General features: G+C 57.8%; 53 protein-coding genes and 2 pseudogenes. 25 read left to right on the top strand and 30 right to left on the bottom strand.

Translation table 11 applies throughout. The features are described 5' to 3' along the window. Nucleotides 1-124: 124 nt before the first annotated feature. On the top strand, nucleotides 125-667 hold the full coding sequence (locus K0F88_RS18150) for a hypothetical protein (protein WP_219095977.1): 543 nt from the start codon (nucleotides 125-127) through the stop codon (nucleotides 665-667). A 639-nt stretch (nucleotides 668-1,306) separates the two neighbouring features. On the opposite strand, the gene wrbA is transcribed toward K0F88_RS18150, so the two are convergent. The 8 genes from wrbA to K0F88_RS18190 all read right to left on the bottom strand — a co-directional run bounded on the left by wrbA (nucleotide 1,307) and on the right by K0F88_RS18190 (nucleotide 8,452). Continuing rightward, nucleotides 1,307-1,906, bottom strand: coding sequence for an NAD(P)H:quinone oxidoreductase (wrbA, locus tag K0F88_RS18155; protein WP_219095978.1), 600 nt, complete (start codon nucleotides 1,904-1,906; stop codon nucleotides 1,307-1,309). Between the two features lie 44 nt (nucleotides 1,907-1,950). Beyond that, nucleotides 1,951-2,427: a nuclear transport factor 2 family protein gene (locus tag K0F88_RS18160; protein ID WP_219095979.1), complete on the bottom strand. Its 477-nt coding sequence runs from the start codon at nucleotides 2,425-2,427 to the stop codon at nucleotides 1,951-1,953. 68 nt (nucleotides 2,428-2,495) lie between these two features. Then, the gene (locus K0F88_RS18165) at nucleotides 2,496-3,128 is read right to left on the bottom strand and encodes a carbonic anhydrase (protein ID WP_219095980.1); all 633 of its coding nucleotides are present in this window, start codon (nucleotides 3,126-3,128) and stop codon (nucleotides 2,496-2,498) included. 232 nt (nucleotides 3,129-3,360) lie between these two features. Beyond that, nucleotides 3,361-4,308, bottom strand: coding sequence for a LysR family transcriptional regulator (locus tag K0F88_RS18170; RefSeq protein ID WP_219095981.1), 948 nt, complete (start codon nucleotides 4,306-4,308; stop codon nucleotides 3,361-3,363). 355 nt (nucleotides 4,309-4,663) lie between these two features. Further along, nucleotides 4,664-5,056, bottom strand: coding sequence for a response regulator transcription factor (locus K0F88_RS18175; RefSeq protein ID WP_219095982.1), 393 nt, complete (start codon nucleotides 5,054-5,056; stop codon nucleotides 4,664-4,666). 113 nt (nucleotides 5,057-5,169) lie between these two features. After that, a complete protein-coding gene (locus K0F88_RS18180; RefSeq protein WP_219096016.1) occupies nucleotides 5,170-5,805 on the bottom strand; it encodes a response regulator transcription factor in 636 nt (211 codons plus the stop codon). A gap of 17 nt (nucleotides 5,806-5,822) precedes the next feature. Then, nucleotides 5,823-7,661 carry a PAS domain-containing sensor histidine kinase gene (locus K0F88_RS18185; protein WP_257605278.1) on the bottom strand — a complete coding sequence of 613 codons (1,839 nt, stop codon included), beginning with the start codon at nucleotides 7,659-7,661 and terminating at the stop codon, nucleotides 5,823-5,825. Between the two features lie 191 nt (nucleotides 7,662-7,852). After that, nucleotides 7,853-8,452: a lecithin retinol acyltransferase family protein gene (locus K0F88_RS18190; protein ID WP_219095983.1), complete on the bottom strand. Its 600-nt coding sequence runs from the start codon at nucleotides 8,450-8,452 to the stop codon at nucleotides 7,853-7,855. Between the two features lie 170 nt (nucleotides 8,453-8,622). On the opposite strand from K0F88_RS18190, the pseudogene K0F88_RS18195 reads away from it, so the two are divergent. After that, a pseudogene (locus tag K0F88_RS18195) lies at nucleotides 8,623-8,685 on the top strand (carboxymuconolactone decarboxylase family protein); the annotation flags it as partial. A gap of 41 nt (nucleotides 8,686-8,726) precedes the next feature. On the opposite strand, the gene K0F88_RS18200 reads toward K0F88_RS18195, so the two are convergent. Both K0F88_RS18200 and K0F88_RS18205 read right to left on the bottom strand, forming a co-directional pair. After that, entirely contained in the window at nucleotides 8,727-9,356 is a 630-nt protein-coding gene (locus K0F88_RS18200) for a LysE family translocator (RefSeq protein WP_219095984.1), read from the bottom strand. A 644-nt stretch (nucleotides 9,357-10,000) separates the two neighbouring features. Further along, nucleotides 10,001-12,007: an acyltransferase family protein gene (locus K0F88_RS18205; RefSeq protein WP_219095985.1), complete on the bottom strand. Its 2,007-nt coding sequence runs from the start codon at nucleotides 12,005-12,007 to the stop codon at nucleotides 10,001-10,003. Nucleotides 12,008-12,750: 743 nt separating this feature from the next. Here K0F88_RS18205 and K0F88_RS18210 point away from each other — a divergent pair. The 3 genes from K0F88_RS18210 (at nucleotide 12,751) to K0F88_RS18220 (ending at nucleotide 13,982) form a co-directional block, all read left to right on the top strand. After that, a complete protein-coding gene (locus K0F88_RS18210) occupies nucleotides 12,751-13,173 on the top strand; it encodes an RDD family protein (RefSeq protein WP_219095986.1) in 423 nt (140 codons plus the stop codon). 189 nt (nucleotides 13,174-13,362) lie between these two features. Next, nucleotides 13,363-13,686 (top strand): hypothetical protein, encoded by a 324-nt coding sequence (locus tag K0F88_RS18215; RefSeq protein ID WP_219095987.1) that lies wholly within the window; start codon nucleotides 13,363-13,365, stop codon nucleotides 13,684-13,686. Nucleotides 13,687-13,775: 89 nt separating this feature from the next. Further along, nucleotides 13,776-13,982, top strand: a complete 207-nt coding sequence (locus K0F88_RS18220; RefSeq protein WP_219095988.1) for a hypothetical protein — start codon at nucleotides 13,776-13,778, stop codon at nucleotides 13,980-13,982. 36 nt (nucleotides 13,983-14,018) lie between these two features. On the opposite strand, the gene K0F88_RS18225 is transcribed toward K0F88_RS18220, so the two are convergent. The 3 genes from K0F88_RS18225 to K0F88_RS18235 all read right to left on the bottom strand — a co-directional run bounded on the left by K0F88_RS18225 (nucleotide 14,019) and on the right by K0F88_RS18235 (nucleotide 15,459). Then, nucleotides 14,019-14,291 carry a hypothetical protein gene (locus tag K0F88_RS18225; RefSeq protein WP_094471667.1) on the bottom strand — a complete coding sequence of 91 codons (273 nt, stop codon included), beginning with the start codon at nucleotides 14,289-14,291 and terminating at the stop codon, nucleotides 14,019-14,021. A gap of 113 nt (nucleotides 14,292-14,404) precedes the next feature. Then, nucleotides 14,405-15,112, bottom strand: coding sequence for a metallophosphoesterase (locus K0F88_RS18230; RefSeq protein ID WP_094471668.1), 708 nt, complete (start codon nucleotides 15,110-15,112; stop codon nucleotides 14,405-14,407). 143 nt (nucleotides 15,113-15,255) lie between these two features. Next, entirely contained in the window at nucleotides 15,256-15,459 is a 204-nt protein-coding gene (locus K0F88_RS18235; protein ID WP_094471669.1) for a hypothetical protein, read from the bottom strand. A gap of 281 nt (nucleotides 15,460-15,740) precedes the next feature. Here K0F88_RS18235 and K0F88_RS18240 point away from each other — a divergent pair, with 281 nt between their 5' ends. From K0F88_RS18240 to K0F88_RS18250, 3 genes are all read left to right on the top strand, one after another. Then, entirely contained in the window at nucleotides 15,741-17,696 is a 1,956-nt protein-coding gene (locus K0F88_RS18240) for a hypothetical protein (protein ID WP_219095989.1), read from the top strand. 4 nt (nucleotides 17,697-17,700) lie between these two features. Continuing rightward, a complete protein-coding gene (locus K0F88_RS18245) occupies nucleotides 17,701-19,146 on the top strand; it encodes an MBL fold metallo-hydrolase (protein WP_219095990.1) in 1,446 nt (481 codons plus the stop codon). A gap of 278 nt (nucleotides 19,147-19,424) precedes the next feature. After that, nucleotides 19,425-19,934, top strand: coding sequence for a hypothetical protein (locus K0F88_RS18250; protein WP_219095991.1), 510 nt, complete (start codon nucleotides 19,425-19,427; stop codon nucleotides 19,932-19,934). Between the two features lie 90 nt (nucleotides 19,935-20,024). Here K0F88_RS18250 and K0F88_RS18255 read toward each other — a convergent pair whose 3' ends face one another. Then, complete coding sequence (locus K0F88_RS18255) at nucleotides 20,025-20,672, bottom strand: helix-turn-helix domain-containing protein (RefSeq protein WP_257605284.1); 648 nt, start codon at nucleotides 20,670-20,672, stop codon at nucleotides 20,025-20,027. Then, a complete protein-coding gene (locus K0F88_RS18260; RefSeq protein ID WP_219095992.1) occupies nucleotides 20,669-20,830 on the bottom strand; it encodes a hypothetical protein in 162 nt (53 codons plus the stop codon). Before K0F88_RS18260 ends, K0F88_RS18255 begins: the two co-directional genes overlap by 4 nt. A 276-nt stretch (nucleotides 20,831-21,106) precedes the next feature. On the opposite strand from K0F88_RS18260, the gene K0F88_RS18265 reads away from it, so the two are divergent. Both K0F88_RS18265 and K0F88_RS18270 read left to right on the top strand, forming a co-directional pair. Continuing rightward, a complete protein-coding gene (locus tag K0F88_RS18265) occupies nucleotides 21,107-21,322 on the top strand; it encodes a molybdopterin-binding protein (RefSeq protein WP_027921432.1) in 216 nt (71 codons plus the stop codon). A gap of 95 nt (nucleotides 21,323-21,417) precedes the next feature. Then, entirely contained in the window at nucleotides 21,418-22,437 is a 1,020-nt protein-coding gene (locus K0F88_RS18270; RefSeq protein ID WP_219095993.1) for an ABC transporter substrate-binding protein, read from the top strand. 162 nt (nucleotides 22,438-22,599) lie between these two features. Here the strand turns inward: K0F88_RS18270 and K0F88_RS18275 are convergent, their stop codons facing one another. After that, entirely contained in the window at nucleotides 22,600-23,268 is a 669-nt protein-coding gene (locus K0F88_RS18275; protein WP_219095994.1) for a hypothetical protein, read from the bottom strand. Nucleotides 23,269-23,897: 629 nt separating this feature from the next. On the opposite strand from K0F88_RS18275, the gene K0F88_RS18280 reads away from it, so the two are divergent. After that, entirely contained in the window at nucleotides 23,898-25,124 is a 1,227-nt protein-coding gene (locus tag K0F88_RS18280; RefSeq protein WP_219095995.1) for an RtcB family protein, read from the top strand. Nucleotides 25,125-25,253: 129 nt separating this feature from the next. Here the strand turns inward: K0F88_RS18280 and K0F88_RS18285 are convergent, their stop codons facing one another. The 5 genes from K0F88_RS18285 to K0F88_RS18305 all read right to left on the bottom strand — a co-directional run bounded on the left by K0F88_RS18285 (nucleotide 25,254) and on the right by K0F88_RS18305 (nucleotide 28,598). Continuing rightward, the gene (locus K0F88_RS18285; RefSeq protein ID WP_257605285.1) at nucleotides 25,254-26,006 is read right to left on the bottom strand and encodes a DUF4239 domain-containing protein; all 753 of its coding nucleotides are present in this window, start codon (nucleotides 26,004-26,006) and stop codon (nucleotides 25,254-25,256) included. Nucleotides 26,007-26,048: 42 nt separating this feature from the next. Further along, entirely contained in the window at nucleotides 26,049-26,477 is a 429-nt protein-coding gene (locus K0F88_RS18290; RefSeq protein WP_219095997.1) for a hypothetical protein, read from the bottom strand. Between the two features lie 119 nt (nucleotides 26,478-26,596). Continuing rightward, nucleotides 26,597-27,010, bottom strand: coding sequence for a VOC family protein (locus K0F88_RS18295; protein WP_094471670.1), 414 nt, complete (start codon nucleotides 27,008-27,010; stop codon nucleotides 26,597-26,599). 144 nt (nucleotides 27,011-27,154) lie between these two features. Then, entirely contained in the window at nucleotides 27,155-27,760 is a 606-nt protein-coding gene (locus tag K0F88_RS18300; RefSeq protein WP_094471671.1) for a TetR/AcrR family transcriptional regulator, read from the bottom strand. Continuing rightward, nucleotides 27,747-28,598: a 3-hydroxybutyryl-CoA dehydrogenase gene (locus K0F88_RS18305; RefSeq protein WP_094471672.1), complete on the bottom strand. Its 852-nt coding sequence runs from the start codon at nucleotides 28,596-28,598 to the stop codon at nucleotides 27,747-27,749. Before K0F88_RS18305 ends, K0F88_RS18300 begins: the two co-directional genes overlap by 14 nt. 165 nt (nucleotides 28,599-28,763) lie before the next feature. On the opposite strand from K0F88_RS18305, the gene K0F88_RS18310 reads away from it, so the two are divergent. Continuing rightward, the gene (locus K0F88_RS18310; RefSeq protein ID WP_094471676.1) at nucleotides 28,764-29,795 is read left to right on the top strand and encodes an AraC family transcriptional regulator; all 1,032 of its coding nucleotides are present in this window, start codon (nucleotides 28,764-28,766) and stop codon (nucleotides 29,793-29,795) included. Between the two features lie 78 nt (nucleotides 29,796-29,873). Here the strand turns inward: K0F88_RS18310 and K0F88_RS18315 are convergent, their stop codons facing one another. Both K0F88_RS18315 and K0F88_RS18320 read right to left on the bottom strand, forming a co-directional pair. Then, nucleotides 29,874-30,236, bottom strand: coding sequence for a DUF6124 family protein (locus K0F88_RS18315; RefSeq protein ID WP_219095998.1), 363 nt, complete (start codon nucleotides 30,234-30,236; stop codon nucleotides 29,874-29,876). A 497-nt stretch (nucleotides 30,237-30,733) separates the two neighbouring features. Beyond that, nucleotides 30,734-31,369 carry a Pycsar system effector family protein gene (locus tag K0F88_RS18320; RefSeq protein WP_219095999.1) on the bottom strand — a complete coding sequence of 212 codons (636 nt, stop codon included), beginning with the start codon at nucleotides 31,367-31,369 and terminating at the stop codon, nucleotides 30,734-30,736. Between the two features lie 210 nt (nucleotides 31,370-31,579). Between K0F88_RS18320 and K0F88_RS18325 the strand changes: the two genes are divergently transcribed. Next, on the top strand, nucleotides 31,580-33,394 hold the full coding sequence (locus K0F88_RS18325) for an ABC transporter ATP-binding protein (RefSeq protein ID WP_094471677.1): 1,815 nt from the start codon (nucleotides 31,580-31,582) through the stop codon (nucleotides 33,392-33,394). On the opposite strand, the gene K0F88_RS18330 is transcribed toward K0F88_RS18325, so the two are convergent. Continuing rightward, the gene (locus tag K0F88_RS18330) at nucleotides 33,366-34,319 is read right to left on the bottom strand and encodes an alpha/beta hydrolase (RefSeq protein ID WP_094471678.1); all 954 of its coding nucleotides are present in this window, start codon (nucleotides 34,317-34,319) and stop codon (nucleotides 33,366-33,368) included. The genes K0F88_RS18325 and K0F88_RS18330 overlap by 29 nt on opposite strands. A gap of 347 nt (nucleotides 34,320-34,666) precedes the next feature. Here K0F88_RS18330 and rbsK point away from each other — a divergent pair, with 347 nt between their 5' ends. From rbsK to K0F88_RS18345, 3 genes are read left to right on the top strand one after another with little or no spacing between them, the layout of a single operon-like run. Next, nucleotides 34,667-35,593, top strand: coding sequence for a ribokinase (gene rbsK / locus K0F88_RS18335; protein ID WP_219096000.1), 927 nt, complete (start codon nucleotides 34,667-34,669; stop codon nucleotides 35,591-35,593). A 44-nt stretch (nucleotides 35,594-35,637) separates the two neighbouring features. Further along, nucleotides 35,638-36,969 (top strand): L-fucose:H+ symporter permease, encoded by a 1,332-nt coding sequence (gene fucP, locus K0F88_RS18340; protein ID WP_219096001.1) that lies wholly within the window; start codon nucleotides 35,638-35,640, stop codon nucleotides 36,967-36,969. Beyond that, nucleotides 36,966-38,024, top strand: a complete 1,059-nt coding sequence (locus K0F88_RS18345) for an aldose 1-epimerase family protein (RefSeq protein ID WP_219096002.1) — start codon at nucleotides 36,966-36,968, stop codon at nucleotides 38,022-38,024. Before fucP ends, K0F88_RS18345 begins: the two co-directional genes overlap by 4 nt. Here the strand turns inward: K0F88_RS18345 and deoR are convergent. Further along, complete coding sequence (deoR, locus tag K0F88_RS18350) at nucleotides 38,017-38,781, bottom strand: DNA-binding transcriptional repressor DeoR (RefSeq protein ID WP_219096003.1); 765 nt, start codon at nucleotides 38,779-38,781, stop codon at nucleotides 38,017-38,019. The two genes, K0F88_RS18345 and deoR, sit on opposite strands and share 8 nt — an antisense overlap. A gap of 127 nt (nucleotides 38,782-38,908) precedes the next feature. Between deoR and deoC the strand changes: the two genes are divergently transcribed. Continuing rightward, nucleotides 38,909-39,592, top strand: coding sequence for a deoxyribose-phosphate aldolase (deoC, locus tag K0F88_RS18355; protein ID WP_094471683.1), 684 nt, complete (start codon nucleotides 38,909-38,911; stop codon nucleotides 39,590-39,592). On the opposite strand, the gene K0F88_RS18360 is transcribed toward deoC, so the two are convergent. Both K0F88_RS18360 and K0F88_RS18365 read right to left on the bottom strand, forming a co-directional pair. Next, nucleotides 39,593-40,591 (bottom strand): NAD(P)H-quinone oxidoreductase, encoded by a 999-nt coding sequence (locus K0F88_RS18360; protein WP_219096004.1) that lies wholly within the window; start codon nucleotides 40,589-40,591, stop codon nucleotides 39,593-39,595. Between the two features lie 138 nt (nucleotides 40,592-40,729). Beyond that, complete coding sequence (locus K0F88_RS18365) at nucleotides 40,730-41,947, bottom strand: YbfB/YjiJ family MFS transporter (protein WP_094471685.1); 1,218 nt, start codon at nucleotides 41,945-41,947, stop codon at nucleotides 40,730-40,732. Nucleotides 41,948-42,062: 115 nt separating this feature from the next. Here K0F88_RS18365 and K0F88_RS18370 point away from each other — a divergent pair, with 115 nt between their 5' ends. After that, complete coding sequence (locus tag K0F88_RS18370; protein WP_094471686.1) at nucleotides 42,063-42,938, top strand: LysR family transcriptional regulator; 876 nt, start codon at nucleotides 42,063-42,065, stop codon at nucleotides 42,936-42,938. 118 nt (nucleotides 42,939-43,056) lie between these two features. Here K0F88_RS18370 and K0F88_RS18375 read toward each other — a convergent pair whose 3' ends face one another. Continuing rightward, a complete protein-coding gene (locus tag K0F88_RS18375) occupies nucleotides 43,057-43,779 on the bottom strand; it encodes a pirin family protein (protein ID WP_219096005.1) in 723 nt (240 codons plus the stop codon). A 254-nt stretch (nucleotides 43,780-44,033) separates the two neighbouring features. On the opposite strand from K0F88_RS18375, the pseudogene K0F88_RS18380 reads away from it, so the two are divergent. Continuing rightward, nucleotides 44,034-44,983, top strand: a pseudogene (locus tag K0F88_RS18380) (GlxA family transcriptional regulator). A gap of 184 nt (nucleotides 44,984-45,167) precedes the next feature. Beyond that, nucleotides 45,168-46,652: a winged helix-turn-helix domain-containing protein gene (locus K0F88_RS18385; protein ID WP_094471689.1), complete on the top strand. Its 1,485-nt coding sequence runs from the start codon at nucleotides 45,168-45,170 to the stop codon at nucleotides 46,650-46,652. Here the strand turns inward: K0F88_RS18385 and K0F88_RS18390 are convergent. After that, nucleotides 46,617-49,469, bottom strand: a complete 2,853-nt coding sequence (locus K0F88_RS18390) for a winged helix-turn-helix domain-containing protein (RefSeq protein WP_094471690.1) — start codon at nucleotides 49,467-49,469, stop codon at nucleotides 46,617-46,619. The two genes, K0F88_RS18385 and K0F88_RS18390, sit on opposite strands and share 36 nt — an antisense overlap. Before the next feature lie 430 nt (nucleotides 49,470-49,899). Here K0F88_RS18390 and K0F88_RS18395 point away from each other — a divergent pair, with 430 nt between their 5' ends. The 3 genes from K0F88_RS18395 (at nucleotide 49,900) to K0F88_RS18405 (ending at nucleotide 52,850) form a co-directional block, all read left to right on the top strand. After that, the gene (locus tag K0F88_RS18395; protein ID WP_094471691.1) at nucleotides 49,900-50,475 is read left to right on the top strand and encodes a flavodoxin family protein; all 576 of its coding nucleotides are present in this window, start codon (nucleotides 49,900-49,902) and stop codon (nucleotides 50,473-50,475) included. Between the two features lie 32 nt (nucleotides 50,476-50,507). Further along, nucleotides 50,508-51,332, top strand: a complete 825-nt coding sequence (locus K0F88_RS18400; RefSeq protein ID WP_094471692.1) for an alpha/beta fold hydrolase — start codon at nucleotides 50,508-50,510, stop codon at nucleotides 51,330-51,332. A 75-nt stretch (nucleotides 51,333-51,407) separates the two neighbouring features. Beyond that, nucleotides 51,408-52,850: a catalase gene (locus K0F88_RS18405; protein WP_219096006.1), complete on the top strand. Its 1,443-nt coding sequence runs from the start codon at nucleotides 51,408-51,410 to the stop codon at nucleotides 52,848-52,850. An 89-nt stretch (nucleotides 52,851-52,939) separates the two neighbouring features. On the opposite strand, the gene K0F88_RS18410 is transcribed toward K0F88_RS18405, so the two are convergent. Beyond that, nucleotides 52,940-53,380 (bottom strand): helix-turn-helix domain-containing protein, encoded by a 441-nt coding sequence (locus tag K0F88_RS18410; protein ID WP_094471693.1) that lies wholly within the window; start codon nucleotides 53,378-53,380, stop codon nucleotides 52,940-52,942. A gap of 208 nt (nucleotides 53,381-53,588) precedes the next feature. On the opposite strand from K0F88_RS18410, the gene K0F88_RS18415 reads away from it, so the two are divergent. Next, entirely contained in the window at nucleotides 53,589-54,575 is a 987-nt protein-coding gene (locus K0F88_RS18415) for an MBL fold metallo-hydrolase (protein WP_219096007.1), read from the top strand. A 34-nt stretch (nucleotides 54,576-54,609) separates the two neighbouring features. Next, a complete protein-coding gene (locus K0F88_RS18420; RefSeq protein WP_094471694.1) occupies nucleotides 54,610-55,530 on the top strand; it encodes a LysR family transcriptional regulator in 921 nt (306 codons plus the stop codon). Nucleotides 55,531-55,975 lie beyond the last annotated feature (445 nt).

Genomic DNA, 55,975 nt, shown 5'->3' on the forward strand with positions numbered 1-55,975 from the left:
TGGCGGTTGCCAGGTTTGTGTTGCTTGGGTGTGAAGCAATCTTCTGCGGTTTGCTCGATAGCGTCCAAGACCGATATCCAATCCTGCGCATAAGTCGTTCCTATAGATGCAGGTCGGAGCATTCATGAACGTTGAAAACTCAGAGGCGCTGCTGTTGATCCCCAACGGCTTTCCGGTGTGGATTGACGTGGCTCAGGCAAGCATTGGAGGGGCGGGGACGGCGATGCGGTTTGTATTGCCCTTACATGCTCACAACCTGCCGTTGATGCATCGTCAGGAAACCAAACTGGTGGTGGCGCTTAAGGGCGAACTGGATATTCGTGCCGGTCGACAGCGAATCGCGTTACTGCAGGAAGGCGAGGCTATAAAACTCGACCCCGGGGTCGCTCACCGCCTCCATCAGTACGGAACTGTGGCAAGCACTGTCGGTGCGGTGTTATGGCCTGGTGCGGTCGAACAAGCCTTTCGAGAGCTTGCGGTGGCCGCCCTTCAAAAGACTTATCAGCGCAGCGACATGATTGAGATTCTCGCTCGTTACGATGTGGTCTGGACCACGCAATCTCATGAGCATGATCTTGAATCGATAACGGTCCGGCCTTTCAGGGATTGGCTAAGCGATCTGCCAGAGGCATTGGCGAGGCTATTGGTGCTGCGGTGGGGAAGGTGAAGCTTTCGCCTCGATCTGGCCGACGAGGCGAAGCTTTGTGTAAGTCGCAGAGGTATAAGTCAGGGGCTGTCGTAATCTACTTCCACAGCCGTAAATTTTAGGGCGTAACGGCATGCAGTCGTCTGCCTTTGACACTTACCTGTTGGCCGATGGCGAACTCTTCGCGTGGCGAGCGCACTACTTGCTCTTCGCCTGTACTACTCCGAACGGTGTACGCGCGCTCCTCCAAACCGCTTGCTGTCTGGACCTCACGTCCTCCCAACAATCCTAATCCTGCTCCGATCAACGCTCCTAAAGGTCCGCCGACTGCACCTCCAACTAATACTCCAGTTCCTGCACCAAAGGCGGCGCCCGCTGTGGTGTCGCCGGTTTGTGAGAGGACCTCGTCGGCTCGCGTTGTACCTGCGCTGAACAGTGAAAGTCCGACAATAACGGTTAAAACACTTAGGTTTTTCATGCTGCCTCCAAATGGCAAGCACCCGGTACCTACCATGTTGATCATCATGAGCGACTGACATACATCGCTCCCTAACCTTTCTTGAACGTCAAACAACACGGGTATTGCTGTGGCACTGGCTAGCAATCACCTCAGCCAACAGGCACCTCTATGTGGGAGCCTGGGAGCCATAGGGGAAAGAGCTATTCCTTGAGTTTCGCTGCAATTTTTGCGACGTATTGCCCTTGGTGGCGAGCAATACCTAATTCACGCGGGTCCGGTTGGCGGGAGCCGTCAGCGCCCGCAATGGTGGATGCCCCATAGGGGGTACCGCCGCCTGGTTGCGATACATCGAACAAGGCTGGATCGGAATATCCGATAGGCACAATGACCATGCCGTGATGAGCAAGTGTCGTCCACGTCGAGGTGATGGTCATCTCTTGGCCACCGCCAGTACCCGTTGATGTAAAGACACTGGCGACCTTGCCAACCAGTGCTCCGCTAGCCCACAGGCCGCCGGTCTGATCGAGGAAGTTGCGCATCTGTCCTGACATATTGCCAAAGCGCGTCGGCGTGCCAAAGATGATGGCGTCGTAACCAGATAACTCGGCAGGGTTGGCTACGGGAGCCGCCTGGTCAGTCTTGCCATGTGCCGCTTTGAATGCCTCAGGATCCATGGTTTCAGGAACACGCTTTACCGTGACTTCAACCCCCGGGACGCTGCTGGCACCTTGAGCTACATGCTGCGCCATCGTTTCGATATGGCCGTACATCGAATGATAGAGAACCAGAATCTTGACCATCTTCAGTTCCTCGTTTCGCTACATCGTCTGTCGAACGCTGGTTGTTACAGGCCTAAATCAGAAAGACCTGGATGATCGTCAGGGCGACGGCCTAACGGCCAGCGAAATTTTCGCTCCGACTCTTTGATTGGCATGTCATTGACGCAGGCAAACCGATGAGCCATCAGTCCGTTTTCAGCAAACTCCCAATTCTCGTTTCCGTAAGAGCGATACCAGTTACCTGAGTCGTCGTGCCATTCGTAGGCGTAACGCACAGCGATGCGGTTATCGGTAAAAGCCCACAGCTCTTTGATCAGTCGATAGTCCAGTTCTTTGTTCCATTTGCGTGTCAAGAATGCTGCGGCCTCGGCTCGGTTTACCGCGAAGTCGACGCGATTGCGCCACCGGGTATCGGGTGTGTAGGCGAGTGAGACTTTTTCTGCATCGCGGCTGTTCCAGCCGTCCTCGGCAAGCCTGACTTTGAGAATTGCCGATTCGCGATCGAAAGGGGGCAGTGGGGGACGGGTTTCAGCTTCAGCCATGATTTTCACTCCGAACGTGTGGGGACATCGTGGTCAAGCAGGCAATGTGCTTAGGGAGCAGGTGAGCCCTATGCCGTTGTTTCTGGAAATTCCGCCAATGGAACGAATGTGTTGGTTCTGCCATCGAGCGCGACGATGGACCCTGTTTCGATGTCATAGACCCAACCATGCAGATTCAGCTTTTTCTGTTCCAGAGCCAATCTGACGCTGGGGTGGGTTTTCAGGTTGGAGAGCTGAGCGATTACATTTTCCCGAACCATTGAGCTGACACGTTCTTTGTCGGATGCGTGGGCACGAGTCGCGTTTATTACCTTGGCCGACTCCGCATAGCTCATCCAGGCCGCCACTGCGGGTAAATGATTCAATGATTTGCCACTGGAAACCGCCGTCATTGCACCGCAATCCGAGTGACCACAAATGACGATGTCATGGACCTCGAGTACCGCAACGGCATACTCGACAGAAGCGGTAACACCACCCGGCTGCGGCCCATAGGATGGAACTATGTTTCCAGCGTTGCGTATAACGAATAGCTCTCCGGGCTCTTGCTGTGTGAGTAACTCCGGAATGACTCTACTGTCGGAGCAGGTGATGAATAACGTTTCTGGATTTTGGGTAGTGGCGAGATATTTGAAAAGGTCCGTTCGCTGCGGGAACACTTCTTTTTGAAACTTGATGAAACCTTCGATGAGTGCTTTCATGTCCAAGTTCCGGTGTTAAGTGTCTGGGTGAAATTGCGGAGATCAATTCTAGAGGTCGTGCTCACTATCGTCTAAGAATCAGAGGGAGTAATGACCTGTTTGTTATGTGGGATAAATCTAATACTGTTTAACTTTCATGTTCTCAGTTTTTTGACTGAGGGACAGGTCGTGCCTTTGTTCATCAATAATTGAAATAATTAGACTGTGTTAGCCTGAATTATTGCCGGAATTTTTAAGCTGCTTCTTTTTTTGCACTTATTTCGAGCAATGTTGCACTTTTTTCGCTCAGGTAATGACTGAAGCGCGAACGAAGCCAGCGTTCGCCTGGGTCATTGTCCAGCGTGGCGCTCCACGACATGGATAGATCAAGGTCTGGAAGCGACATCGGAACGGGGTCGGCACGTAAACCACCTTGCCGTGTCATGGCCTTGGCGACGTAATCGGGTACTACGGCCAACATCTGCGTGTCCTCAAGCAGTGATTTAAGCGCGCTATATTGCGGAACAGCCAGGACGATCTGACGTTGCCGCCCCAGGGATCCCAATGCTCGGTCAATGTAATCGGATGCTTCGCCGTTGACCGAAACAGAGACGTGTGGGCGATTACAGTACTCGTTGAGATCCAGAGGACCCGCCATGGTGTTGGCGCTTAAAACCGTGTGGCGGATGCTGCGCAGGAATTTTCGTTTGGCATTGGCGGGGAGTTCGCGGCAATGGCATACGCCCAGTGACACCTCGCCTGTCGCCAGCTGATTGGCCAGCAATGAGTGGTCGGTACGACGCACGACAAAACTGACTTGAGGCGCTTCCATACGCAGGTGGCGCAGCAGGCCAGGCAGCAACGAGTATTCAATATCATCCGAAAGACCAATTCTGAACACGCTGCTACTGGTCAGGGGATCGAATTCATTCATGTTGCTCAGCGCAGCCGCCATGGTGTCCAGGGCAGGGGTCAAGGTGAGTTGTATTTCAAATGCTCTGCTCGTCGGCTCCATGCTTCTACCCATGCGTATGAACAGCGGGTCATCGAAAAACTGACGCAGTCGATTCAAGGAGGCACTGATCGCCGATTGGCAGAGAAACAATTTCTCACCGGCACGGGTAAGATTTCGTTCGTGCATCAGCGTTTCGAAAACGATCAAAAGACTGAAGTCGATTTTGCGCAGATCGTTTCTGTTCATCGTCATCACCAAAAGGGCTGCGGCCCGCCATTGTGCTTCAGTGCGCAAGAGCGATGTTCAATGGACATCTGACTCGTTGCCTATGAGCCTCTAAGCGGACGGTAGTAATCAACTAAATTACTCGGCTTTGAAGGCCGGTATTTAATTGAAGTGCCGCTTTCGTTGGCTTGGTTGTAGTGTGAATGATGAAGACTTAATTAGCACTTCTACGTAGGTTTCACCTGTCTAAGGTATAAGTGGTAGGGGCTAATACTTGAGTATAGGTGTGTTAGTTAAGCAGGGTGGGTGGCGGCAGAATAGAGATAATCAGTATTTTTAGTTGAGCCGTGGGGTTTGACAGGGCGCATCGCGGTTGTCAGTTTACGATAAAGCCTGCCTCTCTATTTCTCAGGATTTGCTCAATACAGTCAATCATCACTTGTCCGTCAAATGGTTTGCTGAGAAAGCAGATCGCTCCCGCAGATGTTGCACGTTTGCGAACCGACTCCTCCGGGTAGGCGGTGATGAAAATAATGGGGATGTCGTGCCCTTTACTAAGGAGTTCCGATTGCAGATCGAGGCCAGTCATGCCCGGCATTTGAATGTCCGAGATCAGGCAGTCCGTGCCGTAGCTTTTGGCGCAGGCGAGAAAATCTTCGGCACAGGAAAAAAGACTGGGTTCACAGCCCATCGAGCGCACCAGGCTGCTAAGTGCGATTCGGCCAGATTCGTCATCGTCGACAATGGAAATTACAGGGACTTTATTCATTGTGCAGATCCTGGCGCGGCATCAATGGATTCGAAACAGCTGAAAAGCTATCGCGCCCATTCCACTCTATTTGCCAATAGCCTTAAAAGAAATCATACACACGTATGTGTTGCTCAGCGTTTTGATCCGATCCCCAGGGCTTGTGCCATTCGAACCAGGTCTGCAAACGACTTTGCGTGCATTTTTTTCATCACATGCCCGCGATGGATTTTGACGGTGATTTCACTCAGATTCAGTTCTCCCGCAATCTGTTTATTCATCAGACCCTTGGCTGCGTGGGCCATGACTTCTCGCTCACGGGCTGTCAGCGTCTGGTAGCAGTTGCGCATTTCGGCGTCCTGCTGGTCGATTTCCCGGCGCTTGGCATCCCTGTGGTGCGCAGCGGCGACGGCATCCAGCAAATCCTGGTCGCGGAACGGTTTGACCAAAAAATCCACGGCCCCGGCTTTCATCGCCTTGACTGACATGGCGATGTCGCCATGACCCGAGATAAAGATGATGGGCAATGCGATCTTCGATTCCACTAACTGATGCTGGAACTCCAGGCCACTGGCGCCTTGGAGCCGAACATCGAGGACCAGACAGCTGGGCGCATCGGGATCGGGCAGTTGCAGAAACTCTGTCGGCGAGGCAAAGGTCTGCACTTGAAGCCCGACCGAACGAAAGAGACTACTGAGCGCTTCGCGCATGGGGGCCTCGTCATCTATCACAAAGACAACAGGGCCCTTGTCCATGGACCCCTTATCCATGGAAGAAATATCTTCGTTCACGCAGATTCCTCATTGCTGGAGGGGAAGGACAAGTGGAATGTCGCGCCTTCCCCTGCTTCACTCGTTGCCCATATACGGCCGCCATGGGCATCAATGATCGATCGACAAATGGATAATCCCATTCCCATTCCGTCGGGTTTGGTGGTGTAGAAAGCATTGAAGAGTTTGGGCATGCTTTGCGGCGAAATACCGGGGCCGCTGTCTTTGATATCAACACACACTTCGCCTGCATCAGAACGTCGAAGGCTTACATGGAGCGTGCGATGTTTACCTTTGGTATTGGCCATTGCCTGCACACCATTCATGATCAGATTGATGATGACCTGCTGGAGTTGGACGCGGTCACCAATAATCTTGGCTGCCTCGGTATCGTATTGATGGTCTAGCACAATTTTGTTCCGTCTGACCTCCCTATCGACCAGCGCCAATGACTCTTCTATGACCTCCTGGAGATCAACCGGGACGCTTTGAGGATCGGTCTTGCGTGACATGGCCCGGATACGCCGAATCACCTCGCTCGCTCGATGGGTCTCGCTCATCATCCGCTCCATCGCACTGCGCACTTCGTCGATGTTTGGCTCCTCGCGATTCAACCAGCGCAAACCGGCCGTGCCATTGGTGGTCACGGCGGCCAGGGGCTGGTTGACCTCATGGGCGATCGATGCGGCCAGTTCACCCAGCGTAGTAATCCGGGTCACGTGAGCCAGTTCGGTTTGCGAACGATGCAGTGCTTCCTCCGCCATTTTTGCGTCCGTGACATCCATCAGCGCCCCGATGTATTCAAAATTCCCCGTGGCATCCTGAACGGGATGAGCGAGCATTTGCACATGCTTGATTCGCCCGTCGGCCATCAACAGCCGATACTCCACTTTGATGTGAGGCTCTTTCTGGTAAGCATGCTTGATCGACGCTTTGACCAGATCCAGATCATCCGGATGGGTTTTTTTCAGGACGCTGGACAGCAGCGGTTCCTCGTCGTCGCCGAATTCGAATATCCGCCGGGCCTCGTCGGACCAATACATCTCGCCGCTTGGGATTTTCAGACCAATGCTTCCGGTCTGACTCAGCCATTGAGCACCGGCCAGAAATGCTTCGCTGCGCCGCAGGGCATTGATGGCCCTTTTTTGCTCGGTGATGTCGTTGTGGGTGGCCAAAACTGCTTTTGGCTGATTGCTCTCGTCCCGTGACAGAGAGCAACGACTGACAACTGTCACAGCCGTTCCGTCGCATCGGTGTTCCACAACCTCGCCTTCCCATCGGCCGGTTTCTATCAGCGAGTTCATCACCTTTTCCCAGGTGAGCGTCAGTTGAGGCCGCAGAAGTGTTCGAAAGTCCTGACCGATGGCTTGCGCCCTGGACCAGCCATACAAGGCTTCGGCACCTGGGCTCCACGTAGTGATGATGCCATTCATGTCTCGAACGATGATGGCGTCGTGGGTTTGCGCGAGCATCCGCACCTGCTCCTGCAACTCGTCATTGGCTGCTTTGTTTTTCAGTGCCAGTAAGGTGGTGATACCGATCGCGGACAGGCTGACCAGGCAACGGGCGAACGCGGAGCTATTGAAGTCGCTGCCATGGGAAAGAAAAAAAGCGGCCAACGTCAATCCAAAGCAAGAGAGCGAAACGCCAATCACACCTTTACGGGAAAACAGGTTCACCGACATCAGAATCACGGCGACGTAGAGCACCGCTATGGCGATATGGATGGACGTGAGTGTGTCGATGATGAAGATGGCGCCTGCAAGCGTAGCAGCGCCAAATCTCTGGAGGAGCGTATGAGGGGCAGGGTGCTCGGGATTTTCTACAGCTACCGTCGGTTCAATTGAGATTTTCATATCAATCAATAGGCCTGCTGGAAATGCAATTCATCACGGGTGATTGCAGTGAACACCCATGGTGAAAATGCAGCAAGCAAAACCCATATCGGATAGCGCAGCGTGTTGGTTCGTACCGACATACGACGTCGTACTCGTATTCCTATACGTGAATACAGTTAACGTAAAGTTGGGGAAGCGTACGACAGAGACTAAGCAATCAAACCCGTCCTCGACGAGAAGATCATGCGCACCAGGCTGAAAGGGCGATGGAGATACTCGGCAACTTGTGCGCTGTAGCTATTGCCGTTGATGCACCAATTGCAAAAGTGTTCGCAGTTGTTTGACAGGATTTTGTACTGTGATTCTCCGACTCTCGACAGGGCCCGTACAATGATCTCGTCGCTGGAAAAGGCGCATTGTTCCTCATGCACCCAAATGGCACTGCCGTTGCCGAAGCGATCCAGGTCAGTGATTTCAATCGGGCCGGCTTGCAGCGATGCGCTCAATCCAGAGTAATGAGCGACCTTGCCATCGCCAAGGTAGATGCCGTGATGAACATAAAACTTGCGCGGGCTTACAAGGTGCGATCCTGCGCTCAGGCGATCAGCGTCGCGGACTATGAAGGCTGCATGCTTTGAGTGTGCTTCCAATGGTGTTGGCGCACTATTGGCGTTGCAGGCAGGGGATCCATTTTCAAAAAACGGGTCATTCACGCTTGATCCACATTCCATATTGACGGCTGCCGAGTTCAAATAGATCGAACCCAGGGAGGAGACAATGCCAATTGTTTTCATCAGTAGCTTGTTCATGATGAAGTCCTCTGGAACCTTTGAAAATAGAGTAACTTTCCAGAGAGAAATAATCAGTCGTGCATAGGTGTGTAGCCGATAGTCACTTTATATGTGGGTCTCATACTTCAGTATTATTCGGGGCGCCGATCGAGTTCGAATCGATGATTCATCAGAGAATCACCCGTAATCATGGTGGTGATTTCTGTGTAGCAGGCCACACCGCGGTGGCGTTGAACAAAGCGAAGCTGCCGGTACCGCAGTAGTCATATGAAAGCGCTTTGATGATTAAGCCCTAGGCTTGTTGCACCAATGCCAGTCGCACGGAAAACCCGATGAGCAGCGTACCGAATAGCCATTGCTGAATGCGTTGCGCCAGCACGCTTCGATTCAGCCATCGGCCTACCCAGGCGCTGGCGGTTGCAAAAATGCTGTCGAATACAAGCCCTGTAATCACGAGAACGATGCCTAACACTGCAAATTGCTCCCATACCGAAGAACGGCTGGGCTCGATGAATTGCGGTAGCAATATCGAGCTGAACAGTAGCGCTTTCGGATTGAGCAGGTTGGTCAAAAGACCTCGCCGGAAAGCCACCTTCATAGAAGACGATGCAACGGGTTTCTCAAGAACTGCTGGTGAGCTTTGCGGGCGACTTTTGAACATGTGTAACCCTATCCAGAGCAAATAAGCAGCGCCTGCATATTTAACGATATCAAACGTCCAAGGTAGAGCTTTGAACATCGTCGCCAACCCCAATGCGGTCAATGTGACGTGGCAGGCTCGAGCGAGGGCAAGGCCGAGTGCCGTTGCCATTGCGGCAGTCCGGCCTTGTTTCGCTCCGGTTTGCAGTAGCAGGATCATGTCCGGACCGGGCATTAAAAAGATCATAGAGAGGGCTAATAGATACAGCGCTTTATCTTCCATTCTGGAGCAGCTCAGTGACAGATGAGGGAGATAAATTCTAGGTCCAAGGGGGAGGGCAGGTGGTTGCGTATTCAACCCAATACTGGCGTTGTTTTGGCAGTTTATGCCGATAGAGCTTTATAGAAGGCTTGTGCATGCCAAATTATTGAAATCCACGATAAAGCTCGATAGCTTTGATCGAGGAATGCTCGCGGCCTTGCAAGGAGATGGTCGATTGACCAGCGCACATGTGGCTGAAGAGATATCTTCCAGGCCAATTCGTTCATCCGGTGCATCATGGTTGGATTCCCATCCTCTTGAAGTCTGCCCCCTCCTGTTCCCGGCAACCGGTGTTGACCTTGAACATCGGCATGATCGCTGGGGCGATTCTCAGGTGATGAGCATCCGAAGCTTCTGATGAGCGCTATCTCAACTCATAAGCCCCGAAGTGACCTCGGTGTTAGTCAATCCAGTTGAAACGCCAAAGTCTTCCTCGCGGAAAATCTGGATGTCGCTCAAATCCTTAATTGATTTGATTCCGAGCGAATCGTCGTGAACAACTATCCCCCTCCCCATTGTTCTATTCGATTTTCTACTACCCAAGTCACCAGCACCCTGAGGTGCTGGATGATTGTTTATAGAAGAGAGATGTTGTTTAGTCTCGATTAGTCGCCGGTCACCAATTTCACTAGAAGTTTTTTTGCAAGGAAGTCAGATGCCACCGGAGTTAAGTGTCCATAGTCCCAACTCGTGATGCCTGTTTTGATATCATCACCCAAATAGGTCATGCAACCATTTTCATTGCAAAAAATGCTTATTATGTCCGCGAAAATTGCTCCCGAAGGAATTTGGTTGTTTTTTAATGAGTTATTCTTTTCAAGAACTGAATGATCTAATCCAATCAGTGTAAATCGAGGGGTTTTTACCCACAGGGATTTAACTATGGTTTTAGGGAGTTCAGTGGCCCAGTGAGGCGTTGGTCCGGTGAAAATGACTCGTTTTACTCCTGTTTTTTTGAGTAAATCGAAAATACGTCGTAGCGTCTCGGGGGCGTGATTTGCATTTTGGCCTACTATAACTACATCTGGAATAACTGATTTTATTTGCTCAACAGCAAACCAGTTTGATTGGGCACAATAATCGGTTTTTGAGGGTGCAGATTCATCAGGAGACGCAGGGCAACCCGAACTGGCGACTTGTAGTATTTCCCAGTTTTTAGGAAGTTCTTTCTTTAAGCCAGAGTAAAGTTGTTGGGCGTGCGAGTCACCCCAAATGAATAGTGATTTGCTATCGGGATTTTGTTTTTGGTAACAGCTTTTGTTTATTTCTTTAACAGGGGCATTAGTGGACTCGCCATTGAGGTACGCCGCCGCATCATAAAATTCGCAGTCGACACGAAAATTTTCTTTTATATTCAGCGTTGTGAAGTACTTTCGTTCCGGCAAGGAGTTTTCAAAATAATCAGAAAATTCTGCACGGTCGCTTAAGCGGAATTTGAAGCCATCGTTAGCGTATGTAATATATCCAGTGAGGCCGGTAATTAGCATGAGCCCGGTAAGGATGATGGTTTTTATGTTTCCCTTGCCTCCATGACGCAATGGCTGTTCGATGTATTTATACGTTAACCAGGCCAGCAGCACAGCAACCGAAACTGCTAGCATTCGAGTAGCAGGTTTTTCAACGCCACCTTCAATTATGTGAACAAATGACAGGAGCGGCCAATGCCAAAGATACAATGGAAAACTGATAAGCCCGAGCCAAACTAAAATTTTATTGGAGAGTACTATTCTATTGAACGATGTGAATGGGCCGGCGGCAATGATCAGTGCTGCACCTGTCGTAGGCAGTAGTGCCCACCATCCCGGAAAGTGGTCGCCCTTGGTGGTTAGTGTAAATGCTGAAACAAGACACGCGAGACCAATGAACGACTGAATATTTCTAATGCGAGGGCCACTGACTCCCCTCCATTTCGGGAATAGCTGGCTCTTGTACATGGTTACGTAGGCCAGAAATGAACCGATCAAAAGCTCCCAAAATCTGGTTTGTGGTGAATAAAATGTCGCTACTGGATCAACCGTTATGTTTATGATATTTAATGCTAGGGATGCGCAGCCTACTAATATGATCAAGATCAGTGTGTTTAATCTCGTCTTGAAGGCCGCCCATATCATCAAAGGCCATATTAGATAAAACTGTTCTTCAATTCCAAGTGACCATAGGTGTATGAGTGGCTTCGTGTCGGCACTGTTGTCAAAGTAGCCGGCCTCGCCACGCAGGACAAAGTTTGAAATAAATGCAGATCCACCAGCAATATGTTTTCCAAGTTGAGTGTACTCATCGGCAAGCAGTACGAACCAGCCGACTATCAAGGTTGATATTAATACGAGCAAAAGTGCCGGAAAAATTCGATTGATACGACGGCTATAAAAGTTAATGAAGCTGAATTTGTTGTTTTCCAGATTGCCAAGAATAATGGTGGAAATTAGAAATCCTGAAATGACGAAGAATTCATCTACGCCGACAAATCCGCCCTTTATAAGTGATGGGAACGCATGAAATGCGACTACAGACAAGACTGCGATTGCGCGCAGGCCGTCTATGTCCGGTCTGTATTTTGGGTGACTGAAATGCTGATCAATCGCCGGCTGTGGCGATTCTGATAGAGAGGTCATTGCTGTTCGCGGGTCCGTCTAATTAGTAATCCCCTGCTTGGGCGCCGAGCATAGTACCAGCCCCAAAGCCAATCCTGCCCCGAGTGAGAATTTTTTTGCCTGGAGAAGCAATTGCAAGACGAGGCCATGGTGGAGTGAGGTTTTTGCTGACGTATGCCAGAAGCCATATCAGTTCAACTGCTGGAAGAAGAACGACCCTAATTATTCGTACCTCTACGGGTGTATACGGGTCCAGCCATTCCCGGGCTAGCTCAGGCGAAGTGTCGCCGGCCGCCGGTCGTGGATGACCACCACAAGCCGCGCGTGGCGGCAGAAGGTGGGGAGGGCCAGATGGGCTCTTTGGCTTTTGCGATCGCTTCCGTCAGCCTTATCTGTGTTTCGTTTCCGAAGAGGGCGGCTGCATCCGGTTGATCACGGCCCATCTTCGACCGCCGCAGACGACAGCTCTGACGCTGCCGAGATGAGATGTTCATCTGTCGGGCTATGGCAGGCGAAATAACCATCGATGTTTTCGAGGAAAAGGTTTTCCTCGCTGTGCCTGCCGATGAGGGGTACTCAATACTTCATGCGGTGGTGAACAGCCTGCCAGTCTGCAATTGCTTGGCGACAAGCACAGACGGGGGGGGCGTACAGGCGGGTTTGATAATCAGGCCCAATATTTTTAAGCGCTTCGGTCGGGCGCGCTAAATATTGTTTGGGCTGCGCCGATATCTCTAATCCATATACCAACGGAGTGCCAGCGCATGGAAGTAAGCAATACCCAAGGCGAGTATCAGAAGCCCAAGAACCTGGCCGGTCTGGGGCGTCGGTGGGGAGGTCAAATGATTGACTCCGTAATCACTGTATTTTTCTTTTTCTTCGTAGGGCGATCAGCCGATTTTGTGGGCTTGCCGTCTACCGTGGTCGGCGCGCTCGCTCTCGGCTCAGGCGTGGCGTATTACCTGTTTTCCGATGCAATGCCGAACGGGCAAAGCCTTGGCAAAAAGTTGTTGGGCATGTCAGTGATTGATGAGCGCAGTTCCCTCAGCTGTAATCTCTATCAATCTTTCATGCGAAACATCACGACGCCTTTCCTGAGTATTTTTGACTGGGTATTCATTTTTTTCGGCTCACGGAAACGCTTGGGCGACATGCTCGCATCGACGATCGTGATTCGGTCCAAGTAAATATGAATGCAATGGTCACTCGTTTCAGGATGAGGAAGAATCATGCGGAGTTTGCAGATGCGACGCTGTCCGAGTCGTAGTTGCGATTTAATGGTCGTAAATTGCGCTTCGGCCGCGCTCCAGCTAAGCCAAGAAGGGCGCAATGTGTAAGCTAGACCGGCATCAAACGAGGACTAATTGGGGCATCAAATGGAATTGAAGGTAGGCACGCTTCAAATTGCGAGTCTCTTGCTGGCGGTGCTTCTCTTTGGTTGTAGCAGTGCCCCAAAGCAAAAGACTGAATTCGAGAAGCAGATCGACGCGGTGCCAAAGCCCACGACCGAAGCTGACCGACTGGTGCAATGCAAGAACCTGAGCAGCATGTATCTTTTCGAGGTGCTGGACGCTGGCGCCACGGTAAGTGCTTCGTCACTATTCCAGTCCCGGGAGCCTTCGAGGGCCATAGCAATCTATCAGCGTATGATCGCGATAAGCTGCACCAGAGCGCAAAGACAGCCGTGGTTGGCGTTATAAGCTCAACGGATCAGATCAAATGTGTTGAGTGGCCGAAACGCTTGAGCTAGCAACTGAAGACAAACACCGCCGGGCAGAAGGGTTACTCAATGCTGAAGAAACAGCCGGAAAGCAAAGCAGCGACTGCTGCTGAAATCGAGCGCTCAATCCAGGCCCTGAACAAAATGGCAGAACGCCTTTGGGGAGAAGGCCGGGAAGTTGAGGCGAAAGCCCTCCTCGATGCCCTGGATTCGCTAAACCGGGCACTGGACCGAATCAGGATTGGCGAAAGTCGCAGGGTTGTGACGCTCCATTAATCCGGTCGAATCAACCGGCGGCCCAGGGCTCACCGCTTACTGCTTCGGCTCAGTTTCTTCATTGCCCGAGCCACTCGAGCTAGCAGCATCTTTTTCCATCTCCGCCGACTCCGCACCAGAATTAGACCCCGCAGCTTCCTCACCCTTTTTGTCAGCCTTTTCCTTGTTGGACTCACCTCCTTGGTTAAGGCCCGGAAGAGCACTCGGTGGAATTGTAGCGTCCTCCGTGACCTTCTCGGCCGCGAGCGAGTAGAGCGAGCAGGCCGACAGGAGTCCCGCGAGTGTAAGAGCGGCAATTTTGCTGTTCATGGTTTGCGCCTACCGTGCGAGTGGATGTATGCATTTGAAGTGCGAGGAGGGTGAACGTGCTGATGCCAGGACGAGCGGTATAAGGGAGTGATACTTGAATTGACAAAAAACCGTCAAGCCGCGGCTTCGAGCGAATCGAGATCCAAAAGGGTGAAGTGACCCACATCCGGCTTCCAGCCAGCCGTGTCGATATGAATCACATTGCCAAGCCTGACGGGCTGACGAATGGGTGTATGCCCAACGACCAGCGCGCGCAATCCCTCAACGCCCTGCATCTCCCGCTGTTCGAGTCGGCTTCGTGACCACATGCAGCGGTTCTGCACCTGCATCAGGTGCTGGCTGCTGACGGGCGATTCCAGTTCCCCAAGCAGTTGCCCCCATGATGGAAATGGACAATCGGCATGCACGATGCCGATCAGGCCTTGTGCTGTTTCGACTTCGATTGCGATAGGCAACCCGGCGAACTTCGCGGCGAACTCTTTCTGTTCGGACAGCGACAGTTCCGTAAACCATAGGCCGCCGTTGAAGATCCAGCTATCGACATCGCAGGTATTGAAGTGAACCACGTAGTCATCATGATTGCCGCACACTGGGTAGAACCACGGCTTGTCCAGCCAATCGAGCGCGTCACGGCATTCGGGCCCGCGGTCAATCAGGTCGCCAACGCTGAACAAGCGATCGACCAAGGGGTTGAACCTGGCTGCATTCAGCGCAACCTGCAACCGAGTGAAGTGGCCATGTATGTCGCCGACAGCGAAATCTCGGCCAACCGTGTTTGCGGCGAAGCGCTTCACCCGCGTCACCTCTGAGATTTCGAACATGACAGTGCCTCATCCGCCAATCGCCGGCGAGCTCGTGGTCAGTTGAGTTTAGGTTGCGTCGGCGAAAATCGTCGGCAAGGGCTTCATATGGTCACTAAAGGAAAACCCGGCCATTGCGCCGGGTTTTTTCGTCAGGGCCTACGTTAGTAACCAGCCGCCTGGGCAATGTGGTTGTCCTGCGCCACGGCGATGAAGTGCAGTGGGACGTGCGGTTTTTCATCACTGGTGCGGATTTCGACGCTACCGACTACTTGAAGGTGTCGCTCACTCAGCCCGGTCGACTCTTCTGCCTTTGCCATAGCCATTTTTCTCGCGTGGTTCGCTGCGATTTCATTGAGAGTTGACACGTTACATCTCCGGGGGGACTGACCAAGCGTTAATTAGATGGCCTCCGCGTCAGAATTACGTCGTTCTGGGGCTGCCAAGACCGGCTTGTGCAATCCCTAAGCCAGACAGGGCCGCCGATTACGCGCCGGGTTTTGATATACGACGAATGGTTGTCGCGGACAAAAAAACCTCAACTTGACCCGGCGCCTCCCACCAACTAAACCTTATGCCACCGGGGCGGCCCATGGATTCGGGTCGGGTTATCGCTTTAACGCCAGTTCGTCAGACAAGGAGATCCGCAATGGATAAGTCCGACTACCCACCACCGCCTATGCGCAAACTGCGGGTCTATGCATTCGACCCGCAAGCCTCGACTCAAATGGAAACGGTAGGGGTCAACCACGCCACCATCGAATTACCTTGGGAACAACGCTGGGAAGCCGATCTGTTGCCGGGGCCGGTGAACGAGTATCTGGAAGTCATCGACGTTGATCCAACCAGTGGCCAGTTCTACAAACCGGTGGACTTGAACAACCCGTATTTGTTGGCTCAGGACGGCATCGCGCCGTCCGAGGGTGACCCGCGTTTCCATCAGCAGATGGTCTTCGCCGTTGCGATGAAAACCATCAAAGTGTTCGAGCGGGCGCTGGGCCGCAAGGTGTTCTGGTCACCCCGCGTTGTCGAAGATGAGCGCAACAGACCAACCCACGTCTATGTACGCAGGTTACGTATTTATCCCCACGCACTGCGCGAGGCCAACGCCTATTACAGTCCGGCGAAAAAGGCGTTGTTGTTCGGTTACTTCAAGGCTTCGCTGAGTGACGCCGGGGTGAACTTGCCGGGCGGCTGGATATTCACGGCGCTGTCCCACGATATTGTTGCCCATGAAACAACCCACGCCATTCTGGATGGATTGCATCGTCGTTACGTCGAGTCGACCAGCGTCGACAGTTTGGCGTTTCATGAAGCCTTTGCCGATATTGTCGCGCTATTGATGCATTTCACCTTGCCCGAAGTGGTCTCCAGTCAGTTGGCGGCGCGCCGGGGCAACTTGAGTGAGCGGTCCTGGTTGAGTGGCCTGGCTCGCCAGTTCGGTGAGGCTTCGGGTCGTTATTCGGCATTGCGCGAAGCCATCGACGAGAAAGGCCAGGACGGTTTACCGGACCCGACACGACTTTCGCGATTGAGCGAACCTCATGAGCGCGGCGCGATACTGGTCGCCGCTGTTTTCGACGCTTTTATCACCATTTACGAACAACGCACGACCGATCTTTTTCGGCTGGCAGGGCATGACAAGGCGTCGACGGCAAACCTGTCGACAGAACTGATCGCGCGCCTGACCCGCGAAGCCGTGAAGTCTGCCGATCATGTACTGCGCATGTGCATTCGCGCACTGGACTATTTGCCACCGGTGGATGTGCACTTTGGTGAGTTTTTGCGGGCGATCGTCACGGCCGATAACGACCTTGTGCCGGATGACCCCATGCACTATCGCCTGGCCGTGATCCAGGCCTTTCGCCGGCGCGGCATTTTTCCGGACAAGTGCCTGTCGCTGGCGCCGGACAGCTTGCTTTGGGAATCACTGAAGGGTTATCAAACAGACGAACTTCAACTGACCGCCGACGACCTTCTCGACTTCGAAGCGCCCCCGAAACCGTCACGCAACTGGTTGGGGGGATCGCTCGATCTCACGCCACAGTACCTGCGGGGCAAGGCGTATCTGCAGTCAGAGCACAATCGACAAGTTGTATGGAACTGGCTGATGGCAGAGTCAGCGCACGACGCAGAATGGGAGAAGGCATTAGGGATTTACTTCGCGGCCCAACCGGACGCCACAAGGATGCAAGGTGCATTGTTCATCGCAGGAGATGGTGTTCAACCGGCCGTGGAAGTGCACTCGGTCCGAACGTGTCGCAGGGCAGGGCCGGACGGGCAGGATCTTCGGCAACTGGTGGTCGAGATTACTCAGCGTCGTCGCGGCTATTTCGATGTCGAGCAACAACGCCAGGAAGATCTGCAACCGCCCCGGGAGAAAGGTCATAGCCCGTATGACTTCACTTTTCGGGGTGGCGCGACACTGATCATTGACCTGCGTGATGGCAGCCTGCGCTACGTCATCCGTAAGCGCATCAATGACGATGAGCGTCTGGACGACCAGCGACGCTTCCTTCAAACCGGCAATGACGGCCTTGCCCTGACGTATCGACAGCCGAGCCCGGACGATAATCCCTTTGCCATGACCCACCGAGGAGTGTGACGCCATGACCCAGGCTGATGTGCAAGGCAAGGTAGCAATTCGCATGTACCGCGGAATTCTCGGCGACTGCTTTCTGCTTCGTTATACGGAAGCAGGGACATCTCGCCATGTTTTGATCGACTGCGGCGTGCTTCAAGGGGCGAAGGACGGCAAGCTGAAAATGGCACGCATCGTCGACGACATTCACAAGACCACCGGCGGTTCGCTGGACCTGGTAGTAGTGACCCACGAACATCATGATCACCTGTCCGGCTTCCTCTATGAGCAAGCGCGTTTTTTGGGTGATGACTTCCGCATCGGTGAACTCTGGCTGGCCTGGACCGAGGACCTGAATGATGCCCAGGCAGTTGCGCTGCATGCCCGCTTCAAAAAGGCGAAAGTGGCGTTGGCCAGTGTCGTGGGCCTGAGTGGGAGCGGTACGGCACTGCACGAGGATGCGCGAATCAAGACGGTGCATGGCCTGTCGGCGTTCATCGAGCCGCTTGCCGCTGCGGCCGATAAGGACAAGCGCACGACCCTCGAAAAGCTCAAGGCCAAGGCCGGATCGAAAGCGACCCGCTATCTGGACCCCGGAGATGTTGTGCGACCTGCCGCCCTCGAAACGCTCAAGGCGTATGTCATGGGACCGCCGCGCTCCGAAGCGCGTTTGCGCAAGGACTTGCCGGGCAAAGGGGCGGGTAAAGAGGTCTACATGACCAGCCTGGACGAAGCCATGGCCTTGGAGGAGCGGACACAACGGCTCAACGGCGTGGTTCCTCCCGCTGCCGATATCCCGTTTGCCCCGCCTTATCAGCGTGTGTGCGCAAAGGCGCAAAGCGATTCCGAGACCCATACCGAGGAGGGTGAAGATTCGGCCAGCATCGAACAACGCTATTTTAGCGCCGACAACCAATGGCGTTGCATCGAAGACGAATGGCTGGATGGGGCGGAGACCCTGGCCTTGAAGATGGATTCGGACACTAACAACACGAGTCTGGTGCTGGCGTTCGAACTGCCGGACGGACAGATCCTGCTCTTCCCCGGCGATGCCCAAGTGGGTAACTGGCTGTCCTGGGGCGATCAGACCTATCCCAAAGAGGCGGTGACAGGCGAGCCTGCGCCACTGACGCGCGATGACATCCTCGCCCGCGTCACGCTCTACAAAGTCGGTCATCACTGCAGCCACAACGCCACCGCTCGTGCTGCAGGGCTGGAGAAAATGCACGATCCCCGATTGGTGGCGATGATCCCGGTGGACGCTGATGTTGCGAAAGGCAAAGACTGGAAAATGCCCTATCCGGATCTGCTGAGTGCCTTGCAGCAGAGGACGAAACAGCGGGTTGTTTCAGGTGATGGTCAACCGGCCGTCGAACTCAAGGCCTTCAGTGATTCACCGACGGATCCGAGTCACCCGGTCGGCCTGAGTTATGCGCCAGATAACCTCTGGGTGGAGTTATCGATCCCTTATTGAAAATGACCCGGCGCTGTTTAGAACGATTATTTCTTTCGGTTATTTGTATAGGCTTCGAGCGCATATCCATAACCGGACAAAACGCGCTATGACTCTCAAGGTATCTGTCATCAAAGCTGAAAGCTCGTTGTGGCAGATGCCGGCGTTCTGTTCGCCCCGTTAAGGTTGCTCCAGCGTTGTTTCCAGCTGTTTGATCGTCATCTTGTTGTGCGTTGGCCATTGCTTAGAATCCGCTCCATCAGCTTTGTCCAACTATCAATCCTTCAGGGAGCCACACCATGATGAACGCCATGCAGATGCAAATGCCGATGAACGCCAACATGCCGATGATGCCGATGATGGGCATGCCGATGATGATGGCGACCATGAGCTGCGAGATGATGGACGACGGCATGATGTGCAAGATGATGCCGGCCGCTGGCATGGACATGGCGATGTTCAAGAACAGCGCTGAAATGATGCAGATGATGATGAACTGCGGCATGCCGATGATGATGCATTGCGGCAACATGAGCATGATGTGCATGTCTCAGTCGGCCATGGCCATGCCGATGATGAACATGATGATGCCGATGCCGATGATGGGCATGCCGATGCCATCGATGAAGTGCGTGATGGAATGCACCCTGATGGCTGACTGCATGATGTGCAAAATCATGCCGATGGCCGGCATGAACATGGACATGATGAAAAACTGCTGCGCTCTGATGATGAAGATGATGAACGACTGCAGCATGCCGATGATGATGAGCTGCAATGGCATGCCGCTGATGTGCTGCACCTGCTGATCCATCGCCATTGAAAAAGCCCGGCTAATGCGAATTAGCCGGGCTTTTTCATGTGCTTTTGCTTTTCGTAGGAGCCAGGCTTGGTGTTTGTCAGTCCAGGCGTTCCGGGTAAGTCACCACCAGGTACGCCACCGCTTCACTGTCGGCAGGGTTGCGATAGCGGTGGGGCTGGTCGGCATAAAACAGAATCGAATCACCGGTGGAGAGCAGGTAACGCTCGTCGTTGACGCTGATTTCCAGCACGCCTTGAGACACCACCAGGTTTTCCTGAACGCCCGGGCCATGCCCCTCGGAGACGTCCTCACCCAAAGGGCTCAGGCGCAGTTCGTAAAACTCCGATTGGCGCGCCACGTCGAACGGGAACAACGCGCGGCTGACAAACGCGCCGCTTGCACTGACCAGGCGTTTGCTCTGGCTGGCCGACAGCACTGCCACCCCTTCGAAAGCCCGATGCTCAAGAAACGCGGCCACCGAAACCTTCAGGCCCTTGGCGATTTTGCACAGCACCTTGATCGAGGGCACGCTGCGTCCTGATTCGATCTGAGCGAGCATGGCCCGGCTCACACCGCATTGTCGGGCCAGAGCGTCGAGGGACAGATGACGCTTGCTCCGCAGACGTTGCAGGTTCTGCGCAACCCGCTCGCAGATTGGGTCTTCCTCCAGATGCTCAAGGTTATTCAAATCCAGTACCGGTTCGTCCGCGCTCGCCAGAAAGCGCGAGGGTTCGTTCGCATTCACGCCTGACGTGTCTCGGTCGATTGGCATGCCTGAATCCATTGATAAGCCTGTAGACCGGCATTGCGTGCGTACATCTCCCACATGGCCCGTGCCCGTTGCTGAGCCTGTTTGCGTTTACGGTAGCTGGCGAAGTCGATGAGGTTGTCAGTCGGATTCATGGGGCACTTCACTGTGGTGATGAATGACGGGATAACCTGAGAGTACGCGGGTATTCATATAGCCATAAATACTGTTTTTGTATTTATTAATTCTTTTTGGTTCTTATCGAAGTGGAGTGTTGACCCAATCCTCCAGCCGTCCGCTTGCAGATCTGCATATTCTATATTCGTATAAATAGATAATTATATATTCCTTTTGTTGTTGGTTTGGCTGGTGCACCTTGAAGGCCTGCGCATCCATGCGGATGTGTCCGACACCAGACAGGAAGCCTCAACATGACCATCAAAGCGATCAACGTCCGCAACCAGTTCAAAGGCGTCATCAAGGAAATCGTGCAGGGCGAAGTGGTTTCCGAAATCGACGTGCAAACCGCGTCCGGCATTGTCACCTCGGTGATTACCACCCGTTCAGTGCGCGACCTTGAATTGAAAGTGGGCAGCGAGGTGATTGCCTTCGTCAAATCCACCGAGGTGTCCATCGCCAAGCTCTGAAGAGTTGGTTCGACATTCAACATCTGCGGCCTCGGCCGCTTTTTTTTGTCGGCGGCCCGGTGCTGCCATGGTTCTTCCATCACATTGAGGTTTTCATGGCAACTCCCTTCAAGCGCTCCGCATTGACCCTGTTGGTCGCCTCTGTGGCGGCGGTGAGTGCGTTACTCAGCCCCGGCGTTCAGGCCGAAGGCAACATCAGCATTGCCCAGCAATTTGGCATCGGTTACCTGATCCTTGATGTGGTGCGCGATCAGCAACTCATCGAGAAACATGGCAAGGAGCAGGGGCTCGACATCAAGGTCGACTGGAACAGCATCTCCGGTGCCACGGCGATGAACGAGGCGCTGCTGGCCGGCGCGCTGGATGTGGTGTCGGCCGGCGTGCCGCCGATGCTGACCATCTGGGACCGGACCAAGGGCAAGCAGAACGTCAAGGCCATCGCCTCGCTGGGGTCGATGCCCAATTACCTGCTGACCAATAATCCCAACGTGAAGAGCCTCAAAGACTTCACTGAAAAAGATCGCATCGCGGTGCCGGCGGCGGGGGTAGGTTTCCAGTCACGCACGTTGCAGATCGAAACGGCCAAGCAGTTCGGCGCTGAACACTACAAAAAGTTTGACGACATCTCGATCAGCCTCGCCCACCCGGACGCGACGTCAGCGCTGATTGCCGGCGGTTCGGAGATCAACTCACATTTTTCCAGCCCGCCGTTCCAGTACCAGGAACTGCAGAACCCCAACGTGCACAAGGTGCTGAGTTCCTACGACGTACTGGGTGGCCAGGCCACGTTTAACGTGTTGTACACCACCGAAAAATTCCACGACGAAAACCCGAAAACCTACAAGGCGTTCTACGCGGCGTTGGCCGAGGCCGAGCAAATCATCAAGGCCGACAAGCCGGCCGCCGCCCAGACCTATATCCGCGTGGAGCAATCGAAATTGCCCCTCCCACTGGTTGAGAAAATCGTCGCTGACCCTGAAATCGACTTCACCGTCGTGCCGCAGCGCACCTTTATCTATGCCGAAAAACTCCAGGAACTGGGCGTGCTGAAAAACAAGGCCGCCAGCTGGAAGGATTACTTCTTTGAAGAAGCGCACGGCAGTGCGGGTAGCTGATTCGGTCAGAGCCCCCGGCTGGGGGCTTCACGCGTAGAACCCTGTCGATCTTGTGCCCCGTCATCGGCCCCATCGGCCCCATTGGCCGTGTGATGCCTGCTGACGATGATCTGGCGACAAGGAAACAGCAAGACAGAACGTTCCCCTGGTGTAGATTTCTCCCTAAACCCTGTGCCATTGAGCAACGCTTACCGAACCCGGCAGTTTCACTTCCAACGTGCCAGCAAACTGATCGTCGATAGCTTTGAGCAAGCCTTGGGCAGGTGTACGGCCCAAGCTGATGGGCTTTAGACCGGAGCTTGCAACCATCAGCGCCTTGAGGTCTTTCAACGGGCCTTTAACCGCTTTGGCACTCGACAGATCCTTGATGTGCAGCAAGTCCGGGGAGGCGAAAAACTCCGCATTGTCCAGACCTGCCGCCTTCATTTGTTCCGGGTTTTCTGGATCAATTTCCGCGTAATGCGTTGCCCCTGCGAGAAACTTTCGGTTCGCTACCTCGCCGTCGATTGCCAAGAGAAAGAAGGTAAACGCTGTATTGCCCAGGCGCACCCAATCATCCTGGTTGGTGTTGCTGCCTTGGGTTCTTTGCAATGTTTTGATGTTGCGGTACACCAGTTCAAAGTTCGAAGAAACAGTGTTGAACGGTGGGGGGCCGTCTTTTGATGTGGTGTAGTGGCGGAGGGTGAACTTCTTGTCCGCCACTTTCAAAAGCTCGGCGTCGGTTGCCTTCTTGTCACTGAACTTCAGGTTGTCATCCGTCACCGAATGCATGATTTCGAACGGCTGAGTCCGGTCCTGTGGCTGATAGTTCGCCTGGTGCCGTTCATACATTTCCAGCGCCGAAGCCGGTTTTTGCGAAGGTGCTTCACTGGCTCGAGGAGTCGTGCAGGGGCCTTGGTGATAGGTCCCACACTTGGAACAGGTCCTGGGGACTGAAAACGGTACAGGTTTTGGGGCGATAGCGGGCGCTGCTCGAGGGGACGGGACTAAAGTGCTTGATGAATACGCCTGGGCGCTTTCGATCGGGGGGAAAATCTTGCTGCTCCTGCGTATTTGTCCCGCGGGCGGCGCGTTGGGACTTGCTGGAGACGGGACGTTGGGCATGGGGCTTTTGCCTGCGTTCGATCCGGAGTTTTTCAGCACAGTAGTCACTCTCTTGAAGTAGTCGGAGATTAATAACGGCTTAAAGTGATCCCCGCGTTTATAACCGAGCCCAGTATGAAAATTGCCCGAGAATTGTTAGATGAAATTTCCTACACGGAGGAAATCATTGGCGTGTTGCTTGGCCGTCAGACACTTGGGTGGGGCTCTTCGGGCGTAAGATAGCGGTGCTTCTTTCATCAAAAGGAGCCCAGGCAGAACCTGTTGATCAAGCGGGCCGAAGCGCTCGCTGACAAGCTGATGGAAACCAGGAAATAACCGAGGAATTCGAGGGGCCCAAGCGCCACTTGTTCGAAAACATGCAAGCACCTACCTACCAACTACTGGAAGTCGCCAACGGCAAACCGATCAAGCTCTGGACCGAAGGCGTCCCGGTAGAAAACGAAGCCCGGCAGCAATTGATCAACACCGCGAAGATGCCGTTTATCTTCAAACACCTGGCGGTGATGCCTGACGTGCATTTGGGCAAAGGCTCGACCATCGGAAGTGTGATTCCGACCGTAGGCGCGATTATTCCTGCCGCCGTGGGCGTGGATATTGGCTGCGGCATGATCGCCGCGCGCACGTCGCTGACCGCCGCTGATTTGCCGGACAATCTGCATGGATTGCGCTGCGCAATCGAAAAAGCGGTGCCCCATGGCCGCACAGTGGGTCGTGGCATCCGCGACAAAGGCGCCTGGGACAGCGTCCCCAAGCAGGCCGATCAGGCCTGGGCGGTGCTGAACCCACGGTTCAAGGCGATTACCGATAAATACCCGAAACTCGCCAACACCAACAATCGCGGACATTTGGGCACGCTGGGCAGCGGTAACCACTTCATCGAGGTGTGCCTGGATGAAACCAACCGGGTCTGGTTCATGCTGCACAGCGGTTCACGCGGGGTTGGCAACGCCATCGGTAACCTGTTCATTCAACTGGCTCAGGCCGACATGCGCCAGCACCTCGCCGATCTGCCGGACCGCGACCTGGCCTACTTCGAGGAAGGCAGCCGGCATTTTGATGATTACGTCGAAGCCGTCGGCTGGGCTCAGGATTTCGCCAGACAGAACCGCGCGTTGATGATGCACTCGGTGATTCAGGCGACACGAAAAGTGATCAGCAAACCGTTCGAAGTCGCGCTGGAGGCGGTGAACTGTCACCACAACTACGTGCAGAAAGAGCGGCACTTTGGTCAGGATATTCTGGTCACCCGCAAGGGCGCGGTGTCGGCGCAGAAGGGCGAGTTGGGGATCATTCCGGGATCGATGGGGGCGAAAAGCTTCATCGTTCGCGGGCTCGGCAACGAGCAATCGTTCTGCTCCTGCAGTCACGGCGCCGGTCGCGTCATGAGCCGTACCCAAGCGAAAAGCCTGTTCACCGTCGAAGACCAGATCCGCGCCACCGCCCATGTCGAGTGCCGCAAGGATGCGGCGGTCATTGATGAGATCCCGATGGCCTATAAAGACATCGACCACGTCATGCACGCCCAGCGCGAACTGGTGGAGGTGGTGCACACCTTGCGGCAGGTGGTTTGCGTGAAGGGTTAGGCATTACGCGAAAGAATGCAGATGAAACAGCCAGCGATTGAACTGAACGTCAGGTGACCATCGATGGCAAAGCGCAAGGCTATGGGCCGGGATGCGAGTGTGAAGGTTCTCTTCCAGCGCCGTACCGGTTTATTGTCCGAGTCGATTCAGCGTATGCCACATCGGATCAAGCGACACACTGATAAACCCGTCCAATGGTCGATTCAGCTCTTCAACCAGCAAAATCGTCGCCGCGGTCGACAGCGCACATAACAGCAACACCACCACAATCGTGCCATTGCGCGGTGAGAACAATCCGAATGATCCGAAGATTATCGCCAGCCATGACGTCAGAATAACCAGCATGACAGGCGGGATCGATTGATTGGACTGAAGCAGGGTCAGCCAGCGTGCTGCGAACACCGTATTCATGATCTGCAAGGCGGACGCCTTGAGTGTACGCTGGCTGTCGGTCGTGGGAGAGAGTGCTTCCACTTGGCGTTGCAGCGCCTCAGAGCGGGCTATCGCTTCGGGGGCGTCGAGTTTTTCCAATTGAGTTCGGTTGCGCGAGGCAAGCATTTGTACGACTTCAGCGTAATTGTGCTTAAGACGAGTGCGGATCTCTTGGGTGTCCGGTCCATAGCGGGCCAGCATCCGATCAAACTGAACGACTTCGGCCGCTGCGCCCTCCAGTTCGGCGTTGGCCGTGTCGAAAGTACTTTTGGCGGACGAGACGAGCAGACCCAGAACTAGCGCCGACATGGTTGCGATCAGGCCGGTGGCGAGCTTTACGACGGCGACGGAGTCATCGCTCAGGTGTTGACTGGGTAATCGCTCCCGCACGTAAGAGCCGAGCAAGGCGGTGCCGAACAGGCAAGCGAACACGATCAGGGCAACGACCACGTCATTCAAGTTCAGTCTCCATTGTCATCTGGGAGGTAGGTATTACTTGTATTTGATGACAATTCCTTTGAGTTTGCGGCCCTCGATGGTTTGTACATCGCGAGCCCACAGCGGCCCGTTGACATAGGCACCCACCGCTTGGATGTGGTCATACACCACCACCACGGCGTCGCCGCCGAGCTTGGCGGCTTCTTCCCGGAGTTTTTGTTCCACTTCGGTAATAGGTGGGGCCGGATCGACACTCGCATCAATCAGCACTTCACCCAATCGGATGTGCGGGCGCAGCGGTTCGGTGCGTAGCACGACGACTTCGCTGGCCAGCGTCGGCGCAGGATGCTCGACGCCCACATACGCGGTGGTCTGCGCATCGACAGTAGCGCAACCACTCAGCGCGAGCAGGCTGGCGGCGAGCCCTCCAGCCAGCAGCGACAGTTTGAAACGGGTGGACCAGGACGCGTCATGAGCAGGCATGGTGGATTTCCTCCGGCAGGACCGTTGCGAAGCGGGGTCGCTTGTTGACGGTAGCAGACGGTCCGGGAGTTTCCACAAAGCCCAACCCTTCCAAGGCGGCCTTTTTTGCACCTGAAAGGTCACTGATCCTTTTCGCAGTTCACCATCCACGACACACCGAACCGATCCACCAGCATCCCGAAGCGTGCCGCCCAGAAAGTCTTTTCCAGTGGCATTTGCACGTTGCCGTCTTCTGATAACGCACCGAACACACGTTCCGCTTCGGCAATGCTGTCGACGTTCAGCGAGACCGAACACCCGCTCATGTCATCCGTGGGGCGATCCGGTGTGGTGTCCGAACCCATGATCGCCTGATCACCCAAGGCTAGACGGGTATGGATGATCAAGTTGTGGTAGTCCGAGGGGAAGTGCTCGCGCGCTGGGCTTTCGCCGAAGGTCATCATCATTTCGATCTGACCTTGCAGGGCTTGCTCATAGAAGGTGAAAGCGGCTTTGCAGTCGCCGTTGAAGATGAGGTAGGGATTGATTTTCATGTTTTGCTCCCGGTAACCAGTGGGACTGGAGGCCCACATTGGTCTATGAATGGACTCCAAGTAGCAAAGCGTTAGACGTGGGGTTGTGCCGGGTTTGTTTAGACGTTTTTTTTATGGGAGGGGCGGGGCTTATTGCTTGAAAGGTCAGGCCACCGCACGCGTGGCAGGTGACGGGCGCAGCACGCGCTCGACGGCGCCGGTCACCAGGTTTTCCAGCAGCTCATCGCGCTGCGCTTCATCCAGTGGATGCTGGGCCAGCCAGCCGGGTGCGCTGTTGAGCAAGTTGGCGATGGCGTGTCCGGCGGCCTTCAAACCCGGTTCGCCGAGACGGGCCGGGACGCCGAGCATCTTCAGCAACGTGCGCTCGTATTGCTCGCGCAGCTGTCGAACACGCGCTTGTTGCTCGGCGTTCAGGCAGCCGCTGTCGCGCTCCGCCAGACGAAAATGCCATGGCATTTCCCGGTGCAGATTCAAATGCGCGCGGATCAGGTTGGGCAGTTTGTCGCGTTTCGCCGAGGCTTTTTGATCGATGCGCCCCAGGGTCGACAGCAGTTCTTCGTAGAACTCTTCGATCAGGTCGAGCAGCAAGTGCTGCTTGCTCGGGTAATGGTGATACAACGAGCCCGGGGACAGCCCCAGGCACGTTGCCAGCTCACGCATGCCGACCTGCCCGAACCCCTTGCTGGCGAACAACTCCAGCACGATGTCCCGGTACTCGGCGAAGCGCGAGCAACGCTCAGGCATAGGCATGGAAGCCACGTCCTGTCTTGCGTCCCAGGTAACCGGCGGCGACCATCTCCTTGAGCAGCGGAGCGGGGCGGTATTTGCTGTCGTTGAAGCCATCGTAGAAGGCTTCGAGAATCGCCAGCACGGTGTCCAGACCAATCAGGTCGGCCAACGCCAGCGGGCCGATGGGCTGGTTGCAGCCCAGGCGCATGCCGGCGTCGATGTCATCGGCGCTGGCCAGGCCTTCCTGGAACACCAGAATCGCTTCGTTGATCATCGGCACCAGAATCCGGTTGACCACGAAGCCCGGACGGTTGCCGGCGGTGATCGCGGTTTTGCCGAGGGTGGTGGCCATGTCCAGCGCCAGGGCGTGGGTCGCGTCGCTGGTTTGCAGGCCGCGGATCACTTCGATCAGGCCCATCACCGGCACCGGGTTGAAGAAGTGCAGGCCGATGAAACGCTCAGGTTGGCTAACGCTGGCGGCGAGTTGGGTAATCGACAGCGACGAGGTATTGGAGGCAATCACGCATTCGGCGCTGACCTGCGCGGCAATCTGTTTAAGCACGCGCAGTTTCAGGTCGAGGTTTTCGGTGGCGGCTTCGATCACCAGCTGCACATTGTGCAGGCTGCTGTAATCGGTGCTGGTGCGGATCCTGGCGAGGGCGTCGAGCTTTTGCGACTCGGTCAGGGTTTCCTTGGCAATCTGCCGGTCGAGGTTTTTGCCAACCGTGGCCAGGGCTTTTTGCAGAGCGCTCTCGGAGATGTCGATCAAGGTCACGTTGAAGCCGGCCAGGGCGCAGACTTGCGCAATGCCGTTGCCCATGGTGCCTGCGCCGATCACGCCGATGTTTTGCAGATTCATGTTCCGTCCTTCCGATCAAACCCTGCGATACCTTGGCCGACGTAACGGCCGAAGGCGTACTATTGGCCGCGAGTCTAGAACCGGCAGGGCGGTTGTCCTATGCCGCAACTGTTCAACGGTGCTGGTGTTTTTTGCCAGTCGGGCGATGGGGAGATAAACGTTCAAATGCGGGAAAAGGACTCGGTGGCGGCCTACTTCGTGCAGGCGATGACCCATGGGCAGGGGGACAATCCGCAGCGTTCGCGAGCTGCGCTGGAAGAGGCGGGCATCGACCCGGTATTGATCGAGCAGCCGACCGCACGCGTGCCGGCCAGCGCGTTTGCTGCGCTATGGCTGATTCAGATCCGCGAATTGAACGACGAATTCTTCCGCCTCGACTCCCACGGCATGCCGCCCGGCAGCTTCGCGCTGATCTGCCGCGCCTTGATCCAGGAACCCGACCTGCACAAAGCCATGCGCCAGTGCCTGGCCAACTTCGCGCTGTTCCTGCGCGACTTTCGCGGCACCCTGACCGTGCGCGGCAAACGCGCGGTCATCAGCCTGGACACCCACGCGAAGAACGAAGACGCCAGCCGTTTCGGTGAAGAGACGTTCCTGGTGTTGATGATCAGCCTGCTGTGCTGGCTGGGCGGGCGGCGCATCCCCATCGACCGTGCCGATTTTCGCCACGAGCGCGTTTCCCTCAGCGACGACCGATTGCTCTGGGGCCCCAATCTGACCTTCGGCGCCGAACGCACCGAAATCGAATTCGCCAGCCACTACCTGCGCCTGCCGGTGGTCCAGGACCTGGCCTCACTGAAAGTGTTCCTGCGCACCGCACCGCAATGGCTGGTGATCCGCTTCCGCAACCAGCATGGCCTGGCGTCGCAAGTCCACCAGCGCCTGCGCAATAGCCATTACAGCCAATGGCCGACGTTGCAGGCGTTTGCCCTGGAACAACACCTGAGCCCCAGCACCTTCCGCCGCAAGCTGGAGCGGGAAGGGTGTTCGTATCAGGAGATCAAGGATGAAGTGCGGCGCGGGGTGGCGTTTGAGCAGTTGCGTGAGAGTCGGGCGAGTATCAGTGATATTGCCGAGCAGCTGGGGTTTCAGGAACCGAGTGCGTTCCATCGGGCGTTCAAGAAGTGGACGGGGGAGAGTCCGGGGCGGTATCGGGCGCGGTTTCAGGGGGGAGTGGTAGAGGCTTTCGAACGTTGAAATGTTGAGTCAGTAAGCGGACATCGTGTCTTCGCTTCCCCTTAGCGAGGAACAAACCCTCGCTAAGGGGAAGAGTGATTACTTAGGCGGAACGAAGTTGTCCAGCATTCGGTTCGCCGCCAGTTCCCCCAGCATGATGACCTGCTGAAGCGCCAAAATGGTGTGCCGATGGGGACCTTCTACCAATGCTGCCACGTCGCCGGCCATGACACTGGCCGAGGCCAAATTCTCACACGTCTGAACCAGCAAGGTTTCATGGTCGATGTCAGGCGCGATCATGAAAATAGTGCTGGGTTTGCGTGGAGTATTGTTCATGAGCGCTGCCGGATTGAGATAGAAATCGAGGGCGCGCTCGGCCGCCTCGTTGAGTTTTTTTGAGTCGACAGACTCGTACGGGGATGCCGGATCGGTGTCCGGCGGATTCGGTGTAACTTTGAACATAAGCTAAGTCCTTTAGTGAAGCCGCAACCCTCTTGCTACTAAACATAAGGGTGGCGGCTGTTCGCAGGTTAGTAGACCGGGGACCTAGCAATCCGGCGCGCCCGAGAGCGCCCTGCGCACAGCCACCATCAAGTGCAGGTAAATGAATACCTGATTGATAGGTGCTTATGCACCTTGCTAGATACTGGGCTACTAAACCCGACCACTGATAGGCAGTGGCAGGGAAACAATAGAGGCCAGGGGCAAGGCTCACAAGCCGGCGGATTCTGTCTTAACCGTAGGTAACGGCGCAAGGATTTGTAGCCTTCGGGACGTAACACTGAGTGTCTTTAAACGCGCATCGTTAAACGCCTAGGTTGAACCTGGCAGGCCGCGGTGGCCGGGTCGCCGGTGATCGCCTTTAAGGGCCTTTAAGGGCCTTTTGGGCCGCTTCGCAGCCCAGCGGGAGCAAGCTCCCTCGCCACAAATTTCAGTACGCCCTGTACGTGGGAAAGCTTTCAAAAGGTCGAGGAAATGGCTGATGTTTCTTGATCGGCTGTTACAGGCGTGGTGTCTATACGCCGAAAAGTCTCCTTAACGTTTCGATGAAGTTGGGGCTGGGGCTGGGGTTGGGGAGATGGGGGAAGACTGAGAAAGCAAACTGAGACGACACACAGTAAGGTGCCTATTGCCGAGAAGCTGATAGCTAACCGAATAAACCAGAAGGTTTTTCTCAGCCATTCTGACTTTCCGTAAACGTTGGATAAAAGCATTAAAACGAGTACTTCGTCTGAAACTTTCCGGTACGCCGTTACATATTCATCAGCGGTCGGATATTCCCCAATGCCCGCAAAAAACAATAACTTGTTTTCTTCGGTCGATTCCATCTTTGGCCAGATCGCTTTTAAAGATGCAAGCAAGGCGCACAGAATTATCACACCTGAGTCAATGAACAGAATATCTGCCCAGTCGTAGGTCCAGTGTTCGAAAATCTTGATACTGAGGGCAACCTGAATATATGCGGCGCACAGAAACGCGTGAGCTGTCAGTAAGAGCGCTGATTTCATGACGGCGAGGGTTGCTTGGCCTTCCACATGATTGTGCAAGTCGCGCGCAATCTCGATTTGCTTCTGCGAAAGCCGTCGAGTGCCCATATCCGTTCCTCAATGCCCCCTGCCAATACTGGTTACCCCCCTTTGGTAATCAACTTCGTTTGCCGTCTTAACGTGCTATTGAGGAGTAGGCTAGTCGAGTCGGCAGGTTGCGCTAGTGTGCTCCTGAGTGAGTCGACCAATGGATGGCGCCGGGCTGAAGTACCATAGCGAATTGTTGTATTCAGCAACCTTTGTCGAGTTCACCAATCCATGCCTGCGGCACTTTCCCGTTTCACCTCATTGCTCGACCAGGCCCGACGCGCCTTGCTCCTGGTCTGGGGCACCTCTCGCGGGCTGTTTCTCGGCCTGGTCCTCGCCACCCTGATCGCCGGTGTCCTACCGGCCCTGGCCGCCTGGCTGGGCCAACGTATTGTCGATGCGGTCGTCGCGGCCATGCAATTGCACGCGCAGCAGGGCAGTGCGCCGTTGTGGCCGGTGGTGCGTTACGTGTTGCTCGAGGCGGGCGTGCTCGCGTTGCTGTCCGGGACGCAGCGGGCGCTGTCGGTTCAGCAGTCGCTGTTGCGGGTGCAGTTGGGGCAGAAGGTCAACACGATGATTCTGGAGAAGGCCCAGACGTTGTCGCTGGTGCAGTTCGAGAATTCCGAGTTTTACGACAAGTTGGTGCGTGTGCGGCGCGAAGCGTCGACGCGGCCCTTGGCGTTGGTAATGAAGTCGTTGGGGCTGGTCCAGAACCTGATCGTGTTGATCAGCTTCGGCGTGTTGCTGGTGCATTTTTCGCCGTGGGCGCTGGTGTTGCTGGTGGTCGGTGCGTTGCCGGTGTTTTTCGCCGAAGCGCATTTTTCCGGGGATGCGTTCCGGTTATTCACGCGACGGGCGCCGGAAAGTCGGCAGCAGAATTACATCGAGACGCTGCTCTCCCACGAGGGCTACATCAAAGAGGTCAAGCTGTTCGGCTTCGCGCCGCTGCTGTTGAAGCGTTATCGCGAGACGTTTGCCCGTCTCTATGCCGAAGACCGGCGACTGACCCTGCGCCGCGATGGCTGGGGATTTGTTCTGGGGTTGCTCGGCACTGGCGCGTTTTACCTGGCTTATGCCTGGGTGGTGGTCGATACCGTCCACGGCCAGATCAGCCTCGGGCAGATGACCATGTACCTGGTGCTGTTCAAGCAGGGGCAGACGGCGGTGAGCAGCAGTTTGAGTGCCATCAGCGGTCTCTATGAGGATGGTTTGTACCTGTCGAGCCTCTACGAATACCTCGCCGAGCCGGTGGTGGCCGATGCCGGGCATCTCACGGTGGGCGCGGTGCCCGGCGATGGTTTGCGATTCGAGAACGTTGGTTTTCGTTATCCGGGTGCGAGTCGCGCGGCCCTTGAAGGCATCGACTTGCACCTGGTGCCGGGGCGCAGCCTGGCGCTGGTGGGGGAGAACGGTTCGGGCAAGACCACGCTGATCAAGTTGCTGACCCGTCTGTATCGGCCCGATCACGGGCGCATCCTGCTGGACGGCAGCGATTTGCAGACGTGGGAAGAAGACGCGCTACGCCGGCGCATTGGCGTGATTTTTCAGGATTACATCCGCTATCAGTTCTCTGTCGGCGAGAACATCGGCGTCGGCGACACGCTGGCGTTCAACGATGAACAACGCTGGAAGGAAGCGGCCACCGAAGGCATGGCCGCGCCGTTTATCGAGGGGCTGGATCGAGGCTATGCCACGCAACTGGGCCGCTGGTTTGCCGGCGGCCAGGAGTTGTCCGGGGGGCAGTGGCAGAAGATCGCCTTGTCCCGCGCTTACATGCGCCGTAACGCCGACATCCTGATTCTGGACGAGCCGACTTCGGCACTCGACCCGGCGGCGGAAGCGGCGGTGTTCGAGCATTTCAGCCAACACACCGAAGGCCGCATGACGTTGCTGATCTCGCATCGGTTTTCCAGCGTGCGCAACGCCGACCACATCATCGTGCTGGATCAGGGGGCGATCCTTGAGCGTGGCGATCACGACAGTCTGGTGGCGGCGGGCGGGCGCTATGCGCAGCTGTTCAACCTGCAAGCCCAGGGTTACCGCTAGGCCCGGCGATCTGCGGTGGTTTTGCCTTCATCAGGCCTTCGAGCGCCTGGCGGTATTGGCTGCCACCCCGGCTCATGCTGTTGTTGTGCGTGCCGCCGGGGATCAACAGCAGACGCTTGGGTTCGCTGGCGGCATTGAACAGCTGCTGGCTGAACCGCGAGGGCATGAACGGGTCGGCCAGGCCATGCACCACCAGCAGCGGCATGTCGATGTCGACGATCTTGTCGATGGAATCAAATTTCTGCGACAGCAGCCAGCGCACCGGCAACCATTTCACCGGCAGGTTGCTGTCGGCCACTTGCGCCACGGCATCGCCCAGTGAGGTGAACGTGGACTCGATCACCAGACCGCGCGCCGGTATCGCGCTGTGGTCCTTTTTCGCCTGCGCCGCCAGGTCTGCCGCGAGGTCGATGGCCACCGCGCCGCCCAGGGAATGGCCGTAGATCAGGCGCTTGTTGGCGTCCGGTTGCATCGCCTTGAAGCGCTCCCAGGCAACCCGGGCGTCCTCGTAGACACTGGCTTCCGACGGCAGATCCCCCTTGCTCTGGCCGAAGCCGCGGTAATCGATGGCCAGCACCGAATACCCCATCGCCCGCAACTGCTCGATACGGAACGCCTGGCCGGTCAGGTTCCAGCGCACACCGTGCAAATACAGGATCGACGGCGCATCGCGACGCGCGGCCGGCCACCACCAGGCATGCAGGTTTTGCCCGGCCTTGAAGCTGGCGGGCTTGATATCGAATTCCTGGACGTCTGTTGGCAAACCGCGATACCAGCCGGCGGTGCCCGGCTCGATGCGGAACAGCAGTTCGCGTTCCTTGTATTTGAGGACGCCGCAACCCACGGGCAAGCCGACCACCAGCGCGACCATGCACAGCCAGGGCAGCCAACGTCGGCTTATGCGGCTCATCAGGTTTGAAAACATGCAGGAGGCCCAGAGGATGAAAAGGAAAGTTCGGGTTTTAACAGATGCGTGGGGGAGGTGGGGATAAATTCGACAGTCGTGTGAATGGCTGGCTTGGACGGTGACTGTTCTGGCCTCATCGCGGGCAAGCCCGCTCCCACAGGGTACGCATTCCATTGTGGGAGCGGGCTTGCCCGCGATGAGGCCATTACAGACCACACATCTCCAAAGCCATGCGCAAAGCCATTCGTCTTTGCTTCAAACCCCACTCAACAAAAAAGATTGAATAATCACACAAAATGTTATTTAAATAACAAAACAACAACGTCCAGCATCAGTCTGGCAAGCCGGATCAAGGTGGGATAGCAATGAGCAAGATCGCAGTCATCGGCAGCAACATGGTGGATCTGATCACCTACATCGACCGCATGCCGGCCCAGGGCGAGACGCTCGAAGCACCGGGTTTTGCCCTCGGGTGCGGCGGCAAGGGCGCCAATCAGGCGGTTGCCGCGGCGAAGCTCGGGGCGGATGTGCTGATGCTGACCAAGGTCGGCGATGACATGTTTGCCGATAACACCCTGGCCAATTTCCAACGCTTCGGCATTGACACCCGTTACGTGCAGCGCGTACCCGGCGTGTCCAGCGGTGTGGCGCCGATCTTCGTCCAGGCCGACTCGCACAACAGCATCCTCATCGTCAAAGGCGCCAACGCGCATCTGGTCCCGGCGGATATCGACGCGGCGGCCCAGGCATTGCGCGAGTGTTCACTGATCGTTCTGCAGCTCGAAATCAATGTCGATACCGTTTACCACGCCATCGAATTCGGCCGCGCGCACGACATTCCAGTCTTGCTCAACCCGGCGCCAGCCTTGTCCGGCCTGAGCCGTGAGCATTTGGCGCACCTGGATTTCCTGGTGCCCAACGAATCCGAGCTGGCGCTGATCACCGGCCAGGTCGTGGACTCCCCGGCGTCAGCGCATAAAGCCGCCCAGTCATTGATCGCCGACGGCATTCGCCACGTCATCGTCACCCTTGGCCAGCAAGGTGCGCTGTATGTGGGCGAGGAGGGCGAGTTCCAGATTCCCGGCCTGTCAGTCGCCGCGCGCGACACCACCGGCGCAGGCGACGCCTTCATCGGTTGCTTCATTCATCACTGGAGCCGCGACCGCGACATCCGCGCCGCCATGACCCAGGCCGTGGCGTATTCCGCCTGCTCGGTCACCGGCCTGGGCACTCAGACGTCCTACCCGGACGCCACGGCATTCGCTGAGTTCCAGCGCCAACTCGGCGCTTGAATTCGAGCTGATTCACCCCTCAACGCTCACCACGGAGAACAACAATGACAAAGCCTCCGCTCCAACAAACGGCCGATGGTTTCTACCTGAACCGCACGCCCTGGTTCGCCTTCATTTTGCTGTGCAGCATCTTCGCGCTGTGGGCGGCGGCCGCGAGCATGAACGACGTGCTTATCGCGCATTTCAAGAAGGCCTTTCTGCTCAGCGATTTCCAGACCGCGTTTGTGCAGTCGGCGTTTTACCTGGGCTATTTCTTCGTGGCGATTCCGGCCGCGCTGGTGGTCCGCCGTTTCAGTTACAAGACCACCATCCTCATCGGCCTGATGCTCTACATGTTCGGTTGCCTGCTGTTCTTCCCGGCGGCGTCGACCGCCAAGTACGGCATGTTCCTGTTGGCGCTGTTTGTGATCGCGGCGGGGCTGTCGTTTCTCGAAACTGCGTGCAACACCTATTCGACGCTGATGGGCCCGCGTGAAACCGGCACCCGTCGCCTGAACATTTCCCAGACCTTCCACCCGTTCGGCGCGATGGCCGGGGTGTACGTCGGCAGCTTCGTGATGTTCAAGGACACCGATGCTACCCGCGAGCAGCTCACGCAAATGAGCGCTTCGGACGCAGCGGTCCAGCAACTGCAAATGATCCAGTCCACCTTGCTGCCGTACAAATGGATGATCGCGGTACTGGTGTTGATGTTCATCCTGATCGCCATCACCCGGTTTCCAAAGTGCAAGGGCAATCAACCGAGCAGCACGAAAACCGCCAGCCTCGGCCAGAGCCTGTCGCGACTGTGGCGCAACAAGCGCTTCACCTTTGGTGTGTTGGCGCAGTTTCTGTACGTCGGTGCGCAAGTCGGTGTGTGGAGTTTCACCATTCGCCTGGCGATGCAATTGGGCGGCATGAACGAACGCAGTGCCTCGTGGTTTTTGCTGACCACCTTCGCTGCGTATTTTGTCGGCAAACTGATCGCCAACGTGCTGATGCGCAAACTGCACCCGGCCAAGGTGCTGGCGGTGTACGGCGTGCTGTGCATCGTGTTGCTGGCTTATACGATTCTGGTGCCGAACATCACCGCGGTGTACGCCGCCGTCGGCGTCAGCGTGTTCCTCGGTCCGTGCTGGCCGACCATCTACGGCCTGACCATTGACGGCCTGGGCGAAGACACCGGCGTCGGCGGTTCGCTGCTGGTGATGAGCATTGTCGGTGGCGGGGTCATCCCGATCTTCCAGGGCCTGCTGTCCGATTACAGCGGCGGCAACATGCAACTGGCCTATAGCGTGCCGCTGCTGTGCTTCATCGTGATCGTGATGTACGCGGTGCGTTGCCTGCGTCATTCCGACAGCGAGCGGGCGCCGGTGGGTGCGGTGGTGACCTCATGAACACACGGATCAACTTGCAGCCGTCGCAGTTCGGTGAGGCGCGAAAAACCTTGCTGGAATCCGCAGCGTTCACGGTCAGTGCCTGGGTCTATCCCAGTGGCGTGCTGGCGCTGGAATTGGCCAACAGCCGCGGTAGCCTGGTGGTGTTGCCGTATCAGGGACAGATGATCTGGTCCGCGGTGTTCGACGGTTGCAACCTGACCATGAGCAACCTGTTCAGCCAGCCCCGGCGGAGCCCGACGGTGATCGGCACCTATGGCTGCTTCATGTTTCACAGCGGCCTGCTGCGCAACGGTTGCCCGAGCCCCGAGGACGATCATCCGCTACACGGCGAGATGCCTTGCGCAGCGATGGATCGCGCCTGGCTGGAGGTCGGTGAAGACGGCACTGGCGGCTACCTGCGCCTGGGTGGCGAGTACGAATATGCGCAAGGTTTTGGTGACAGATACCTGGCCACGCCCAGCGTGACCTTGCGCGCTGATTCAGGGTTGTTCGACATCGCCATGCAGGTGACCAATCTGGCGGGCAAGCCGATGGACCTGATGTACATGGCGCACATGAATTACGCCTACGTCGAAGGCGCCCGTTTCATCGAGCCCTTGGGTGTCGAGCGGGTGCGCTTGCGCAGCAGCGTGCCGGCCCACGTCAAACCGACGCCGGCCTGGACTGAATACATGCAGCTGCTGGCGCAAGACCCGGAGCAGTTCACCTGCCTGGATCAGCCACATATCTACGATCCCGAGATCGTGTTTTTCTTCGACGGCGTGCGGGCGGACGACAGCGGTCATGCGCATTTTCTGTTGAGTCATCCAGACGGCGCGGCGTTCTACACCCGCTACCGTCCGGAGCAATTCGACCACGCCGCACGCTGGATCCTGCACAACGCCGATCAGCAAGTGGCGGCGTTCGTGCTGCCGTCCACCTGCGAACCGGAAGGCTATCGCGCCGAGTCTGCCAAGGGCCATGTGCGTTTGTTGGCGGCGGGGGCGACGGCGGATTTTTGCGTCACCACCGGTTACCTGAATGCAGCGGAACAACAGGCCTTGATCAGATGATCAACTGCGCGCCGCTGGCGGCAATCGCGTCGCGGTAGGCCTTGGGGATTTTCTTGTCGCTGACCACGAACTGGAAATCCCCAAGGTTGGCGAAATGCGCGGTGCGCACCGTGTCGAATTTGCTGTGGTCGGCCAGCAGCAGCCGCTGTTGCGCCTGGCGCAGGACCTTCTGCTTGACCTCCACTTCATTGAAATTGAAGCAGGTCACGCCGAAGTCCTGGCTGATGCCGGCGGCCGATACGAAGGCCCAGGTCAGGCGCACGCTGTCGAGAATGCCGGTTTCGCTGGTGTTCTCGAACACCTGGTTCTTGCGATGGAACGTGCCGCCGCAGACCACGATATGGCAGTTGGGTTTTTGCGAGAGTTTGGTCAGCACGTTCAGGGAGTTGCACACGGCGGTGAACTCGAGCTCGTCGGGAATGAAATCGATCACGAAAGGCGTGGTGGTGCCGCAGTCGAAGAACACCGTGTCACCCGGCTGGATAAACCCGGCGGCGAGTTTGCCGATGCGGCGTTTTTCTTCGACGTGGCGGGTGTCCTGTTCGGCCACGCGGTAATCGCCGGGCTCGTTGCCATCGTGGATTCTGGTGATGTAGCCACCGAGCAGCCGCAGGTGGTCGGTGTACTTGCTGAGGTCGCGGCGCAGGGTCATCTCGGACACGTCCAGCAATGCCGCCATCTCGCGCAGATGAATGGCGCTCTGGTCTTGCAGGGCTTGTTGAATCAGCTTGAGACGCTCGGCTTTTTTACTGTCCACAGGCATTCCAGGGTTGATTGTTTGTGTTATTTAAGTAACATTATTTGTGAGATTTGTAACGTTTTTGCGCTAATCACCCTCGATTGTGGCGCAGGGGCATTTGAATATACAAACAGGAGTTTTCGCGATGGCACACCTCGAACCCCAAGCGCTGGCGCAGTACATCGATCATACGTTGCTGGCGCCCGATGCTTCCCGCGAGCAAATCGCCACGTTGTGCCGCGAAGCCGCAGAGCACGGCTTCTATTCGGTGTGCGTGAATTCGGGCCAAGTCCCTCATGCGGCTCAGTGCCTTGAGGGGCAACGCGTGAATATCTGCGCGGTGGTCGGCTTCCCGCTGGGCGCCGGCCTGAGCGACACCAAGGCTTTCGAGGCCGAGCGGGCGATTGCCGCCGGTGCCGGGGAAGTGGACATGGTGTTGAACATCGGCTGGCTGAAGGACGGTTTGTTCGATCAGGTGCGCGACGACATCGCCCAGGTGTTGCAGGCGTGCGGCAAGGTGCCGCTGAAAGTCATCCTGGAAAACTGCCTGCTCACCGATGCAGAAAAGGTCAAGGCTTGCGAGATCTGTCGTGAACTGAAGGTCGCGTTCGTCAAGACTTCGACCGGTTTCAGCCGCAGCGGCGCCACCGTGGAAGACGTTGCGCTGATGCGTCGCACCGTCGGCCCCGACATCGGCGTCAAGGCCTCTGGTGGCGTGCGTGATTACCCGACCGCACTGGCGATGATCGAAGCCGGCGCCACGCGACTGGGCACCAGCTCGGGCATCGCGATCATCGGCGGCGCATTGGCGGCCGGCGAGGGTTACTGATCAGTCCACCTGCAACACAATCTTGCCGATGTGATCGCCGGCTTCCATCCGCGCATGGGCCTGCGCGGCCTCGGTGTACGGGTAAACCTTGTCGATCATCGGCAGGCAACGCCCGGCGGCGAGTACCGGCCACACGTATTCGCGCAGTTGTTCGGCGATCGAGGCTTTTTCTTCACGGGTGCGCGAGCGCATCAGCGAGCCGGTGATCGTCGCGCGCTTGCCCATGATCGCCATCAGGTCGACATCGTTGGCACGGGCACCGCCGAGGAAGCCGAGCATCACCAAGCGACCTTCCATGCCCAGTGCCGCGATGTTCTGATTCAGGTACGAGCCGCCCATGATGTCGAGGATCACGTTGACGCCTTTGCCGGCGGTTTTTTCCGCAATGACCTGGACGAAATCCTGGTCGCGGTAGTTGATCGCCTCGGCGCCGAGTTTGCGAATCGCCGCGCACTTCTCCTCACTGCCTGCCGTGGCGAAGGCCTTGACGCCGAACTCGCGGCAGAGCAACAACGCAGTGGTGCCGATGCCGCTGGTGCCGCCGTGAATCAACGCGCGCTGGCCTTTGCTGGCGCCACCCATGTCGAACAGATTGGCCCACACCGTGAAGAAGGTTTCCGGGACGGCCGCTGCATGCACCCAATCCATGCCTTCTGGAATCGGCAGCGTCTGGCTGGCCGGTGCGACGCAATACTGCGCATAACCGCCGCCATTGGTCAGCGCACAGACGTTGTCGCCGACAATGAATTCGCTGACGCCGGTGCCCACGGCCACCACTTCACCGGCCACTTCCAGCCCGGGAATCGGGCTCATGCCGGGTTTCATCGGGTACTTGCCAGCGCGTTGAATCACATCGGGACGGTTGACCCCGGCGGCGTGCACACGGATCAGCACTTCGCCTGCGCCGGCCGTGGGCACCGGTTCCTGGCGCGGCTTCAACACCTCGGGACCACCGGGCTCGGTGATTTCAATCAGGGTCATGGTGTGGGGCAAAGTCATGTCGTAGTCCTGTCGGGAACGTCGTCTGTAAATGGGATCGTTTGAATGTACAAATGATTCAGTCCAAACCACCAATCCCCTGTGGGAGCGAGCTTGCTCGCGATAGCGTCGTGTCAGCCACATTGATGTTGAATCTGCTTAAGTCTTCGCGAGCAAGCTCGCTCCCACAGGGGGTCTGTTCAGCAAACGCATGGCCTGTTCCAGCAACAGCGCAACCACAATCGCGCCCGCTGCAATCACAAACAACAACCCATGCTGACCGCCGCTGGCATTGAACAGTGCCGAATACGCAAACCCTGCAATCGCCTGGAAGGTGGCAAACGACACCGTCGCGCGGCTCCAGGCAATCTGCTGCTGGTGATGGTTCGGCAGCAGTTCGTGCACCCGCGCCAGCGCCAGTGGAACGATGCCCGGCGGGAACGAACCGAGGATCACGGCCAGCACGGCCAGCGCCGTGAACGAGCTGGAAATCGACAGCAGGCCGACGGCAATTGCCTGCACCACCAGCACCAGCCGGATGCTCAATTTCGCACCGAGTTGATCGGCCAGAAAACCGTAACTCACCGGCCCGATGATCGCGCCCAGTCCGTACATCACCCAGATCAGCGCGCCGATGTGCGGCCCGGCGCCGAGACCGCGGGCCACGTAATCCACCAGGAACACCATGGCCGGCACCAGCCCGGCGGCCATGAAGGCGTATTGGGCGAACAACAGGTAAACCCCTGGGTCGGTTGGCGTGGTGGTTTTCTCGGTCGACACTGCAACGGCTTGATGATGCGCCTCTTTCGGCCAGCCGAACCAACTCGTGGCCGTCAGAAGCAGTGACAGAAGACCCAGGCCAAACCAGGTTTGCTGCAAGCCAAGGCTCAGCAGCGGCGGCACAATCGTCCCAGAGCCGGCGATGCCCAGGCCGATGCCGAGGAAAATCGCACCGCTGGCCAGACCTCGGCGGGACGCCGGCACATGGGGCAATACCGTCGCGGCCACCAGCACCATGATCGCGCCACCGGCAACCCCCGACAGCAGGCGCCAGCCGAAGAACCAGCTCACCGACAACGGAAAACCACAGGCGAAAAACGACAAGGTCACGGCCAGCATCATCAGGCGCAACGCCGTTTTGTTCGACGTGCGGTTGGCCAGTGGCCGGCCGATCAGCGCACCGATCAGGTAACCGACGAGGTTGGCGGCGCCGAGGTACACCACGTCGCTGGCGGAAAACCAGTGCGCCTGGATCAATGAGGGAATCAGCGGCGTGTAGGCAAACCGCGCCAGGCCGATGCTGACCAGGCTGGCGCTGAGGCCGGCGAAAATCGGCAGCCAGATCGCGCTGCGCGGGGTGGTCGATGTGCTGTGCATGGGAAAGGTCCTGAGAAGGTTTTACGCTGGCCTCCAGACTATCCCGATCGGTTGATGTAATAACGCAGCGAGTTTGCGCTATGGTGATGCAAATCTGCGTCAACGAGAGAGCCGTATGAATTGGGATGACGCACGGGTGTTTCTGGCGGTGTGCCGAGCGTCGACGCTCCGGGGCGCGGCGCGGGTGCTGGGGGTTGATCAGGCCACGGTCGGCCGACGGATCGCGGCGCTGGAGAAGTCATTGAGTGCAACGCTGTTTCTGCGCACCTCTGAAGGCTATGCGCTGACAGCGCTGGGGGAGGCGGCGCTGACGGCCGTGGAAAAAATGGAGCATTCAGCGTTGGAACTGGAGCGCCGGATTCAAGGGCTCGACGATCGACTGACCGGGCTGGTGCGGGTCAGCACCACCGATTCCCTGGCCATCGATTTTCTGATCCCGGCCATAGCCCACTTGCATGAACAGCACCCCGACGTGCGCGTGCAACTGGACGCTTCCACGCAGATTCTCAGCCTGGCGAAACGCGAAGCCGACATCGCCGTGCGCAACACCCGGCCGGACAACCCGGACCTGATCGCCCGTCGCATCGCACGTTGGCCGGTGGGCTTGTTTGCTTCGCAGGATTACGTGGATGCCCATGGCGTGCCAGCGCCGGGCTCGGCGTTCGAGGGGCATGACCTGGTGGTGTATCAGCCGTATCTGCAAGGCAACAAAGACATGACCCTGGTCTCGGAACCGCTGGGGCGCGGGCGGATTGTGGCCAGTCTGAGTTCCAGTCTGCTGGTGCGCCGATCCATCGCGGCGGGGCTCGGGGTCGGGGAAATTCCGGTGTACATGGGGGAGAGGGACGGGCTGGTCAGGCTGTGGCCGGAGCGCACGCGACCGGTGCCCTATGACGTCTGGCTGGTGACCCACGCGGACTTGCGGCATACCGCCAGGGTTCGGGCGGTCATCGATGAAATTGTCGCGGTGTTTTCCGGTACCGGCGAATAAGTCGCCGCGAGTCGAAGAACCAACACAACCCCTGTGGCGAGGGAGCAAGCTCCCTCGCCACAGGGGTTGTGATCGGTTGGTAAAACCCTGAGGGCAAAGGCCCTCAGGTCAGTCACGGTCATGGCATTTCCGGCAGTTCCTGCGGGCGCAGGTCAAACACCAGCACTTCCGCATCCACGCCGTTGCTCAACGTCAGCACCTGTTCATCACGAACCCGCACGCCATCACCTTCTTGCAGCTGCATACCGTTGAGTTCGACGCTGCCACGGGCCACGTGGACATAGGCGTAGCGGTTGGCGGCCAGTTCCAGCGTGGCGCTTTCCTTGCCGTCGATCAGCGCGGCATACACCCGTGCATCCTGACGCACCTTCAGCGAACCCTTGGCCCCGTCGGGGGAGATGATCAGTTGCAGGCGCCCGCGTTTTTTCTGGGTGCTGAAGTGCTCTTGCTGATAACGCGGTTTGGCGCCGCTGACGTCCGGCACGATCCAGATTTGCAGGAAGTGCACCGGCCGCGTGGCCGAATGGTTGTACTCGCTGTGGGCCACGCCGCTGCCGGCGCTCATCAATTGCACGTCGCCGGGGCGGATCACCGAACCGGTGCCCAGGGTGTCCTTGTGTTCCAGCGCACCTTCGAGGACATAGGAGAAAATCTCCATGTCGCGGTGCGGGTGCTGGCCGAAGCCTTTACCGGCCGCCACACGGTCATCGTTGATCACCAGCAGGTCGGAAAAACCCTGCTCTTTCGGGTTGCGGTAATTGGCGAAGGAAAAGGTATGGAACGACTTCAACCAACCGTGATTGGCGGCGCCGCGATCCGAGGCTTTGCGAAGGGTCAGCATGATGAAATCTCCTGTGGGGACGTTGATTCGTCCGAGTGAGGAGAAGGTTAATGGTTACTGGCTGGTGCAATAAGTAGATGTAAATTGAAATACTGTCGCGTTCAGGTTGACAGTGATGAACTGGCAATGAGGTATTTCCTCCGACGCTGGCGCCGTACATTGGCCATAATGCACAGCACCTAATGCCGAACACGAAACCCCTGTGGGATCGGTGTTCAGCCAGTATTATTTTTTAATTCAGTGATTGTGAACCCATGAAAACCGTGGCTATGGTGTTGTTCCCGGACTTTCTGCTGCTCGACATGGCCGGGCCGATGGAGTGTTTTCCATCGCCAATCGATACCTGGCAGCGGATGACCGTTATGAGCTGTCGACCCTCGGAACAGAACATGGCGCGCTACGCGCTTCCAATGGCGTCAGCGTGCAGACCGATCTGCACATCGATCAGGCCGATCAAGCCTATGACCTGCTGCTGGTGCCGGGCGGCCCGGGCGCGTACAACGAAAAACATCCGCCGTTGCTGTGCTGGCTCAAAGACGCCGTCGATCGCGCCGGGCGCTACGGCTCGATCTGCACCGGTGCGTTCGTGTTGGGGCATGCCGGTCTGCTGGACGGCTATCGCGTCACCACGCACTGGCATTACACCGAGCGACTGATCAAAGGTTTCCCCAAGGCGACGGTGGAGACCGATCAGATTTACGTGCAAGACCGCAACCTCATCACCTCCGGCGGCGTCACCGCCGGCATCGACCTGGCCCTGTCGGTGGTCGCCGAAGACCACGGCAAGAAAGTCGCACAGGACGTGGCCAAGGTGTTGCTGGTGGTCATGAAGCGCCAGGGTGGGCAAGCGCAGTTCAGTCCGTTGATGGCCACTGTCGCGCCGCATGAAACACCGATCACCCGCGTGCAGAACCATGTGCTCGAACACCTCGACGAAGCCTTCAGCATCGAACGCATGGCCAGCCTGGCGAACATGAGCACGCGGCACTTCGCCCGGATGTTCGCCCGGGACGTGAACATGACGCCCATGGAGTTTCTGCAAAGTGCGCGCATCGATTGCGCGAGGAATCTGCTGGAAACCAGCGATCTGCCACTCAAGACCGTGGCCTTCAAAAGTGGCTTTGGCAGCGTGCGGCACATGCGCTTTCTGTTCGCTGAAAAGCTCGGTCTGACCCCGACGCAATACCGCGAACAGTTCAGCTAGAGCGTTCTTGGCCGTTGTGCGCACCGCAATGGCCGTGACGCTCCCCCCATGGCAGTTGTACCGTCACGGAGGCCTGCCAAGATAGCGGTGAACTCTTTGCAATGGAGGTGCGGGAGCCTGGAAGGTGGGTGCGACGGATATTTCTGCACTGTGAGCCGGGCCAGGTTTCAGCACGCAAACGTGCATGAACAGCCTCAGAGATTTAAACAGCGATACGGTGCTGCGGTTCGGCCCCTACGCCTTTCACCAGCGGCAACGGCTGATCCTGGACGGTGATCGGCCGCTGCGCATGGGCGGTCGGGCACTGGATATCCTCCAGGTGCTGGTCGAGCGCGCCGGCCATGTGGTCAGTAAGGACGAGTTGATTGCCCACGTCTGGCCGACGTCCGTGGTCGAAGAAATCAACCTGCGCGTGCACATTGCGGCGCTGCGTCGGGCCCTGGGCGACGGGCAGGATGGCCAGCGCTACATCGTCAACATTCCCCAGCGCGGCTACAGCTTTATTGCCCCGGTGGAGCGGGTGCCTGCGGGTACTTTGGTCTCGCTTGAGACTGCACAAAAACATCAACACAATTTGCCGGCACGGCTCACGCCTGTCACTGGCCGGGATTCGATAGTCGGCAGTCTGGTCCGGCAGTTGCCGGTGCGGCGTTTCATGACCCTGGTCGGTCCCGGCGGCATCGGCAAAACCACCGTGGCGCTGCGCGTGGCCGAACTGCTGTTGCAGCACTATGAAGATGGCGTGTGGCTGGTGGATTTCGCGGCGCTCGATGACCCCGCGCAAGTGGTCGACCATCTGACTCAAACCCTGGAACTGGAAGTCAGCACGACCCTGGACGTGTTGGCGAATCGGCATATGTTGTGGGTGCTCGACAACTGCGAACACCTATTGGAACGCTGCCGGACATTGGTCGACGATTTGCTGGCGTCGGCGCCTCGGCTGTCGATCCTCGTCACCAGTCGTGAACCGCTCATGGCGACGGGGGAAACGATTCAGCGCTTGCCGTCCCTGGCGGTGCCGCCCGCGTCGGCGTTGCACAGCGTGGCCGAGGCCATGGGCTACTCGGCGGTGCAGTTGTTCGTCAGTCGCGCCCGAGCCCTTCAACAAGGGTTTGCCCTGCGCGAACAGGATCTGAAGGCGGTGCGTGAAATCTGTCGGCGGCTCGACGGTTTGCCGCTGGCCATTGAACTGGCAGCGGCGCAGATCGACGCGCTAGCGCTGGTCGGTTTGCAGGCTCAACTGGATAACTGTTTTCAGTTGCTGACCCAGGGTCGGCGCACGGCCGTCCCCCGGCATCAGACCCTCAAGGCCGCGCTGGACTGGAGCTATGAACGGCTGAGCCCGTTGGAGCAAACCGTGTTGCAGCGCCTCTCGGTGTTCAAGATGTCCTTCACCCTCGACGCGGCGATTGGCGTGAGCAGTTGCGAGGTGCTCAAGCCCAATCAACTGGCGGCACTGGTGCAGCGGCTGGCCGCCAAGTCGTTGCTCTCGATGGATCAGGTCAACGGCACGACGCGTTATCGCTTGCTCAACACCACGCGCACCTATGCCCTGGAGAAACTCGAGCACAGCGGCCACCTGCGCACGTTCGAGCGGCGCTACTCGCATTACATCAGCCGTGCGCGCTGGATCTCAGGCGTGCAGTTGCCCATGGAGCTCGTCGAGTAGCCGCCGGACTTTGCTCAGGTCCGGCGTGGCAAAGCCTTCGGTGAACCGGTTGTAGATCGGCGCCAGCAGTTCGTGGGCTTGCCGGTACAAACCCTGGCGCTGCCACAGTTGCGCCAGTGAGGTGGCGCTGCGCAGTTCCCAGGCCAGGGCGCCCTGATGCCTGGCCACGTTCAACGCCCGAACCAATACCTCTTCCGCCACCGCGCTTGTGTTGGAGTGAGCTTGCTCGCGATAGCGTCCGCTCAAACAATCCACCTCTGGTGGATATTCCTCAGCCAGCAATGCATCAGCCCTGGCCCGCAATATCTCCGCCGTGCTCCATCCCGCCGCCCCCGTATCGGCCCGTTGCAACAAGGTTTCATCGACGAACGCGGTGTCCAGCGTGACCATGATTTCCTTGATCAGCCCGGCGCCCGATGGTGGCGTTGACGGTGCTTCAGCCTGGTCAATCACCTGCGCATAGTGTTGCGCCCACGAATAAAACAGCAGCACCGAATGTTTCTGCGCCTGCTCCAGCAGCAGCCGTAAAAGTTCGCGAGCGGTTTTACTGTCGCCGTTGTAGTGGGCGATCAGGCAGCCGGCCAGCGCCAGGGTGTAGCAAATGGAGGTGCCGTGGTTGATCTGGAGCGCGATGTCCAGTGCCTGACGGGCGGTGCGCCAGGCTTGTTCCGGTTGACCTTGCAGCCAGAGGATGCGCGCCAGAATCGTCAGGGCGGCCACGCTCTGATCGTATTGCACGCCGAAACCGTGGGTGAAACGGTTGAGGTGTCCGCTGTGGGCCATGCGCTGGATGACCTGTTCGGCATTCACCCGGGCCAGCTGCTGATTGCCGGCAAAGTGCAGGGCCAGGACGCGCAAGCGGTGCGTGCTCAGCGACAGCACGGGGTCACCCTGTGCGCCCAGGCGGTCGAACAGCTGGCTCTGCTCCAGCGCCATTTGGTAATGGCCGCAACTGAGGTTAACCGCCATGTGCCCCGACACCGCCCGCAGTTGACCGGCCACGTCGTTGTTGTGCCTGGCCAGGGCTCTGGCGCTGACGAACGCGGCGATGGTTTCGGCCGTGCCGCCCTGGGTGTGGTAGCAGGAACTGCCGAGGGCGAGCTTGAGGGCCATTTGCAGGTGAGGGCAGGGCGCGGGGGCCGCCTCAAGCAAGGCCAGCGCTTTGCGCACGTAAACCCCATGTTCCTTGAGCAGCGACAATTCCTGCCAGAGGGCCGTCGACGTCGCGGTCAAACGGATCGCCAATGCCTGCGGACCTTGGGCGTTAAAGCCCCAGTCGAGGGCCGAACGAATGTCATCCAGACTGCGGGCGTATCGCTCGATCCACAGGCCGGTGGAAATCAGCTCCCAGTCAGTTTGAGCCTGATGCATCAAGGCCAGGCAACGTTCAGCGTGGCGTTTTCGCGTGTCCGGCAGATCCGCGGTCTGGTCGAGTTTTTCCAGGGCGTAGCTGCGGGTGGTGTCGAGCAATCGGTAGAACACTTCTTCGTCGCCCACTTCCACGTTCAACAACGACTTGGCCACCAGTTGCGTGATCGAGCCGAACACCTCGCCGGGCTCGATGTGTTCGCCGACGATCACCGCCGCGGCCGACTCCAGCGTAAAACCGCCCCTGAACACGCCCAAGCGGCGCAGGCAGGTTTGCTCGCAGGCGTTCAGCAGTTCGAAACTCCAGTCGAGCGTGGCACGCAGGGTCTGGTGCCGGCCCAGTGCCGACGGACAGCCCTGGGTGAGCAGGCGAAAACTGCCTTGCAGCTGGGTCAGCAAACCGCTCAGGCCAAAGTGGCCGACTTGCGCCGCCGCCAGTTCAATGGCCAGCGGAATGCCGTCCAGACGGTGGCAGATTTCAATCAATAGCGGCAGCTCGTGGTCGCTGAGCTCGAAACTGTCATGGCTGGCCATGGCTCGCTCGACGAACAGTTGCAGCGCAGAAAAGGTCAGCGCTTGAGCGCGGTCCAGCACCGCGATGGGTGGTGGGCAATCAAGCGATTCCAGACGCTGGACGAACTCACCTTCGGCCCGCAGGCTTTCGCGGCTGGTGGCCAGGATGTGCACGTGCGGTGCGGCGCGCAGGATGCTTTCGCAGAGCAGCGCGACGGCGTCGATCAGGTGCTCGCAGTTGTCAATCACCAGCAGCATCCGCCGCTCGCGCAGGAACGCGGCAAGGCTGCTCATCGGTTCGGCGTCGTGCAGGGACAAATCCAGCAGCGTCGCCAGATGCGCGGTGATCAGCGACGGGTCGTTGATCGGCGCCAGGTCCAGCAGGCGAATGCCGTCCCGATAGCGACCGATCAACAGTTCGGCGACGCGCAGTGCCACGGTGGTCTTGCCGATGCCACCGGGGCCGACGAGGGTGATGAAGCGCTGGCGTGACAGCTGCGTGACGAGGTTTTCGACCAGCGATTGACGGCCGATCATGCGTGTCTGGCGGATCGGCAGGTTATGGGCGTTCGGCTCGAGGCTTTCGCTCCCGGGGTGTTGCTCGATGGGTTCGAGGGAGAATGGCGCGACAAAACTGTAGCCGCGCTGGGCGACGGTGACGATATAGCGCTGGCCGGCCTGGCCGTCGCCAAGGGCTTTGCGCAGCGCCGCCATGTGCACGCGCAGGTTGATGTCTTCGACGACGCTTTTGGGCCAGACCCCGGCGATCAGTTGCTGTTTGCTGACCACGTTTGGGGCGTGCTCCAGCAGGATCAGCAGAATATCCATGGCGCGCCGGCCCAGGCGCAGGGGCTGGTCGGCCTCCAGCACCAGGCGTTGTCCGGGATAGATCCGGTAGGGGCCGAAATGGATGGCCTGCTCGGGGGAAAGGGTCAACGTGTCGCTCCTGCTTGCAGCCGTCTGGTACGCGGTTTTCGAGCATATTCGTCAGGTTTTTCCGGCAACGCAACGAGGGTTCGAGTGACTGTCGGGTGTTCGCGGCGACTGCCCGTACCCGGCGCCACGGGCGGGTGCCCTGTTTATTGGGTACAACCGTAGCAAAGCAGGTGTTCAGGCTTTTGGCGCGCCAATGAAAATTAACAACGTTTAACTCGTCCTGCGTCTGGTCTACGCCCAAAACTCTGCTGCTTCAACACCCGCTGGTCTTGTAGGCGCGAGCCCGCTCGCGAAGGCGGCGGGTCAGCTTGCATCGATATTGAATGTGCCGCCGTCATCGCGAGCAAGCTCGCTCCCACAGGGAGCTTTGCAGGGCTGGCGGGTATGGGGGCTTGTTGCAAAGGGATTAACTTGTCATGAGGACACCGCAATGAGCAACGTGGTGGTGGTCTATCACAGTGGCTACGGGCACACCCGGGTCATGGCCGAAGCCGTGGCCCAAGGTGTGGAACGGCACGTGGGCAGCACCTGCCTGCTGCTTCCAGTCGATGAAGTGGACCAGCACTGGGACCGGTTGCACAGCGCCGACGCCATCATCTTCGGCGCGCCGACCTATATGGGCAGCGCGTCGGCACCGTTCAAAGGCTTCATGGAGTCCACGGCGGCGTTCTACCTCGCCCAGCCGTGGCGCGACAAACTCGCCGCCGGCTTCACCAATTCCGGCTGCCTGTGCGGCGACAAACTCAACACCTTGCTGCAGATGGCGGTGTTCGCCGCGCAGCATTCGATGATCTGGGTCGGCCTCGACCTGCTGCCGGCGCGCTCCAGCACCGGCGCCTTCGACGGGCAAATGAATCGCCTCGGCAGCTCGCTCGGCGCCATGGCCCAGTCGAATGTCGAACAGACCCCGGACCTCGCCCCACCTGCCGAAGATCGCTGCACCGCCGCGCACCTGGGCGAGCGGGTGGCGCGGCTGGCTGAACGAATGAACCCTTCACCGCTTTGATACACCCCCAACACTCGCAAAGGAGACATCGCATGAGTACGTTCACGACCCGAGACGGCACCGAGATCTACTACAAGGACTGGGGCACCGGCCAACCCATCGTCTTCAGCCACGGCTGGCCGTTGAACGCCGACAGCTGGGAATCGCAGATGATCTTCCTGGCCTCCAAAGGCTACCGGGTGATCGCCCACGACCGCCGTGGTCATGGCCGCTCCAGCCAGCCGTGGAGCGGCAACGACATGGACACCTACGCCGATGACCTGGCGCAGTTGATCGAGTTGCTCGACCTCAAAGACGCCGTGCTGTTCGGCTTCTCCACCGGCGGTGGCGAAGTGGCGCGCTACATCGGTCGCCACGGCACCGCTCGCGTGGCCAAGGCCGGGCTGATTTCCGCGGTGCCACCGCTGATGCTCAAGACCGAAGCCAACCCCGGTGGCCTGCCGATCGAAGTGTTCGACGGCATTCGTCAGGCGTCCCTGGCCGACCGTTCGCAACTGTACATCGACCTCGCCAGCGGGCCGTTCTTCGGCTTCAACAAACCAGGCGCCAAACCGTCCCAGGGCATGATCGACTGGTTCTGGATGCAAGGCATGCTAGCCGGCCACAAGAACGCCTATGACTGCATCAAGGCGTTCTCGGAAACCGACTTCACCGAAGACCTGAAGAAGTTCGACATCCCGACGCTGGTGGTGCACGGCGACGCGGACCAGGTGGTGCCGTTCGAAGCGGCAGGCATCGCCTCGGCAAAACTGGTGAAAGGTTCTACGCTGAAGATCTACCCCGGCGCCCCTCACGGCTTGACTGATACCCACAAGGATCAGCTCAACGCTGATCTGCTGGCGTTTCTCAAGGGTTGATGTGCCCCGGCGCGGGCGTAGATCCGCGCCGGTTTTCGCTCCTGATGAGAGCAGACAACCATCGAGATCACGTTCATGAAAAAGCTCACAAACGCCACCGGCGCGCCGGTGGTCGATAACCTCAATATCCAGACCGCCGGCCCTCGTGGACCGGCGCTCTTGCAAGACATCTGGCTGCTGGAAAAACTCGCCCATTTCGACCGCGAACTGATCCCCGAGCGCCGCATGCACGCCAAGGGCGCGGGCGCCTACGGCACGTTCACCGTCACCAATGACATTACTCGTTACACCAAAGCCAACATCTTCAGCTTAGTGGGCAAGGAAACGCCGTTGTTCGTGCGCTTTTCCTCGGTGGCCGGCGAACGCGGCGCAGCGGATGCCGAGCGCGACATCCGGGGCTTCGCGGTGAAGTTCTACACCGACGAAGGGAACTGGGACATTGTCGGCAACAACACGCCGGTGTTTTTCTTTCGCGACCCGCTGCGTTTCTCCGACCTCAACCACGTGGTCAAGCGCGACCCGCGCACCGGCTTGCGCAATGCCACCAGCAACTGGGACTTCTGGACCCTGCTGCCCGAGGCGTTGCACCAGGTGACCATCGTCATGAGCGATCGCGGGATTCCCACGAGTTTTCGTCACATGCACGGCTTCGGCAGCCACACCTTCAGCCTGATCAACCGTGACAACCAGCGGGTGTGGGTGAAGTTTCACTTTGTCTGCCAGCAAGGCATCGAAAACCTCTCGGACGCCGAGGCCGAAGCGGTGGTCGGCAAGGACCGCGAAAGCAATTTGCGCGACCTCTACGAAGTCATCGAGCAGGGCAATTTTCCGCGCTGGAAACTGTGCATCCAGGTGATGGAGGAGGCGCAGGCCAACACGTATCGGCATAACCCGTTCGACCTGACCAAAGTCTGGCCGCACGGCGAATTTCCGCTGATCGAAGTGGGCATCATGGAGCTCAACCGCAACGCCGAGAACCACTTCGCCGAAATCGAACAAGCGGCGTTCTCGCCGGCCAACGTGGTGCCGGGCGTGAGCTTCTCGCCGGACCGCATGCTTCAGGCGCGGCTGTTTTCCTATGGCGATGCCCAGCGCTATCGCCTGGGCGTGAACTTCAATCACATCCCGGTCAACGCACCGCGCTGCCCGGCCCACAGCTACCACCGCGACGGCGCCATGCGCACCGACGGCAACCTCGGCGGCACCGCCAGTTACTTCCCGAACAGCTTGGGCGAGTGGCAGGATTCACCGGAACTGGCCGAGCCGCCGCTGCCGCTGGAAGGCTTCGCGCAGCACTATGATCATCGGTTGGAAGAAGACCATTACGAGCAGCCGGGCAACCTGTTCCGCTTGCTCGACCCGGTGCGCAAACAGCTGCTGTTCGACAACACCGCACGGGCCATGAACGGCGTGCCGCAGGCGATTCGTCAGCGTCATATCGACAACTGCACCAAGGCTGATCCGGCGTATGGGTTTGGCGTGGCCGAGGCGTTGGAGCGCCTGACCCCGTTGGGCTGACGCAACCCGCTTAGCGGCGCAATGCTCTGTAGCCGCTGTCGAGCCTGCGTTGTGGCGAGGGGGCAAGCCCCCTCGCCACAATGCGGGATTTATTGCGCGTGAGTTTGAGCGGAGTAGGGCGGGCGTTGGGGCAGGGCGCGTACAGCACGGCAACGCCACGCAAACGGATTGATGCCTTCGCTGCGGGTGAAGATGTGGCAGAAATGCGCCTGATCGCAAAAGCCGCATTCGAGGCTGATTTGCGTCAGTGTCAGGTCGGTGCTCTGGATCAACTGCTTGGCCCGGGCGATCCGTTGATGGCGAATCCAGTCTTGCGGCGAGAGCCCGGTGCTGCACTTGAACGCGCGGGAGAAATGACTGCGCGACAGGGCGCAGGCGCGGGCCAGTTCGGTCACTTCAACGGTTTCACCAAGGCGTTCGAGGATCAGTTGCTTGACCAGGCTTTCGCGCCACGGGGTCAGGCCGCCGGTGGTTTTCTTGCGCGTTTCAGTGACAGTCGCGCGGGCGACGTTTTGCTGAGAATAGGCCATGACAAATGTCCGTGTCGGTGAGCTTCATTCTTGGGCGCGGGGCTCTGGCAGGCGAGTTAAACGTTGTTAATTCCGTCGGTTTACAGGAGGTGACAACGGCGCTAACTCAGCACATTGCTGCAATTTCCACAGGCACGATCCGTGCAAAATCGCCCTCATCCGACGGCGTTCACATCGCCGCTTTTCTGACTCGATCAAGGGTGAAGGCATGAAACATTCTCTGGTTTGCGCGCTGGGGCTCGCGGTTGCGCTGGCGTCCGGGATTGCCTTGGCGCAGGCACCGGCGCAGGTCGGCACACAAGTGCCGGGCTACTTCCGCCTGGCGGTGGGCGACTTTGAGGTGACGGCGTTGTTCGATGGCTACAACGACCTGTCGCCCAAACTGCTCAAGGGCCTGACCCAGAGTCAGATCCGCGCGCTGCTGGCCCGTCGTTCGATTGAAACACCAGGCGTGCAGACCGCGTTCAACGCGTTTCTGATCAACACCGGCAAGCAACTGATCCTGGTGGATACCGGCGCTGGCCAGTGCATCGGCGAAACGGCGGGTATGCTCTCGGACAACATGAAAGCCGCCGGTTATGAGCCCGCCCAAGTCGACACGATCCTGTTGACGCACCTGCACCTGGACCACGTCTGCGGGCTGGTCGACGGCCAGCAAAAGCCGGTTTTCGCCAACGCCACGGTCTTTGCGGCGAAGGCAGAGGCCGATTACTGGCTTGATCCACAAGCCCTGGCCAAGGCACCCGAGGGTGCCAGGCCGTATTTCAAAATTGCCCAGGACTCCACTGCGCCGTATGTGGCCGAAGGCCGTTTCAAAACCTTCGCTGCCAGGCAGTCTCCCGTGCCGGGGGTGGTCGATGCCGAGCTGGAAACCGGGCACACGCCGGGCAGCACCACGTACCGCTTCACCTCACAGGGGCAAAGCATTCTGTTCATGGGCGATCTGGTGCATAACCTCGCCGTGCAGTTCGAACACCCGGAAGTGTCGATCGGCTTTGACGTCAACAGCCAGCAGGCGATCAAGAGCCGCGCCAAAGTGTTTGCTGATGCGGCGGCGAGCAAGACCTGGGTGACGGCGGCGCACTTGCCATTCCCGGGCATCGGCCACATCGCAGCAGAGGGCAAGCACTTCCAGTGGGTGCCGGTCGAATACGGGCCTTATAAACGTGCGGCCAAAGTACCGCTGATCGAGTAAAGTCCCCGGCTGAACACACAAGGAAACCGTGCCTATGAACCGTAACGATCTGCGTCGCGTCGACATGAACCTGCTGGTGATTTTCGAAGCGTTGATGTTCGAAAAGAACCTGACCCGTGTGGCTGAAAAACTGTTCATGGGGCAACCGGCGGTGAGTGCGGCGCTGGGGCGGTTACGGGATCTGTTCGACGATCCGTTGTTGCTGCGCAATGGCCGCGGCATGGAGCCGACGGCGCGGGCGCTGGCAATTCTCAAGGAGTTGCAGCCAGCGATGGATGTGATTTCCGGGGCGGTCAGCCGGGCCAAGGAATTCGATCCGACGACCAGCAGCGATGTGTTCCGCATCGGGCTGTCGGACGATGCCGAGTTCGGTTTGTTTCCGCCGTTGTTGCGGCAATTGCAGGAAGAGGCGCCGGGGATCGTCGTGGTGGTGCGTCGCGCCAACTATTTGCTGATGCCGGCATTGTTGGCGTCGGGAGAAATTTCCGTGGGGGTGAGTTACACCACGGATTTACCGGCGAATGCCAAGTGCAAAAAGTTGCGGGACATCCCCTGCAAAGTGCTGCGCGGGGACAAGCGACCGGGGACGCTGACGCTCGACGAATACTGCGAACGACCGCATGCCATGGTGTCGTTCTCGGGTGATTTGAGCGGCAATATCGATCTGGATCTGGCCAAGGTTGGCCGCAGCCGTCGGGTGGTATTGGGCGTGCCGCAGTTCAGTGGGTTGCGGGCGTTGCTGGCCGGCACTGAAATGATTGCGACTGTGCCGGATTATGCTGCGTGTGCGTTGGTTGAGGGGTGTGCGTTGCGGGCGGAGGATCCGCCGTTTCCCATTGATGCGGCGCAGTTGTCGATGGCCTGGAGCGGGGTGCATGACAATGATCCGGCGGAGCGGTGGTTGCGGTCGCGGATCAGTGAGTTCATGTCGAGGCCTTTGCCGGTTTCTGCTTGAACGTGGCGGCCTTCGGGCCGACCAGGTTCTTGGCGGTTGTGTACATATCCATTTCTGCGGTAACGGCTGCTTATGGTTTCGCCCTTACGGCGACTCCCTTTGGCAAACGCCCCAAAGGAAGCAAAGGTCTTCGCCCCAACGTCCGGCCCCTCGCCTAGGCTCGGCGTACCCTCGCTCCGGCATTCATCTGGGGGCATCGCCTCCGGTCGGCTTCGCTTCGACCTCCTCTCGATGTGTGCGGCTTCGCCGCACGGCGCTACGCGCCCACCCCCCAGATGAACGCCTCCACTCGGCCTCCCGAAGGGGCGGGTAGATCAAGATCAAGAGCTGCAGGCGAGCTAACGCTCGGCCTGATGAGTGGTGAAGAGCGAAGCGGTGTACTCCGAACCCTTGTAGGAGCTGGCCTGCCAGCGATGGCGGCCTGACAGCCGACCAATATTTTGCT

It is taken from the genome of Pseudomonas sp. UMAB-40 (assembly GCF_900095275.1).
Classification (GTDB): domain Bacteria; phylum Pseudomonadota; class Gammaproteobacteria; order Pseudomonadales; family Pseudomonadaceae; genus Aquipseudomonas; species Aquipseudomonas mandelii_B.

Coding starts and splice junctions, on each gene's coding strand:
- K0F88_RS18415 (WP_219096007.1), top strand. CDS start 53,589: ATGAAACATTCTCTGGTTTGCGCGCTGGGGCTCGCGGTTGCGCTGGCG.
- K0F88_RS18265 (WP_027921432.1), top strand. CDS start 21,107: ATGACCATCAAAGCGATCAACGTCCGCAACCAGTTCAAAGGCGTCATC.
- K0F88_RS18305 (WP_094471672.1), bottom strand. CDS start 28,598: ATGAATCTGCAAAACATCGGCGTGATCGGCGCAGGCACCATGGGCAAC.
- K0F88_RS18330 (WP_094471678.1), bottom strand. CDS start 34,319: ATGTTTTCAAACCTGATGAGCCGCATAAGCCGACGTTGGCTGCCCTGG.
- K0F88_RS18210 (WP_219095986.1), top strand. CDS start 12,751: ATGGAAGTAAGCAATACCCAAGGCGAGTATCAGAAGCCCAAGAACCTG.
- K0F88_RS18160 (WP_219095979.1), bottom strand. CDS start 2,427: ATGGCTGAAGCTGAAACCCGTCCCCCACTGCCCCCTTTCGATCGCGAA.
- K0F88_RS18230 (WP_094471668.1), bottom strand. CDS start 15,112: ATGTTCGAAATCTCAGAGGTGACGCGGGTGAAGCGCTTCGCCGCAAAC.
- K0F88_RS18190 (WP_219095983.1), bottom strand. CDS start 8,452: ATGAACAAGCTACTGATGAAAACAATTGGCATTGTCTCCTCCCTGGGT.
- K0F88_RS18260 (WP_219095992.1), bottom strand. CDS start 20,830: ATGAATCCGACTGACAACCTCATCGACTTCGCCAGCTACCGTAAACGC.
- K0F88_RS18300 (WP_094471671.1), bottom strand. CDS start 27,760: ATGCCTATGCCTGAGCGTTGCTCGCGCTTCGCCGAGTACCGGGACATC.
- K0F88_RS18320 (WP_219095999.1), bottom strand. CDS start 31,369: ATGGGCACTCGACGGCTTTCGCAGAAGCAAATCGAGATTGCGCGCGAC.
- K0F88_RS18395 (WP_094471691.1), top strand. CDS start 49,900: ATGAGCAACGTGGTGGTGGTCTATCACAGTGGCTACGGGCACACCCGG.
- K0F88_RS18240 (WP_219095989.1), top strand. CDS start 15,741: ATGGATAAGTCCGACTACCCACCACCGCCTATGCGCAAACTGCGGGTC.
- K0F88_RS18400 (WP_094471692.1), top strand. CDS start 50,508: ATGAGTACGTTCACGACCCGAGACGGCACCGAGATCTACTACAAGGAC.
- K0F88_RS18165 (WP_219095980.1), bottom strand. CDS start 3,128: ATGAAAGCACTCATCGAAGGTTTCATCAAGTTTCAAAAAGAAGTGTTC.
- K0F88_RS18365 (WP_094471685.1), bottom strand. CDS start 41,947: ATGCACAGCACATCGACCACCCCGCGCAGCGCGATCTGGCTGCCGATT.
- K0F88_RS18405 (WP_219096006.1), top strand. CDS start 51,408: ATGAAAAAGCTCACAAACGCCACCGGCGCGCCGGTGGTCGATAACCTC.
- K0F88_RS18215 (WP_219095987.1), top strand. CDS start 13,363: ATGGAATTGAAGGTAGGCACGCTTCAAATTGCGAGTCTCTTGCTGGCG.
- wrbA (WP_219095978.1), bottom strand. CDS start 1,906: ATGGTCAAGATTCTGGTTCTCTATCATTCGATGTACGGCCATATCGAA.
- K0F88_RS18205 (WP_219095985.1), bottom strand. CDS start 12,007: ATGACCTCTCTATCAGAATCGCCACAGCCGGCGATTGATCAGCATTTC.
- rbsK (WP_219096000.1), top strand. CDS start 34,667: ATGAGCAAGATCGCAGTCATCGGCAGCAACATGGTGGATCTGATCACC.
- K0F88_RS18420 (WP_094471694.1), top strand. CDS start 54,610: ATGAACCGTAACGATCTGCGTCGCGTCGACATGAACCTGCTGGTGATT.
- K0F88_RS18280 (WP_219095995.1), top strand. CDS start 23,898: ATGCAAGCACCTACCTACCAACTACTGGAAGTCGCCAACGGCAAACCG.
- K0F88_RS18245 (WP_219095990.1), top strand. CDS start 17,701: ATGACCCAGGCTGATGTGCAAGGCAAGGTAGCAATTCGCATGTACCGC.
- K0F88_RS18290 (WP_219095997.1), bottom strand. CDS start 26,477: ATGCCTGCTCATGACGCGTCCTGGTCCACCCGTTTCAAACTGTCGCTG.
- K0F88_RS18275 (WP_219095994.1), bottom strand. CDS start 23,268: ATGTATGAACGGCACCAGGCGAACTATCAGCCACAGGACCGGACTCAG.
- K0F88_RS18200 (WP_219095984.1), bottom strand. CDS start 9,356: ATGGAAGATAAAGCGCTGTATCTATTAGCCCTCTCTATGATCTTTTTA.
- K0F88_RS18270 (WP_219095993.1), top strand. CDS start 21,418: ATGGCAACTCCCTTCAAGCGCTCCGCATTGACCCTGTTGGTCGCCTCT.
- fucP (WP_219096001.1), top strand. CDS start 35,638: ATGACAAAGCCTCCGCTCCAACAAACGGCCGATGGTTTCTACCTGAAC.
- K0F88_RS18250 (WP_219095991.1), top strand. CDS start 19,425: ATGATGAACGCCATGCAGATGCAAATGCCGATGAACGCCAACATGCCG.
- K0F88_RS18295 (WP_094471670.1), bottom strand. CDS start 27,010: ATGAAAATCAATCCCTACCTCATCTTCAACGGCGACTGCAAAGCCGCT.
- K0F88_RS18225 (WP_094471667.1), bottom strand. CDS start 14,291: ATGAACAGCAAAATTGCCGCTCTTACACTCGCGGGACTCCTGTCGGCC.
- K0F88_RS18175 (WP_219095982.1), bottom strand. CDS start 5,056: ATGAATAAAGTCCCTGTAATTTCCATTGTCGACGATGACGAATCTGGC.
- K0F88_RS18185 (WP_257605278.1), bottom strand. CDS start 7,661: ATGAAAATCTCAATTGAACCGACGGTAGCTGTAGAAAATCCCGAGCAC.
- K0F88_RS18360 (WP_219096004.1), bottom strand. CDS start 40,591: ATGACTTTGCCCCACACCATGACCCTGATTGAAATCACCGAGCCCGGT.
- K0F88_RS18410 (WP_094471693.1), bottom strand. CDS start 53,380: ATGGCCTATTCTCAGCAAAACGTCGCCCGCGCGACTGTCACTGAAACG.
- K0F88_RS18180 (WP_219096016.1), bottom strand. CDS start 5,805: ATGGATAAGGGGTCCATGGACAAGGGCCCTGTTGTCTTTGTGATAGAT.
- K0F88_RS18150 (WP_219095977.1), top strand. CDS start 125: ATGAACGTTGAAAACTCAGAGGCGCTGCTGTTGATCCCCAACGGCTTT.
- K0F88_RS18385 (WP_094471689.1), top strand. CDS start 45,168: ATGAACAGCCTCAGAGATTTAAACAGCGATACGGTGCTGCGGTTCGGC.
- K0F88_RS18220 (WP_219095988.1), top strand. CDS start 13,776: ATGCTGAAGAAACAGCCGGAAAGCAAAGCAGCGACTGCTGCTGAAATC.
- K0F88_RS18325 (WP_094471677.1), top strand. CDS start 31,580: ATGCCTGCGGCACTTTCCCGTTTCACCTCATTGCTCGACCAGGCCCGA.
- K0F88_RS18310 (WP_094471676.1), top strand. CDS start 28,764: ATGCGGGAAAAGGACTCGGTGGCGGCCTACTTCGTGCAGGCGATGACC.
- K0F88_RS18375 (WP_219096005.1), bottom strand. CDS start 43,779: ATGCTGACCCTTCGCAAAGCCTCGGATCGCGGCGCCGCCAATCACGGT.
- K0F88_RS18370 (WP_094471686.1), top strand. CDS start 42,063: ATGAATTGGGATGACGCACGGGTGTTTCTGGCGGTGTGCCGAGCGTCG.
- deoC (WP_094471683.1), top strand. CDS start 38,909: ATGGCACACCTCGAACCCCAAGCGCTGGCGCAGTACATCGATCATACG.
- K0F88_RS18345 (WP_219096002.1), top strand. CDS start 36,966: ATGAACACACGGATCAACTTGCAGCCGTCGCAGTTCGGTGAGGCGCGA.
- K0F88_RS18170 (WP_219095981.1), bottom strand. CDS start 4,308: ATGAACAGAAACGATCTGCGCAAAATCGACTTCAGTCTTTTGATCGTT.
- K0F88_RS18315 (WP_219095998.1), bottom strand. CDS start 30,236: ATGTTCAAAGTTACACCGAATCCGCCGGACACCGATCCGGCATCCCCG.